Source organism: Arthrobacter sp. 001422645 (assembly GCF_059816125.1).
The window spans coordinates 1-56,115 of record NZ_JCBANT010000019.1; the positions used below are offsets into that span (position 1 = coordinate 1).

53 protein-coding genes and 1 pseudogene (1 of these 54 only partly in view) are annotated in these 56,115 nt (G+C 66.6%); 22 read left to right on the forward strand and 32 right to left on the reverse strand.

What is annotated here, in order from left to right; all coding sequences use genetic code 11:
- Window positions 1–621, reverse strand: a 621-nt coding sequence (locus AC6EUH_RS16415; protein WP_499739312.1) for a GNAT family N-acetyltransferase, cg3035/Rv0428c family, incomplete at its 3' end; no start/stop codon positions are given.
- A 96-nt stretch (window positions 622–717) separates the two neighbouring features.
- Window positions 718–2,514 carry an aspartate--tRNA ligase gene (aspS, locus tag AC6EUH_RS16420; RefSeq protein ID WP_499739313.1) on the reverse strand — a complete coding sequence of 599 codons (1,797 nt, stop codon included), beginning with the start codon at window positions 2,512–2,514 and terminating at the stop codon, window positions 718–720.
- Between the two features lie 107 nt (window positions 2,515–2,621).
- Here aspS and AC6EUH_RS16425 point away from each other — a divergent pair, with 107 nt between their 5' ends.
- On the forward strand, window positions 2,622–3,935 hold the full coding sequence (locus tag AC6EUH_RS16425) for an APC family permease (protein ID WP_499739314.1): 1,314 nt from the start codon (window positions 2,622–2,624) through the stop codon (window positions 3,933–3,935).
- Between the two features lie 15 nt (window positions 3,936–3,950).
- On the opposite strand, the gene hisS is transcribed toward AC6EUH_RS16425, so the two are convergent.
- The gene (hisS, locus tag AC6EUH_RS16430; RefSeq protein ID WP_499739351.1) at window positions 3,951–5,321 is read right to left on the reverse strand and encodes a histidine--tRNA ligase; all 1,371 of its coding nucleotides are present in this window, start codon (window positions 5,319–5,321) and stop codon (window positions 3,951–3,953) included.
- Window positions 5,322–5,578: 257 nt separating this feature from the next.
- On the opposite strand from hisS, the gene AC6EUH_RS16435 reads away from it, so the two are divergent.
- The 3 genes from AC6EUH_RS16435 (at window position 5,579) to AC6EUH_RS16445 (ending at window position 9,006) form a co-directional block, all read left to right on the forward strand.
- The gene (locus AC6EUH_RS16435; RefSeq protein WP_499739315.1) at window positions 5,579–6,382 is read left to right on the forward strand and encodes a peptidylprolyl isomerase; all 804 of its coding nucleotides are present in this window, start codon (window positions 5,579–5,581) and stop codon (window positions 6,380–6,382) included.
- A 334-nt stretch (window positions 6,383–6,716) separates the two neighbouring features.
- Window positions 6,717–8,210 (forward strand): DUF349 domain-containing protein, encoded by a 1,494-nt coding sequence (locus AC6EUH_RS16440; protein WP_499739352.1) that lies wholly within the window; start codon window positions 6,717–6,719, stop codon window positions 8,208–8,210.
- Between the two features lie 283 nt (window positions 8,211–8,493).
- Window positions 8,494–9,006: a hypothetical protein gene (locus AC6EUH_RS16445; RefSeq protein ID WP_499739316.1), complete on the forward strand. Its 513-nt coding sequence runs from the start codon at window positions 8,494–8,496 to the stop codon at window positions 9,004–9,006.
- A gap of 30 nt (window positions 9,007–9,036) precedes the next feature.
- Here AC6EUH_RS16445 and AC6EUH_RS16450 read toward each other — a convergent pair whose 3' ends face one another.
- The 9 genes from AC6EUH_RS16450 to pdxT form a co-directional block, all read right to left on the reverse strand.
- Window positions 9,037–11,430: a RelA/SpoT family protein gene (locus AC6EUH_RS16450; RefSeq protein ID WP_056429644.1), complete on the reverse strand. Its 2,394-nt coding sequence runs from the start codon at window positions 11,428–11,430 to the stop codon at window positions 9,037–9,039.
- 171 nt (window positions 11,431–11,601) lie between these two features.
- Window positions 11,602–12,624, reverse strand: coding sequence for a protein translocase subunit SecF (gene secF / locus AC6EUH_RS16455; RefSeq protein ID WP_056429646.1), 1,023 nt, complete (start codon window positions 12,622–12,624; stop codon window positions 11,602–11,604).
- Window positions 12,625–14,391: a protein translocase subunit SecD gene (gene secD, locus AC6EUH_RS16460; protein ID WP_056429648.1), complete on the reverse strand. Its 1,767-nt coding sequence runs from the start codon at window positions 14,389–14,391 to the stop codon at window positions 12,625–12,627.
- Between the two features lie 108 nt (window positions 14,392–14,499).
- Window positions 14,500–14,916, reverse strand: a complete 417-nt coding sequence (yajC, locus tag AC6EUH_RS16465; protein WP_056430020.1) for a preprotein translocase subunit YajC — start codon at window positions 14,914–14,916, stop codon at window positions 14,500–14,502.
- 234 nt (window positions 14,917–15,150) lie between these two features.
- Window positions 15,151–16,263 (reverse strand): Holliday junction branch migration DNA helicase RuvB, encoded by a 1,113-nt coding sequence (gene ruvB, locus AC6EUH_RS16470; RefSeq protein WP_056429650.1) that lies wholly within the window; start codon window positions 16,261–16,263, stop codon window positions 15,151–15,153.
- Entirely contained in the window at window positions 16,256–16,903 is a 648-nt protein-coding gene (gene ruvA / locus AC6EUH_RS16475) for a Holliday junction branch migration protein RuvA (protein ID WP_056429653.1), read from the reverse strand. The genes ruvB and ruvA overlap by 8 nt, the downstream gene beginning before the upstream one ends.
- A gap of 103 nt (window positions 16,904–17,006) precedes the next feature.
- Entirely contained in the window at window positions 17,007–17,594 is a 588-nt protein-coding gene (gene ruvC, locus AC6EUH_RS16480; RefSeq protein ID WP_056429655.1) for a crossover junction endodeoxyribonuclease RuvC, read from the reverse strand.
- Window positions 17,591–18,346, reverse strand: a complete 756-nt coding sequence (locus AC6EUH_RS16485) for a YebC/PmpR family DNA-binding transcriptional regulator (RefSeq protein ID WP_056429657.1) — start codon at window positions 18,344–18,346, stop codon at window positions 17,591–17,593. Before AC6EUH_RS16485 ends, ruvC begins: the two co-directional genes overlap by 4 nt.
- A 3-nt stretch (window positions 18,347–18,349) precedes the next feature.
- Complete coding sequence (gene pdxT, locus AC6EUH_RS16490) at window positions 18,350–19,051, reverse strand: pyridoxal 5'-phosphate synthase glutaminase subunit PdxT (RefSeq protein WP_056429658.1); 702 nt, start codon at window positions 19,049–19,051, stop codon at window positions 18,350–18,352.
- 92 nt (window positions 19,052–19,143) lie between these two features.
- Between pdxT and AC6EUH_RS16495 the strand changes: the two genes are divergently transcribed.
- A complete protein-coding gene (locus tag AC6EUH_RS16495; protein WP_056429660.1) occupies window positions 19,144–20,448 on the forward strand; it encodes a Mur ligase family protein in 1,305 nt (434 codons plus the stop codon).
- Window positions 20,445–21,233 (forward strand): type 1 glutamine amidotransferase, encoded by a 789-nt coding sequence (locus tag AC6EUH_RS16500; protein WP_499739317.1) that lies wholly within the window; start codon window positions 20,445–20,447, stop codon window positions 21,231–21,233. The genes AC6EUH_RS16495 and AC6EUH_RS16500 overlap by 4 nt, the downstream gene beginning before the upstream one ends.
- On the opposite strand, the gene AC6EUH_RS16505 is transcribed toward AC6EUH_RS16500, so the two are convergent.
- Window positions 21,188–21,922 (reverse strand): hypothetical protein, encoded by a 735-nt coding sequence (locus AC6EUH_RS16505; RefSeq protein ID WP_499739318.1) that lies wholly within the window; start codon window positions 21,920–21,922, stop codon window positions 21,188–21,190. The two genes, AC6EUH_RS16500 and AC6EUH_RS16505, sit on opposite strands and share 46 nt — an antisense overlap.
- Window positions 21,923–22,210: 288 nt before the next feature.
- Between AC6EUH_RS16505 and AC6EUH_RS16510 the strand changes: the two genes are divergently transcribed.
- Window positions 22,211–22,684: a GNAT family N-acetyltransferase gene (locus AC6EUH_RS16510; protein WP_499739319.1), complete on the forward strand. Its 474-nt coding sequence runs from the start codon at window positions 22,211–22,213 to the stop codon at window positions 22,682–22,684.
- A 46-nt stretch (window positions 22,685–22,730) separates the two neighbouring features.
- Here AC6EUH_RS16510 and AC6EUH_RS16515 read toward each other — a convergent pair whose 3' ends face one another.
- From AC6EUH_RS16515 to AC6EUH_RS16525, 3 genes are all read right to left on the reverse strand, one after another.
- The gene (locus AC6EUH_RS16515; RefSeq protein ID WP_499739320.1) at window positions 22,731–23,567 is read right to left on the reverse strand and encodes an alpha/beta fold hydrolase; all 837 of its coding nucleotides are present in this window, start codon (window positions 23,565–23,567) and stop codon (window positions 22,731–22,733) included.
- A 78-nt stretch (window positions 23,568–23,645) separates the two neighbouring features.
- Complete coding sequence (locus AC6EUH_RS16520; protein ID WP_499739321.1) at window positions 23,646–24,149, reverse strand: P-loop nucleotide/nucleoside kinase family protein; 504 nt, start codon at window positions 24,147–24,149, stop codon at window positions 23,646–23,648.
- Window positions 24,150–24,152: 3 nt separating this feature from the next.
- Entirely contained in the window at window positions 24,153–25,457 is a 1,305-nt protein-coding gene (locus AC6EUH_RS16525; protein ID WP_499739322.1) for a CapA family protein, read from the reverse strand.
- Between the two features lie 83 nt (window positions 25,458–25,540).
- On the opposite strand from AC6EUH_RS16525, the gene AC6EUH_RS16530 reads away from it, so the two are divergent.
- Window positions 25,541–27,553: a M3 family metallopeptidase gene (locus AC6EUH_RS16530; RefSeq protein ID WP_499739323.1), complete on the forward strand. Its 2,013-nt coding sequence runs from the start codon at window positions 25,541–25,543 to the stop codon at window positions 27,551–27,553.
- A gap of 77 nt (window positions 27,554–27,630) precedes the next feature.
- On the opposite strand, the gene pdxS is transcribed toward AC6EUH_RS16530, so the two are convergent.
- The 4 genes from pdxS to thrS all read right to left on the reverse strand — a co-directional run bounded on the left by pdxS (window position 27,631) and on the right by thrS (window position 32,028).
- On the reverse strand, window positions 27,631–28,557 hold the full coding sequence (pdxS, locus tag AC6EUH_RS16535; RefSeq protein WP_144670571.1) for a pyridoxal 5'-phosphate synthase lyase subunit PdxS: 927 nt from the start codon (window positions 28,555–28,557) through the stop codon (window positions 27,631–27,633).
- A gap of 171 nt (window positions 28,558–28,728) precedes the next feature.
- Window positions 28,729–29,367, reverse strand: a complete 639-nt coding sequence (pgsA, locus tag AC6EUH_RS16540; protein WP_056429678.1) for a phosphatidylinositol phosphate synthase — start codon at window positions 29,365–29,367, stop codon at window positions 28,729–28,731.
- A complete protein-coding gene (locus tag AC6EUH_RS16545) occupies window positions 29,357–29,998 on the reverse strand; it encodes an HIT family protein (protein ID WP_499739324.1) in 642 nt (213 codons plus the stop codon). The genes pgsA and AC6EUH_RS16545 overlap by 11 nt, the downstream gene beginning before the upstream one ends.
- A 20-nt stretch (window positions 29,999–30,018) precedes the next feature.
- On the reverse strand, window positions 30,019–32,028 hold the full coding sequence (gene thrS, locus AC6EUH_RS16550; RefSeq protein WP_499739325.1) for a threonine--tRNA ligase: 2,010 nt from the start codon (window positions 32,026–32,028) through the stop codon (window positions 30,019–30,021).
- A 408-nt stretch (window positions 32,029–32,436) separates the two neighbouring features.
- Here thrS and AC6EUH_RS16555 point away from each other — a divergent pair, with 408 nt between their 5' ends.
- On the forward strand, window positions 32,437–34,287 hold the full coding sequence (locus AC6EUH_RS16555) for an ATP-binding protein (RefSeq protein WP_499739326.1): 1,851 nt from the start codon (window positions 32,437–32,439) through the stop codon (window positions 34,285–34,287).
- A gap of 67 nt (window positions 34,288–34,354) precedes the next feature.
- Here AC6EUH_RS16555 and AC6EUH_RS16560 read toward each other — a convergent pair whose 3' ends face one another.
- A complete protein-coding gene (locus tag AC6EUH_RS16560; protein WP_499739327.1) occupies window positions 34,355–37,855 on the reverse strand; it encodes a DNA polymerase III subunit alpha in 3,501 nt (1,166 codons plus the stop codon).
- Complete coding sequence (locus AC6EUH_RS16565; protein ID WP_499739328.1) at window positions 37,852–38,184, reverse strand: DUF6504 family protein; 333 nt, start codon at window positions 38,182–38,184, stop codon at window positions 37,852–37,854. Before AC6EUH_RS16565 ends, AC6EUH_RS16560 begins: the two co-directional genes overlap by 4 nt.
- A gap of 182 nt (window positions 38,185–38,366) precedes the next feature.
- Between AC6EUH_RS16565 and AC6EUH_RS16570 the strand changes: the two genes are divergently transcribed.
- Window positions 38,367–38,753, forward strand: coding sequence for a hypothetical protein (locus AC6EUH_RS16570; protein WP_499739329.1), 387 nt, complete (start codon window positions 38,367–38,369; stop codon window positions 38,751–38,753).
- 11 nt (window positions 38,754–38,764) lie between these two features.
- Here the strand turns inward: AC6EUH_RS16570 and AC6EUH_RS16575 are convergent, their stop codons facing one another.
- Window positions 38,765–39,091, reverse strand: a complete 327-nt coding sequence (locus AC6EUH_RS16575; RefSeq protein ID WP_144671834.1) for a chorismate mutase — start codon at window positions 39,089–39,091, stop codon at window positions 38,765–38,767.
- 14 nt (window positions 39,092–39,105) lie between these two features.
- Between AC6EUH_RS16575 and AC6EUH_RS16580 the strand changes: the two genes are divergently transcribed.
- Window positions 39,106–39,528, forward strand: a complete 423-nt coding sequence (locus AC6EUH_RS16580) for a VOC family protein (protein WP_499739353.1) — start codon at window positions 39,106–39,108, stop codon at window positions 39,526–39,528.
- 5 nt (window positions 39,529–39,533) lie between these two features.
- Here AC6EUH_RS16580 and AC6EUH_RS16585 read toward each other — a convergent pair.
- Both AC6EUH_RS16585 and AC6EUH_RS16590 read right to left on the reverse strand, forming a co-directional pair.
- Window positions 39,534–39,776, reverse strand: a pseudogene (locus AC6EUH_RS16585) (GNAT family N-acetyltransferase); the annotation flags it as partial.
- Between the two features lie 319 nt (window positions 39,777–40,095).
- Window positions 40,096–40,842: an SOS response-associated peptidase gene (locus tag AC6EUH_RS16590; RefSeq protein ID WP_499739330.1), complete on the reverse strand. Its 747-nt coding sequence runs from the start codon at window positions 40,840–40,842 to the stop codon at window positions 40,096–40,098.
- A gap of 99 nt (window positions 40,843–40,941) precedes the next feature.
- Here AC6EUH_RS16590 and AC6EUH_RS16595 point away from each other — a divergent pair, with 99 nt between their 5' ends.
- The 3 genes from AC6EUH_RS16595 to AC6EUH_RS16605 all read left to right on the forward strand — a co-directional run bounded on the left by AC6EUH_RS16595 (window position 40,942) and on the right by AC6EUH_RS16605 (window position 43,230).
- Window positions 40,942–41,274, forward strand: a complete 333-nt coding sequence (locus AC6EUH_RS16595; protein ID WP_499739354.1) for a mycoredoxin — start codon at window positions 40,942–40,944, stop codon at window positions 41,272–41,274.
- Window positions 41,275–41,503: 229 nt separating this feature from the next.
- Entirely contained in the window at window positions 41,504–42,589 is a 1,086-nt protein-coding gene (locus AC6EUH_RS16600) for an S-(hydroxymethyl)mycothiol dehydrogenase (RefSeq protein WP_499739331.1), read from the forward strand.
- Window positions 42,586–43,230 carry an MBL fold metallo-hydrolase gene (locus AC6EUH_RS16605; protein WP_499739332.1) on the forward strand — a complete coding sequence of 215 codons (645 nt, stop codon included), beginning with the start codon at window positions 42,586–42,588 and terminating at the stop codon, window positions 43,228–43,230. Before AC6EUH_RS16600 ends, AC6EUH_RS16605 begins: the two co-directional genes overlap by 4 nt.
- A 74-nt stretch (window positions 43,231–43,304) precedes the next feature.
- Here the strand turns inward: AC6EUH_RS16605 and AC6EUH_RS16610 are convergent, their stop codons facing one another.
- The gene (locus tag AC6EUH_RS16610; RefSeq protein WP_499739333.1) at window positions 43,305–44,078 is read right to left on the reverse strand and encodes a lipoate--protein ligase family protein; all 774 of its coding nucleotides are present in this window, start codon (window positions 44,076–44,078) and stop codon (window positions 43,305–43,307) included.
- Here AC6EUH_RS16610 and AC6EUH_RS16615 point away from each other — a divergent pair.
- The 4 genes from AC6EUH_RS16615 to AC6EUH_RS16630 all read left to right on the forward strand — a co-directional run bounded on the left by AC6EUH_RS16615 (window position 44,071) and on the right by AC6EUH_RS16630 (window position 45,734).
- Window positions 44,071–44,454 carry a DUF2177 family protein gene (locus tag AC6EUH_RS16615; RefSeq protein WP_056429701.1) on the forward strand — a complete coding sequence of 128 codons (384 nt, stop codon included), beginning with the start codon at window positions 44,071–44,073 and terminating at the stop codon, window positions 44,452–44,454. The genes AC6EUH_RS16610 and AC6EUH_RS16615 overlap by 8 nt on opposite strands.
- Before the next feature lie 59 nt (window positions 44,455–44,513).
- The gene (locus AC6EUH_RS16620) at window positions 44,514–44,936 is read left to right on the forward strand and encodes a hypothetical protein (protein ID WP_499739334.1); all 423 of its coding nucleotides are present in this window, start codon (window positions 44,514–44,516) and stop codon (window positions 44,934–44,936) included.
- A 170-nt stretch (window positions 44,937–45,106) separates the two neighbouring features.
- A complete protein-coding gene (locus tag AC6EUH_RS16625; RefSeq protein ID WP_499739335.1) occupies window positions 45,107–45,577 on the forward strand; it encodes a DUF6325 family protein in 471 nt (156 codons plus the stop codon).
- A 1-nt stretch (window position 45,578) separates the two neighbouring features.
- Window positions 45,579–45,734 (forward strand): hypothetical protein, encoded by a 156-nt coding sequence (locus tag AC6EUH_RS16630; RefSeq protein WP_156367563.1) that lies wholly within the window; start codon window positions 45,579–45,581, stop codon window positions 45,732–45,734.
- 105 nt (window positions 45,735–45,839) lie between these two features.
- On the opposite strand, the gene AC6EUH_RS16635 is transcribed toward AC6EUH_RS16630, so the two are convergent.
- The gene (locus tag AC6EUH_RS16635) at window positions 45,840–46,646 is read right to left on the reverse strand and encodes a thioesterase family protein (protein ID WP_499739336.1); all 807 of its coding nucleotides are present in this window, start codon (window positions 46,644–46,646) and stop codon (window positions 45,840–45,842) included.
- A gap of 379 nt (window positions 46,647–47,025) precedes the next feature.
- Here AC6EUH_RS16635 and AC6EUH_RS16640 point away from each other — a divergent pair, with 379 nt between their 5' ends.
- Complete coding sequence (locus AC6EUH_RS16640; protein WP_056430025.1) at window positions 47,026–47,736, forward strand: endonuclease/exonuclease/phosphatase family protein; 711 nt, start codon at window positions 47,026–47,028, stop codon at window positions 47,734–47,736.
- A gap of 54 nt (window positions 47,737–47,790) precedes the next feature.
- A complete protein-coding gene (locus tag AC6EUH_RS16645) occupies window positions 47,791–49,443 on the forward strand; it encodes a SulP family inorganic anion transporter (RefSeq protein ID WP_499739337.1) in 1,653 nt (550 codons plus the stop codon).
- A gap of 18 nt (window positions 49,444–49,461) precedes the next feature.
- Here the strand turns inward: AC6EUH_RS16645 and AC6EUH_RS16650 are convergent, their stop codons facing one another.
- Together AC6EUH_RS16650 and AC6EUH_RS16655 are read right to left on the reverse strand one after the other, a co-directional pair.
- Complete coding sequence (locus AC6EUH_RS16650) at window positions 49,462–51,138, reverse strand: DUF5671 domain-containing protein (RefSeq protein ID WP_499739338.1); 1,677 nt, start codon at window positions 51,136–51,138, stop codon at window positions 49,462–49,464.
- A complete protein-coding gene (locus tag AC6EUH_RS16655) occupies window positions 51,135–51,698 on the reverse strand; it encodes an LpqB family beta-propeller domain-containing protein (protein WP_499739339.1) in 564 nt (187 codons plus the stop codon). The genes AC6EUH_RS16650 and AC6EUH_RS16655 overlap by 4 nt, the downstream gene beginning before the upstream one ends.
- A gap of 206 nt (window positions 51,699–51,904) precedes the next feature.
- On the opposite strand from AC6EUH_RS16655, the gene AC6EUH_RS16660 reads away from it, so the two are divergent.
- Window positions 51,905–53,362: a DUF5129 domain-containing protein gene (locus AC6EUH_RS16660; RefSeq protein WP_499739340.1), complete on the forward strand. Its 1,458-nt coding sequence runs from the start codon at window positions 51,905–51,907 to the stop codon at window positions 53,360–53,362.
- A 5-nt stretch (window positions 53,363–53,367) separates the two neighbouring features.
- On the opposite strand, the gene AC6EUH_RS16665 is transcribed toward AC6EUH_RS16660, so the two are convergent.
- Window positions 53,368–53,559 carry a DUF1918 domain-containing protein gene (locus AC6EUH_RS16665; RefSeq protein ID WP_056430034.1) on the reverse strand — a complete coding sequence of 64 codons (192 nt, stop codon included), beginning with the start codon at window positions 53,557–53,559 and terminating at the stop codon, window positions 53,368–53,370.
- A 72-nt stretch (window positions 53,560–53,631) separates the two neighbouring features.
- Window positions 53,632–54,654, reverse strand: coding sequence for a serine hydrolase (locus tag AC6EUH_RS16670; RefSeq protein ID WP_499739341.1), 1,023 nt, complete (start codon window positions 54,652–54,654; stop codon window positions 53,632–53,634).
- A gap of 276 nt (window positions 54,655–54,930) precedes the next feature.
- Here AC6EUH_RS16670 and AC6EUH_RS16675 point away from each other — a divergent pair, with 276 nt between their 5' ends.
- Window positions 54,931–55,518 (forward strand): dihydrofolate reductase family protein, encoded by a 588-nt coding sequence (locus AC6EUH_RS16675; protein ID WP_499739342.1) that lies wholly within the window; start codon window positions 54,931–54,933, stop codon window positions 55,516–55,518.
- Window positions 55,519–55,581: 63 nt separating this feature from the next.
- Here the strand turns inward: AC6EUH_RS16675 and AC6EUH_RS16680 are convergent, their stop codons facing one another.
- Window positions 55,582–56,115: the 3' portion of an NlpC/P60 family protein gene (locus AC6EUH_RS16680; RefSeq protein WP_156367564.1), read on the reverse strand. 204 nt of this gene lie beyond the right edge of the window; 534 of the gene's 738 nt are visible here — the last part of the coding sequence; the start codon falls outside the window, past its right edge; the stop codon is at window positions 55,582–55,584.

Here is a 56,115-nt window from a genome sequence, read left to right on the forward strand (position 1 = left end):
ACGCGTCCCGCGGCGGGGGGGGGGGGCGGGGGGGGGGGGCGCGCCCCGCGCCCCCCCCCCCCCCCCCCCCCCCCCCCCCCCCCCCCCCCCCCCGGCAAGGCGTCCGACGGCGGCCGGCCGGCCGTCCTCGTCGCGCACGAGGGCGTACAGGGCCGGGCAGCGTTCCAGGATGCCGCGGGCGACGGCAAGGGCGGTATCGTCGCCGCGGCCGTCCACGCTCCACCACAGCCGCAGCCACTCTTCGGAGGGGTCGGCCGAAATCTCGACGTCGGGGTCAGCCGCCGGCGCATCCGTGCCGCCGTCGAGGGCCAGCACCAGGGTTTCGGACTGCCGCGTGAAGCCTTCCGCGTCCAGTACGGCGTTGAGCGCCGCGTGGCGCGGGTCCTCGAACACCTGGAAGATCAACGGCAGCCGGCGGTTCCGGTACCAGAGGCGCGCCTCCCTGAGCCTCGCGAGCAGCCCGTGGGGATCGAGGCCAGGTTCACGCGGCCACACGGAGTTGGCCCGCTGGGTCACCCCTGAGGCGGCGCGGAGCACCCAGCCGCCGGACTCTTCCGCCTCGGCGGCGGGCCACGCGGCATCCATCAGCGCTTCAAGCCCGGTGATCGGTTCCGGTTCCATAAGCCCCCCTCGCTCCCGTGCTTCCGGGACAGCAATTGCTCCGACAGCAGAGGCTCCCCGGTGTCCCGGAGAGCCTCTGCTAATCAACACGTCAGGTTACTTGGCGTCGTCAGCCTTCGGCGGCGCGGCCTTCTTGGCCTCGGGCTTGAAATCAACCCCGGCTTCCTTGCGCTGCTGCGCCGTGATCGGCGCGGGCGCCTGGGTCAGGGGGTCGAAGCCGCCGCCGGACTTGGGGAACGCGATGACGTCGCGGATGGACTCAACGCCGGCCAGCAGCGCCACCACACGGTCCCAGCCGAAGGCGATGCCGCCGTGCGGAGGGGCGCCGAACTTGAAGCCCTCCAGCAGGAAACCGAACTTGGTCTGGGCGTCTTCCTTGTCCAGGCCCATGAGCTCGAAGACCCGTTCCTGCACGTCGCGCTCGTGGATGCGGATGGAGCCGCCGCCGATTTCGTTGCCGTTGCAGACGATGTCGTAGGCGTAGGACAGGGCCGACTCGGGGTCCTGGTCGAAGCTGTCCATGAACTCGGGCTTGGGTGAGGTGAACGCGTGGTGCACGGCGGTCCACTTGCCGGCGCCGACGGCCACGTCACCGGACGCCACCGCAGCTGCGGCGGGTTCGAACATGGGTGCGTCCACGACCCAGCAGAAGGCCCAGTCAGCGGGGTTGATCAGGCCGGTGCGGTGGCCGATCTCCACGCGGGCTGCGCCGAGGAGGGCGCGGGACGGCGTCTTCTCGCCGGCGGCGAAGAAGATGCAGTCGCCGGGCTTGGCGCCGACAGCGTCGGCTAGACCCGCACGCTCGGTGTCGGTCAGGTTCTTGGCGACGGGACCGGCAAGTTCGCCGTCTTCCTTGTACAGGACGTACGCCAGGCCCTTGGCGCCGCGCTGCTTGGCCCATTCCTGCCAGGCGTCGAGGGCGCGGCGGGCCTGGGAGGCGCCGCCGGGCATAACAACGGCACCGACGTAGGGGGCCTTGAAGACGCCGAAGTTCGTGTCCTTGAAGAATTCGGTCAGCTCGGTGAGCTCCTGGCCGAAGCGCAGGTCCGGCTTGTCCGAGCCGTAACGGGCCATGGCGTCGTGGTACGTGATGCGCTGGATCGGCGTCGGGATTTCGACGTCGATCAGCTTCCAGAGTGCCTTGACGATGTTCTCGCCGAGACGGATGATGTCGTCCTGCTCGACGAAGCTGGCTTCGATGTCGAGCTGGGTGAATTCCGGCTGGCGGTCCGCGCGGAAGTCCTCGTCGCGGTAGCAGCGGGCGATCTGGTAGTACTTCTCGAAGCCGCCCACCTGCAGAAGCTGCTTGAACAGCTGCGGGGACTGCGGCAGCGCGTACCAGGAACCCGGCGCCAGGCGTGCGGGGACCACAAAGTCGCGGGCGCCTTCCGGCGTCGAACGGGTCAGCGTGGGGGTTTCGATCTCCACGTAGCCGTCCTGGTGCAACAGCTCGCGGGCCACCCGGTTGGCCTCGGAGCGCAAGCGCAGGTTGCGGGCGGGGCCGGGGCGGCGCAGGTCCAGGTAACGGTGCTTCAGGCGGGCTTCCTCGCCCACCTCAACGTGCTCGTCGATCTGGAACGGCAGCGGATCCGAGGTGTTGAGGATGGTGACCTTCTCGGCCATGACCTCGATCTCGCCACTGGGCAGCGCCGGGTTCTCGTTGCCTTCCGGGCGCCGGGAGACGGTGCCGACGATCTGCAGCACGTACTCGTTGCGCAGGCCGTGGAAGACTTCCTCTTCACGGACGACCACCTGGGACACGCCCGACGCGTCGCGCAGGTCAACGAAGGCGACACCACCGTGGTCACGACGCCGGCCGACCCAGCCGGCGAGGGTTACGGTTTGTCCAATGTGCTCGGAGCGAAGGGATCCGAGGTCATGTGTGCGCAGCACAGCACGCCTTTCTGAAGAAGACAGAGGGAAATCAGAACTCATGTTCAATAGGATCGCTACAGGAACGATCCCGTACGAGTTTACCCGTTCGAAAGGCACCTCCCGCCATGGCAAGCCGCCGTCCTAGCCGGCCGTCCCCGGACCAGCACCACCATCAGCAGTTGCAGCGCCGGCTGGGCGTCCTGGATTCGACCGCGATCGGGCTGGGCTCGATGCTGGGCGCCGGTGTATTTGTGGTCTTCGCACCGGCTGCGGCCCTGGCCGGGCCCCTGCTGGCCGTGGCGGTGGCCGTGGCCGGCCTGATCGCGTACTGCAACGCCGTGGCCTCCGCCCAGCTGGCCGCCAAATATCCGTCCAGCGGCGGCACCTACGTCTACGGGCGGAACCGGCTGGGCGAATGGCCCGGGTTCATTGCCGGCTGGGGTTTCGTGACAGGCAAGACGGCGTCGTGCGCGGCGATGGCGCTCACGTTCGGGCACTACGTTGCACCGGCCTACGCCACGCCGCTGGCGGTGGCCGCCGTTGTGGTCCTCACCGGGGTCAACCTGCTCGGCATTACCCGGACGGCGCTGCTGACCCGGATCCTGCTGGCCGCGGTACTCGCCACGATCGTGTTCGTCGCCGTGGCGTCACTGCTGGGACCGCACCCGGACGGCGCACCCGCCGCGGCGGGGGCATCAGCGGCACAGGCGGTGTCCGGCGGCGGCTGGGGCGTCCTTCCGGCGGCCGGGCTGATGTTTTTCGCCTTCGCCGGCTATGCCCGGATCGCCACCCTGGGCGAAGAGGTCAAGGACCCCACCCGCACCATCCCGCGCGCCATCCTCGCAGCGCTGGCCGGGGCCTTCGTGATCTACCTAGGGCTGGCCCTGCTGCTGCAGTGGCACCTGCCGCCGCAGCAGCTGGCCACCTCGACGGCGCCGCTGCTGGACGCGGTGGCCGTCTCGCAGCTCAGCGCCGGAGTTCCCTTTGTCCAGGCCGGGGCGGCGGCCGCGTGCCTCGGCGCGCTCCTGGCCCTCATTACGGGTGTGGGCCGGACCTCCCTTGCGATGGCGCGGGAACGTGACCTGCCGTCCCCGCTGGCCCGGGTGGGCGGCGCCCACACCGTCCCCTTCCTCGCGGAACTGGCCGTCGCCGCCGTCGTTATTCTCCTGCTGCTGAGCACGAATGTGATGACGGTCGTGGGCTTCTCCAGCTTCGGGGTGCTGATTTACTACTCGGTGACGAATGCCGCCGCCTTCACGTTGACCGCGCGGCCCTGGCATGCGCCGCGCTGGCTCAATGTGCTGGGTTTCCTCGGCTGCCTGGTCCTGGCCGTGACCCTGCCGCCCGCCTCAGCCCTGGTGATGGCGGCGGTGCTGGCGGTCGGGGTGGCCGGTCGCTTCCTCGTGCTGCGGCTGCGGCTCCGGAAAGCTGCCGCTTAGCCGGCGCCGCGCCGCCTAGGCCTGGAGGACCCGGACGTGCAGGTCCTCCGCGGCCGGAGCCCAGGTGGCGGGATCGGCGTCGACCTGTTCGCCGGAGCGGATGTCCTTGACCTGGTGCTTGCCGTCGTCGTCGGTGAACCAGACAAAGGGGATGCCGCGGCGGTCCGCGAACTTGATCTGCTTGCCGAACTTCTCGGCCTTTGCCGCCACCTCGGTGGCGATCCCGCGGCTGCGCAGCGCCGCGGCGACGTCCTGCGCGGCGCCCCAGCTGTCATCGTTGGTGAGCGCGACCAGCACGGCGGTGGGCACGGAGCGTGTTGCCTTGGCGAGGTCCTGGCTGAGGATTCGGGAGACCAGCCGGGTCACGCCAATGGAGAGCCCGACGCCGGGGAACTTGCGGTTGCCCTTGCTGGCGAGGGCGTCGTAGCGTCCGCCGGAGCAGATGGAGCCAAGCTGCTCGTGGCCCACCAGGACGGTTTCCACCACGGTGCCGGTGTAGTAGTCCAGGCCGCGGGCAATGCTGAGGTCCGCAACCACCTTGCCGGGCGCCCGCTGGACGGCCGCTGCGATGACCTGCTCCAGCTCGGTCAGCCCCTCCTCAAGCAGTTCGTTGCTGACTCCGAGTGCGCGGACCTGCTCCACGAACGAGGTGTCCTCGGTGCGGATCGAGGCCAGGTTGAGGGCGGACCGGGCCTGTTCATCCGTGGCGCCGAGCTCGGACTTGAGCAGTTCGGCCACCTTGGCCGGGCCGATCTTTTCAAGCTTGTCGATGCTGCGCAGCACCCCGGCGGTGTCGGTGAGGCCGATGCCGTTGTAGAAGCCCTCGGCCAGCTTCCGGTTGTTGATCCGGAGCAGGAACGCGGGGATCGGCAGGGCACTCAGGGCCTCGGCGATGACCAGCGCAATCTCGACGTCGTACCGGAACGGCAGGTCGCCGTCGCCCACAATGTCGATGTCGGCCTGGGTGAACTCGCGGGCACGGCCCTCCTGGGGGCGCTCACCGCGCCAGACTTTCTGGATCTGGTAGCGGCGGAACGGGAACGCCAGGTAACCGGCGTTCTCGACGACGTACCGGGCGAACGGCACGGTGAGGTCGAAGTGCAGGGCGAGGGCGTGCGGATCGCCCTTGGATGTTGTCGATGCGGAGCTGGCAGTGTCCGCCGCGGCGTTGCCGTCCTCTTCCTGCAGCCGGCTGAGCCCGTACACCTCTTTGTCGATCTCGCCCTTGCGGAGCAGCTGCCCGACCGTTTCCACGGCGCGGGTCTCAATGGAGGAGAAGCCATGGAGTTCGAAGACCCGGCGCAGCGTATCCAGCACATGCAGCTCCACCAGCCGCTCCTCGGGAAGCCACTCGGGGAATCCGGACAGGGAGGCGGTGCGTGCCATGGTGGATTTTCTCCTCAGGTAAAGCCGGCCGGAGGCTTCTGCCCCGCGCTGCGGCCGAAACGGGCTGTCCGAAACGGCGATCAGATGGGCGGCAGACAGGCCGGTCATGCATAAACTGTGTGCGGCAGTCAGTTTATGCTTTCCGCGCCCGCAACTTCTAATGCGGCCGGTATGGCCGGACTGCCGGCAGCTTTACCGCTGAACCCTCGACGGCGCCTTGGCGCCGCCGCGGTTTCAGCCCGACACCAGGAGGACTTTTGGCGGCCAGTTCACGGAGCGCCCGCGAAGCCAAGCGGCGCGTCCAGCAGATGGAGGCGAAGCGTGAGCTGCGCAAGGAACAGGACAAGCGCCGCAAGCGCGACAACGTCCTCGCCGTCGGCGCGGGTACGGCCGCGGTTGTCGTGGCGCTGGTGCTGCAGCTGACGGTTTTCTCGTCCAATCCGACCGAGGACGAATATGCCGCCGCACAGGCCGGGCTGACCACACCCTCCGCTACGCCGTCGGCCACACCCACGAGCAATGCCGAGAACATCCCGAAGCCTGAGACGGCGGCCGGCAAGACCTTCACCGGCGAGCTCAAGCTCAACAGCGGCACCCTCGGCGTCGAGCTCGACGGCACCGCGGCACCGCAGGCTGCGGCGGTCTTCAAGTCCCTCGCGGACCAGAAATTCTACGCCGGGCTCAGCTGCCACCGACTCACCACGGGCGAGACGTTCGGCGTGCTGCAGTGCGGCTCCAAGGCCGGCGACGGCAGCAGCGACCCGAGCTTCACCTGGGGCCCGCTGGAAAACACGCCGCAGGACAACAACTACCCCGCCGGAACCATCGCCGTGGCCAGGAGCGGCGGCAACGCCTACGGCAACGGCACACAATTCTTCATCGTCTACAAGGACACCGTCATTCCGGCCGACGCCGCCGGCGGCTACACCGTGGTGGGCAAGGTGACCTCCGGCCTGGACGTGGTGACCAAGATTGCGGCCGCCGGACTAAAACCGGGTGATAACCCCGCAGACGGCGCACCGGCGGAACCAGTCACGATAGACTCGTTCTCTCTGAAGTAACCAGCCGGTGCCCTTGTGGCCACGGCCCCGGTATTTCCCTCCAAGCGAAAGACTTCTAGCGGTGACAGACAGTCAGAAATCCGACGAAACAGTGTCAGCAGCAGCTGCCAACGAGACCGAAGCCGGGGCCGAGTTCGCAGAACAGAGCACAGCACAGAGCACAGAACAGGGCTCGGCTCAGGCGACCGACACTCCCACAAGCACGGTGCCGGAATCGGTAACCGGGCCGGCCACGGAGGCCCCTGCGGCCGACGCCGAGACCACGCCCGAGGCTCCCGAGGCGACTGAAGCTCCCGAGGCTCCCGCCGAGGCGACCGAGGCTCCCGCCGAGGAAGTGGCTTCCGAGGCGGACGCCGCACCGGAGGCTGCCGCCGAGGACGCTGCTCCTGCGGCTCCGGCCGCCGCTGAGGCCGCCGCCCCGGCCGAGGAAGCGACCCCCGCAAAGGACCCTGCTCCGGCGGCCCCCGCCGCATCCCGGCCCGCGCCGTCACCGGCAGCGTTCGCGGCCCGGCCGAAGGCCAAGCCGTCGCCGGCGGCCCCCGCCGCCGCACCGGCTGCGGTGTCCTCCGCGGCGTCGCTGGCCGAAGCCGCACGCTGGGGCCGCGTTGAAGGCGACGGCCACGTGTTCCTGACCGTGGACGGCGAGGAGCACCCCGTCGGGCAGTACCCGGGAGTCAGCGACGATGAAGCCCTGGGCTACTTCGCCCGGAAGTACGACGACGTCGTCGCGCAGATTGTCCTGCTGGAACAGCGTGTGAGCTCCAAGGCGCCCACCACGGACATGCAGAAGACGGTCACCCACCTGCGCGAGCAGCTGGCGGAGCGCAACATGGTGGGCGATCTCCGCTCCGCCGAAGCACGCCTGGACACCCTCTCCCAGCAGATCACGGCGCTCGAAAAGGCCGAGAAAGCCGAACACGACGCCGTCCGGGCAGCCGAACTGGCCGCCCGCGAAGCGATCGTCTCCGAGGCTGAAGAGATCGCGGGCCACGACCCCGCCCAGATCCAGTGGAAGACCTCCAGTGCCCGGATGAACGAACTGTTCGAGAGCTGGAAGACCGCACAGAAGAGCGGCGTCCGGCTGGGCCGCAGCAACGAGGACGCCCTCTGGAAGCGCTTCCGTGCCGCCCGTACGGTCTTTGACCGGCACCGCCGCGCGTACTTCTCCCAGCTGGACAGCAACAACTCGGCAGCCAAGGCTGCCAAGGAAAAGCTGATCGCCGAGGCGGAAGCACTCTCGACGTCGACCGACTGGGGCTTTGCCGCGGGCGAATACCGCCGCCTGATGGACCAGTGGAAGGCATCACCGCGTGCCAGCCGCAAGGACGACGATGCCCTGTGGGCCCGCTTCCGCGCGGCACAGGACGTCTTCTTCACCCACCGCCAGGCCGCCAACGACGAGATCGACCAGGAATACGGCGCAAACCTGGTGGTCAAGGAGGCCCTTCTGGCAGAAGCCAACGAACTGCTTCCCATCAAGGACCTCGCGGCCGCCAAGAAGGCGCTCCAGTCCATCCGCGACCGCTGGGAAGAAGCCGGCAAGGTTCCCCGCGCCGACATGGGGCGCGTCGAAGCCGGGCTGCGGAAGGTCGAAGACGCCGTACGCCATGCCGAGGACGAGAACTGGAAGCGGTCCAACCCGGAGACGAAGGCACGCACCAACAGCGCGCTGACGCAGCTGGAATCGGCCATCGCCGGACTCCGCGATGACCTGGCCAAGGCCGAGAAGGCGGGCGACGAGCGTAAGATCAAGGCCGCCAAGGAAGCCCTCGAGGCCCGTGAGGCCTGGCTGGAACAGCTCGAGAAGTCAGCGAGCGAGCTCTCCTAGCCACCACGCACCAAGCTGCCTTTCGCAGGCCCCGCACCGGTTATCCACATGATCGGGACGGGGCCTGTTTGCTGTCTTCTGATCGGGACAGGATGGCTGGATGGTCATAGTTCACGGCCCGCCCCCGCCCGCCCCGCACGTGCCTGCTTTGCCGCATCCTGGTTCGCCGCTGCCTGGCCCGCCGCCGTCCGGTGTGCCGCTCTCAGGCCCGCGCCAGTCCGGGGCGGCCCCGGGTGAGCTGTACTCCCCCGGGATGCTGTTCACTTGGCCTGAGCTTCAGGCCATGGCGTCCGACGGTGTGCTGGTCCAGCTGTACCAGCGCGGCTACCTCCCGCCGGGCACCAGGGCCACCCCTCAGCTCCGGGCCCGCGCCGCCGCCGTCCTCATTCGTCCGGCCATCCGGCAACGGGTCGTCGCAGGAAGGATGACGGCGGCCTGGATCTTCGGCTGCGCCGCCGAACCTGACCGCCTGGCCCTGCTGGTGGACGCCAACCGGCGGATTTCCAGCCTCAGGTCCACCCGGGGCTGCACGTTCCATGAGGTGCGGCTGGGCCCGTTTGACGTCGTGAGCCTGGGCGGGCTGATGGTCTCCAGTCCGCTGCGGACCGCCGTGGACATCGCCGTGCACGTGGAGGCGGAACGGGCCGTACCCGCCCTGCGGGCGCTCCTGGGCAAGCCCGAGCTGGGCCTGCAGTTGCGGCTGCTCCGGATCGCCGTTGAGGCAACCCCCAGGATGCCGCACAAGAGAGCGGCAGTGGCGAAACTGGACCGCCTCCAGGCAGGCCCGGGCCCCTAGGCGCGGGCGGACCCGGGGCCGAGGAAATGCTCAGCTGCGCCGTCGGTTGCCGGTAGTGCGGTACACGTCGAAGACGCCGTCGATGCGGCGGACGGCGCTGAGCACGTGGCTCAAGTACTTGGGGTCGCCCATCTCGAAGGCGAACTTGGAGATCGCCACGCGGTCCGTGGACGTGTGCACGCTGGCCGCCAGGATGTTGACGTGGTTCTCGGAAAGGATCCGTGTCACATCGGAGAGCAGGGATTTACGGTCGAGCGCTTCGACCTGGATTTCGACCAGGAAGACGCTCGACTGTGTGGGTGCCCACTCGACCTCGACGATCCGGTCCGGCTGCTCCAGCAGTCCGCTGACGTTCGTGCAGTCCGTCCGGTGCACGGAGACGCCGGAGCCGCGGGTGACAAACCCCAGGATAGGGTCCGGCGGCACCGGGGTGCAGCAGCGGGCGAGTTTCACCCAGACGTCATCCACGCCGCGGACCACGACGCCGGAATCGGAATACCGGGCCTTGGTGACCTGGGTCGGAATGGACACCTCGGTGAGGTCGTCCTCGGGCGTGTCATTGCCGCCGAGGCTCTCCACAAGCCGTTCCATCACGGACTGGGCGGAGGTGTGCCCGTCGCCCACGCCGGCATAGAGACCGGAAATGTCGACGTATTTGAAGTCCTCGGCGATCGCGGCGAGGGCGTCATGCGTCATCAGCCGCTGCAGCGGCAGATTCTGCTTACGCATGGCCTTGGTCAGCAGATCCTTGCCGCGGTCGATCGACTCTTCGCGGCGTTCCTTGCTGAACCACTGCCGGATCTTGTTGCGGGCCCGCGCGCTCTTGACGAAATGCTGCCAGTCCTGGCTGGGCCCGGCACCCTCGGCCTTGGAGGTGAAGATCTCCACCCAGTCGCCGTGGTTGAGCTCGCTGTTGAGGGGAACCAGCTTGCCGTTGACGCGGGCACCGATGGTCCGGTGGCCCACTTCGGTGTGGACCGCATAGGCGAAGTCCACGGGCGTGGACCCGGCCGGCAGAGCCATGACCTCGCCCTTGGGCGTGAAGACGAACACTTCCCGGGCGTTGATTTCAAAGCGCAGGGAGTCCAGGAACTCGCCGGGGTCGGAGGTTTCCTGTTGCCAGTCCACGAGGGAGCGGAGCCAGCCCATGTCGCCGTCGCGCGGGCTTCCCGGTCCGGCGGCCGTGCGGTTCGGCTGGTCCTTGTACTTCCAGTGCGCGGCGACGCCGTATTCGGCGCGGCGGTGCATCTCATGGGTGCGGATCTGGATCTCCACGGGCTTGCCGCCCGGGCCGATCACCGTGGTGTGCAGCGACTGGTACATATTGAACTTGGGCATCGCGATGTAGTCCTTGAACCGCCCCGGGAGGGGGTTCCAGCGCGAATGCATGGCGCCCAGGGCCGCGTAGCAGTCCCGGACGGAATCGACCAGGACCCGGACGCCCATCAGGTCGTTGATGTCGTCAAAATCTTTATCGCGGACGATCATCTTCTGGTAGATGGAATAATAGTGCTTCGGCCGGCCCGTGATGGTGGCCTTGATCTTGGCGTCCCGAAGGTCCTCGGTGATCTGGTTGCGGATCACCGCGAGGCTCTTCTCGCGCTCGGGGGTCCGGTCCCCCACCATCCGCACGATTTCCTCGTACACCTTCGGGTACAGCGCCGCGAAGGAAAGGTCTTCCAGTTCCCATTTGATCGTGTTCATGCCGAGCCGGTGCGCCAGCGGGGCGAAGATTTCCAGGGTCTCCCGGGCCTTGCGCGCCGACGACTCGGCCGAGACAAAGCGCCAGGTCCTGGCGTTGTGCAGCCGGTCGGCAAGCTTGATCATCAGGACGCGGATGTCCTTGGCCATGGCCACGACCATCTTGCGGACGGTCTCAGACTGTGCGGCCTCGCCGAAACTGACCTTGTCGAGCTTGGTGACACCGTCCACCAGCATGGCGACCTCCGGCCCGAACTCGGCCTTCAGGTCATCGAGGGTGTAGGAGGTGTCCTCGACGGTATCGTGCAGGAGCGCCGCTGCCAGGGTGGTGCCACTGAGTCCCAGTTCGGCCAGGATGGTGGCGACCGCCACCGGGTGGGTGATGTACGGATCCCCGCTCTTGCGCTTCTGGCCACGGTGGCAGCGCTCCGCCACAACGAAGGCACGCTGGATGAGGTCGAAGTCCTCTTTCGGGTTGTTGGCCCGGACCGTGCGCAGCAGCGGTTCGAGGATGGGGGAATACGCGGGGGCACCACGGCCGGTCAGTCGGGCAAGCCGTGAACGGGTGCGTTCACGCCGGCCGGGGAACGTGGCGCGTGCGCCAGAACTGTCCACGGGAACCGGCGGATCGGCGCGTCCGGGAGCCACCACACCAGTCTGCGTACCCTGGCCTGGAGCCTTATCCACCGGTGCTGATGGCACCGGCGTCGAACGTTCTTCCAATGGAGCACCTCTCCGAACCCGTTAATTCTTCCAGTGTATTCCCGCAGCAGGATACTTCGATAACCGGCGGCGGTACGGCGACGGGCCGGAGAGCGTCATCATGACGTTCTCCGGCCCGTTCAAACAGCCGGCTAGGACTCCGGCGGCCGCTGGTCCGGCGGAACCCTGAAGCTAGGCCGTGGCCGGCTCCGCCGGGGAGTCGGTCTTGGCCGCGGCCTGGGCACGGCGCTGGTGCACGCGTTCGGCCTGCTTGACCAGTTCCGGTTCGCCCTGGCGCAGCCAGGCGTAAAGCGGAGCAGCGATGAAGATCGTTGCCGCCGTGCCGATCAGGATGCCGACGAACAACGCCAGCGATAGGTCACGCAGCGTTCCCGCTCCCAGCAGGCCGGCACCGATGAACAGAATGGCACCGACCGGGAGGATGGCGACCATCATGGTGTTGATGGACCGGACCAGGGTCTGGTTGACAGCCAGGTTGACTTCCTCACCGAAGGTCCTGCGCGTGGAGGCCTGCAGGTCCGCTGTGTTCTCTCGGATTTTGTCGAAAACCACCACGGTGTCATACAGCGAGTAGCTCAACACGGTCAGGAAACCGATGATCGCCGACGGCGTGACTTCAAAATCGCTGAGGGCGTAGACACCGGCGGTGATGAACATCGTCACCAGCATGCCGACGATGGCCGAGAGCGACATCTTCCAGGTCCGGAAGTACAGGGCCATCATCACGGCGGCGAGTCCGACGAAGATCGCCAGGCCCAGGAGGGCCTGCTTCGTGACGTCGGCACCCCAGGTGGGGCCGATGAAGGTGGACGTCACCTCGTTGTCCGTCACGCCGTAGGCCTTGGTGAGGCCCTCCTTGATCTGGAGCGTCTCGTCTTCGGTGAGCTTGTCCGTCTGGATCCGCATCGTGTTGCCGGCGACGTTGGCCACCCGCGGCACGCTGCCGGCGACAACGTCCTCGACGGCCTTCTCACCGAGCGCGGCGTCCGTGGACTTCACGTTGGAGACGGTGAATTCCGAACCGCCACGGAATTCGATGCCAAGGTTGAAGCCGCCCTTGGCGACCGGCAGCAGGATCGAGAGCGCAACCAGGACGGCCGCGATCAGGAACCAGATTTTCTTGGAGCCGACGAAGTCGTACGAGCGCTTGCCCGTGTAGAGCTCGTTGCCGAAATTGGCGAAGCTGGTGGCCATTTAGTTGCCCTCCTTGGACGCGCTCTTGGAGGAACCGGCAAGTTGTTCCTGCCGTTCCGCGAGCCGCCGTTCTGCAATGGTCATCCGGCGTTCGGCCTCAGCCGTGGCGCCGGTGTTCTTGGCGCGGAGCGCGGCCACCTGGGCCGGCTTGTCCGCAGGAGTGCGGAACCGGCCCGCGCCCCGGTACAGGGGGACGGCGCCGAGACTCTTCGGGTCCAGCCCGGAGAGCCGGTGGCCTTCACCGAAGAACTTGGTGCGGGCCAGCAGCTGCAGGGTCGGATGCGTGAACATGAAGACCACAAGCAGGTCGGCGAGGGCTGTCAGGCCGAGGGTGAACGCGAAGCCGCGGACGTTGCCCACCGCCACGAAGTACAGCACGACGGCGGCCAGCAGGTTGACCGCCTTGGAGGCGAGGACCGTGCGCTTTGCGCGCTTCCAGCCGTTCTCGACTGCCGAGACAAGGCCGCGGCCTTCACGGAGCTCATCGCGGATACGTTCGAAGTAGACGATGAACGAGTCCGCGGTCTGGCCGATGGCCACGATGATGCCCGCGACGCCGGCGAGGGAGAGCCGGTAGTTCTCGGTCCAGCCCAGGATGTCGATGGCCAGGAACGTCAGCGCACCGGCCACGACGAGGGAAGCGACGGTGACCAGGCCAAGTGCCCGGTACTGGAACAGGGAGTACACCACCACCAGCAGCAGGCCGATCAGGCCGGCGAGCAGGCCCATGCGGAGCTGCTCGCCACCGAGGGTGGCGGAAATCTGCTGTTCGCTCTGGATCTCGAAGCTGATCGGCAGGGCACCGAAGCGGAGCTGGTCGGACAGGGCCTTCGCCGACTGCTCCGTGAATCCGCCGGTAATCTGCGGCCGGCCATCGGTAATGACAGCCTGGGACCTCGGGGCCGAAATGACCTGGTCGTCCAGGACAATGGCGAACTGCGATTTCGGATCCGAACCGGTTTCGCCCCCGGCCTCGACATAGAACTTGTTCAGCCGCTCGGTGACGGTCTTGAACTTGGTGGTGCCTTCGTCGTCGAACTGGATGTCGACGGCCCACTCATTGGTGACGGCCCCCTGGGCGCCGCGCTGCAGCTGGAAAGAGGAGGTCTTGATGTTCGAGCCCTTGACCTCCACCGGGCCGAGGATGTATTTGATCGCCGGCCGGCCCTCTGAAGCAGGCTCGCAGGTCACCAGCGGCTTCGCCGGGTCGGAGCGTTCCTGCTTATCCTGGGACGGATTATCACAGTCGAGCGTCTCGAACTTCTTGTAGACCTCCGGGGTGATCCAGTTGACGTCGCTGCCGTTGGTGGGCTCGGCGGTGGGCTTGGGGAGCTGGTCTGCGGGGGTCAGGGACTCCTTCGGGACCGCTGCGCCCGGACCGGCCTGCAGCACAGGCCGGAAGTTCATGTCCGCGGACGCCTGGATCAGCGCGCGGGTTTCCTTGGACGGGGTGCCAGGCAGGCTGACCACGACGTTGCGTCCGGACTGCGTGCTGATCTCAGCTTCCGCGACGCCGGAGCCGTCCACGCGCTGGCGGATGATCGCCACGGCCTGGTTGAGCTGTTCTTCGTTGATGTCCGAACCGCCCTCAACCTTGGGCGCCAGGATCATCTGGGTGCCGCCTTCAAGGTCCAGGGCAAGCTTGGGAGCCCAGCTCGCCTGGCCGGCCATCGTGCCGCCTGCCAGGACAGCGGTCATGACGGCGAGGATAACGCCGAGCCAGACCAGCACCCTGAGGGCTGAGTTTTTGGGGCCAGTTCGTGCCATTGTCGATCTTTCTATTATTTACGGAGGAACCGCCGGTGGGGCCCAGAGAGGGGCCGCTCCGGCGGTTGCCCGCAACCATTACTTCGCGGGATAGCTCAAACAGGCAGACTAGCTGTCTTTCTTGCCTTCGTCGTTGAGGCGGCGCAGGGTTTCTTCCGGCGTCTCGTCGCGCGGCGCATCGTTGACGGTGACAGCGTTTTCGGCGGTGCCGGACTTGTCGGCGGTCAGCGAGGATGCGTCGTTGGGGACCACCGTGGGCTCGTCAGCGGCGACGACCGGCTCGACGATCTTGGTGACGGCCTGGCGGTGCACCGTGGCGGTGTTGCCCGGGGACAGCTCAAGGAGGACCTTGTTCTCGTCGTCGTTAATCTCGACAATCCGGCCGAACAGGCCAAAACTCGTCATGACCTCGACACCCGGAGCAAACTTCGACTGGAGCTGTACCTGCTGCTGCTGGGTCTTCTTGTTGCGGCGGAACATCATGAAGACGAAGACGCCGAGCATGGCGAACAGCAGGATGGTCATGATGTCGATGCCGCCGCCGGCCTGCGGCTGGGTCTGGGCAGAAATAAGTCCGAACACAGGAATAGTTCCGTTCTGTACTTGCGTAGCTGGTTATACAGCAACGTCCGCTTCGCTTCGGGCTGGCAGGCACTCAGGCCGCGCCGACGGCGGCCGGATGCCGGCCGCGCACAGAAACAAAGACCCGAACGTGCCGAGCGTCATACCAGTCTAAAGGGAAAACGTCACGGAGCGGTGCTATTGACCATTACGGATCCATTCCGGATCCGACTCCCGGCCCAGCACGCCGTCCGCATCCAGGCCGTCTTCCCCGGGCTGGAAGAGCTCCAGCGGGTCCTGCGCGAACACTCCGGGCGGCACCGCGAAGCCGAGGTGCGTCCAGGCCGGGGCGAGTGCGATCCGGCCACGCGGCGTGCGTCCCAGCAGTCCCTCCCTGACGAGGTACGGCTCGGCGACGGTTTCCACGGTTTCGGTCTCTTCGCCGACGGCGATTGCCAAGGTGGACAGCCCAACGGGTCCGCCGCCGAATTTGGTGATGAGGGCCTCGAGGACGGCACGGTCCAGCCGGTCGAGGCCGCGCTTGTCCACCTCATACATGTCCAGCGCAGCGGAGGCTGCCCGGGCATCGATCTGCTCGATCCCGTGCACCAGTGCCCAGTCGCGGACGCGGCGCAAAAGGCGGTTGGCGATGCGGGGTGTGCCCCGGGACCGCCCCGCGATTTCGCTGAACCCGGCGGAGTTGACCTTGAGGTCCAGGAGGCCCGCGGAGCGCCGCAATACGAGTTCCAGTTCGGCGACCGAATAGAACTCCAGGTGTCCGGTGAAGCCGAACCGGTCCCGCAGCGGACCGGGCAGCAGGCCGGCACGGGTCGTGGCGCCGACCAGCGTGAACGGCGGGAGTTCCAGGGGGATGGCGGTCGCACCGGCGCCCTTCCCGACCACGATATCGACCCGGAAGTCCTCCATCGCCATGTAGAGCATTTCCTCGGCCGGCCGGGACATCCGGTGGATCTCGTCGAGGAAGAGGACCTCACCCTCGGAGAGCGAGGACAGGATGGCTGCCAGATCCCCCGCGTGCTGGATGGCGGGTCCACTGCTGATCCGCAGCGGGGCGTTCATCTCTGCGGCAATGATCATGGACAGCGTCGTTTTGCCCAGCCCGGGCGGCCCGGAGAGCAGGACGTGGTCGGCGCTCCGGCCGCGCATGCGGGAGGCCTCCAGGACGAGGGAAAGCTGCTTGCGGACCCGGTGCTGGCCCACAAAATCGTGCAGGTTTTTGGGCCGGAGCGCGGCTTCAATAACCCGTTCCTCCGGCTCCTCTCCCCCGCCGACCAGGGACGGCTCAGCCACGGGCGCCTATCCTGTTCCCGGCGCGGGCACCGTCCTGCCCCAGCCAGCGGAGGGTGGCGCGCAGGATCTCAGCCACGTTGCCCTTCTCGGCCAGCTCGGGCGAGTCCGACAGGGACTTGTCAATGCTGGACGTGGCATCTTTTTCGGACCAGCCCAGGCTGGTCATGGCCGCAACGACCTGCGGTTTCCAGACCGCTTCAGCGGATGCGGCGGGAGCAGCTGTTCCGGCAGCCGTGCCGTGCGGCACCAGCTTGCCGGCCAGTTCCAGCACAATCCGGCCGGCGACCTTGGGCCCGATGCCGGGGACCTTGGTGAAAGCCTTGCCGTCGCCCGAGTGCGCGGCGACGCGGATCGCTTCGGGCTCGTGCACGGCCAGGACCGCCAGCGCGAGGCGGGGGCCAACACCGCTGACGCTCAGCAGGACGTCGAAGACTTCGCGTTCGTCGTCGCTGCCGAACCCGAACAAGGTAAGGGAGTCCTCCCGCACGATCAGGGAGGTGAAGAGCTTCCCCTCCTCCCCGACGCGGAGGCTGCTGAGGGTCTGCGGCGTGGCGTTCACGCTCATGCCGGCGCCGTTGAGGTCGATCACGGCGCTGGACAGGCCGACGTGCGCTACGGTTCCGCGAAGAAAACTGATCAAAGCCGGGCTCCTGGGGTTACAGCTCATTTCAGCCGGGAAGACCCGGCTATCCGAACATATCTACGAATACCCTACCAAGCCGCGCGGCCGCACAGCCGGATATTCAGCGTGTGCGGCGCGCTTTGGCCTCCGCGTCGGCCCACGCCCGCTGGGCCGGAGTCAGTGAGTGGCTGCCGGGGCCGGTGGTGACTGCAGCCTTGTTGGAGGTGCCGCTGCCCGCCCGCCAGGCGTGGGTGATGGCAAGCGCCAGGGCGTCGGCGGCGTCTGCCGGCCTCGGCGGGGCATCGAGCCGGAGGATCTTGGTGACCAGTTTGGTGACGGCGTCCTTGTTGGATGTTCCGCTGCCGGTAACGGCAGCCTTGACCTCGGAAGGGGTGTGCAGCGCCACGGGGATGCCGCGACGCGCGGCGGCGGCGATCACTACGCCGGACGCCTGGGCAACGCCCATCACGGTGCTGACGTTGAGCTGCGAGAAGACGCGTTCGACGGCGAGGACGTGGGGTTCGTACCGGTCCAGCCAGTCGTCGATGGAGGTGGCGATGACCAGCAGGCGCTGGTCCAGGCTTTCCTCCGGGGACGTCCCGACGACGCCGAAGGCCACCATGGTGGCGCGGCGGTTCTTCTCAACGTCCACGACGCCGATCCCGCAGCGGGTGAGGCCCGGATCGACGCCGAGGACGCGAAGTGTCACTCCGCTTCCAGTGCGGCCTGCACTTCGTCGCTGAGGTCGGCGTTGCTGTAGACGTTCTGCACGTCGTCGAGTTCCTCGAGGGCGTCAACAAGCTTCATGAACTTCTTGGCGGCGTCGAGATCCAGCGGCACTTCCATGGACGGGACAAACTCGGCCTCGTCGGTGTCGTAGTCGATACCGGCTTCCTTGAGCGCATCGCGGATGGCCTGCAGGTCGGTCGGTTCAGAGTGGATCTCGAAGGTTTCGCCGTTGTCTTTGACTTCCTCGGCCCCGGCGTCCAGGACGGCCATCAGGACGTCGTCTTCGCTCAGGCCGTTCTTCGGCAGCGAGACAACGCCCTTGCGGGAGAAGAGGTAGCTGACCGAACCAGGATCGGCGATGGTTCCGCCGTTGCGTGAGATGGCGAGACGCACTTCGGAGGCTGCCCGGTTCTTGTTGTCCGTAAGGCATTCGATGAGCAGTGCCGAGCCCTGCGGTCCGCGGCATTCGTACATGATCTCGGTGTAGTCCACCACTTCGCCGGTGAGGCCGGCGCCGCGCTTGATGGCGCGGTCGATGTTGTCAGCGGGGACCGAGGTCTTCTTGGCCTTGGTGACGGCGAGTTCCAGGCTCGGGTTGCCGGCGAGGTCCGGTCCGCCCATGCGTGCGGCGACTTCGATGTTCTTGATCAGCTTGGCGAACGACTTGGCCCGGCGGCTATCGAGGATGGCCTTTTTATGCTTGGTCGTCGCCCATTTGGAGTGGCCTGACATGCTTTACGCTTCTCCTCTGATCATTCGAATAAACAATTCGTGCACGCGCTTCTCCCCCGTCACTTCCGGGTGGAAGGAGGTGGCCAGCAGCTTGCCGGAACGCACAGCAACAATTCTAGCCGTCCCCGCCAGCGCCTCGGGGTGGGACGCCCTGGAGGGTTCCACGACGGCGAGAACCTCCACGGCGTCGCCGACGCGTTCCACCCATGGTCCGCGGATGAAGACCGCGTGGACAGGAGCCACGCCGTTTTCGGTGGCGCTGAAGTCAAGGCCCTTGAAATCGAGGTCCGTCTCGAAGGATTCCCGCTGCCGGCCGAAGGCGTTCCGGCGCACCGTGATGTCCAGCCCGCCGAACGTCTGCTGCGGGTTGCCGGCCAGGTCCTTCGCGGGGTCGGTGATGTTCTCCGCAAGGAGGATCATCCCGGCGCAGGAGCCATAGACCGGCAGTCCCTCGTGGATGCGCCGGCGCAACGGATCGCGGAGCCCGAACGCCCGCGACAGTTTGTCGATGGTGGTCGATTCGCCGCCGGGAATGATGAGGCCGTCGAGTCCGTCGAGTTCGGCCGGGCGGCGGACGCCGATGCCCGTGGCACCGGCGTCTTCCACCGCGTGCAGGTGTTCGCGGAAGTCGCCCTGGAGAGCCAGGACGCCGATCCGCAGCCCTGTTCCCACGCGGGAAGGAGGCACGGAAGTGGGGTTGGTCATCCGAACAGCATAGTGCCCGCCGCACCTCCCCCGGGCATGCCGTGCCGCTCTCCGGCGGGCTTCCATACCGCTACTGGGATATATTACAAAGCATGTTTTACTTCAGCATTCCGCTCGGCAAGTTCGTTCGCCGGGTCTCCCGGCTCAGGGGCGGAGGCTCTGCCCTTCCCGGGCTTGTGGTCGAAAAAATCGATCCCGGCTTCATGCGCAGGACGCTGTCGACGCTGCCGCACGGCGTCGCCGTCGTCAGCGGCACGAACGGCAAGACGACCACCACGAAGATGGTGGTGGAACTGCTCGAGAGCCAGGGCCTGAAGGTCTTTACCAACCGCACCGGCAGCAACTTCACCCGCGGCGTTGCCGCGGCGCTGCTTGGCGAGGTGGACTGGCGCGGACGCCTGGACGCCGACGTCGCCGTGCTGGAGCTCGACGAGGCTCACGCGGTGCACTTCGTCAACCAGGTGCCGCCGCGCTACAGCCTCCTGCTCAACGTCCTGCGGGACCAGCTGGACCGTTTCGGCGAAATCGACAAGACCGCGCAGTTGCTGCAGCACATCGCGTCGAAGACCACGGGAACGGTGGTGCTGAACCGGGAGGACCCGCGCGTCGCCCGGATCGCGGAATCGCTCACCGGTCCCGACGTCCTGTACTTCGGCCTGGATGACTCCCTGCTGAGCACCTTCCCGAACGACGACGAGCTGCGGGCCGCCCCCGGCAGCCCTGTGCCGCCGGCACCGCCCAAGCCGCACGCCGACGTCGTCCTTCGCCGGGTCGGTGCGGCGGACGCAGACTTTGAGTACGACGGCGTTACGGCCACCACCGAGATGAAGCTCCGCGGCGTCTACAACATCTTCAATGCGGCGGCCGCGCTGACCCTGGCCCGGGCCATCGCCGTCCGGGACTCTGTCCCTGGAAAAACGGTCCTCGCGGACAACGACGGGCTGATGAAGGCCCTGTCCCAGGTGGCGCCGGCATTCGGCCGCGGCGAGAGCCTCGTCGTCGACGGCCTGCCGCTGGATCTGGTCCTGGTGAAAAACCCCAGCGGCTTCCGCCTGGGGCTGAAGTCGTTCCCGGCCGCCGGTTACGCCACGATGATCGCCATCAACGACAACTACGCCGACGGGCGGGACATGTCCTGGCTCTGGGACGTCGAATTCGACACCCTCCGGACGGAAGGCGTGGACCAGTTGAGCGGCTCCCGCGCCTACGACATGGCGCTCCGCCTGCAGTACGACGACGTTGCGATCGGGGCCGTGGACACCGAGATTGCCCCCGCGCTGGCGGCTTTCATCAGAGGCGCCAGGGACAAACCGAAGCGGATCTTCTGCACCTACACAGCGATGCTGGCCATCCGCCGCGAGCTGTCCAAAATCACCACAGTAGAGGTGGTCTCATGACCCCGCAGCCCGACTCCAGCCTCTCCTTCGGGCACGAGCTTCCGCCGGAAGAGTCCACGGCGCCCGGCAAGGGAACCATCCGGGTCCTGCAGCTGTACCCGCGGGACATGAACATCTACGGCGACTGGGGCAACGCCCTGGTGCTGGCCCAGCGGCTGCGCTGGCACGGCTACACCCCTGAACTGCTTGAGTACAACGTCGGCGACGAGTTCCCGGCGGACGTCGACCTGATCGTGGGCGGCGGCGGGCAGGACAGCGGCCAGCTCGTCATCCAGGATGACCTGTTGTCCCGGGAGTCAGTGCTGAAGGGCCTGGCCGAGGACGGCACCCCCATGCTGGTGATCTGCGGCCTGTACCAGCTGTTCGGGAAGTTTTTCAAGACCCGGACGGGTTCCGTCATCCCGGGAATCGGCGTCCTGGACGTGGAAACGCATGGCACCGACCAGCGGTTGATCGGTAACGTGTCGGTGTCCTCCCCCGAGTTCGGCACCGTCCTGGGGTACGAGAACCACAGCGGCCAGACCACCCTCGGTCCGGGCGTCTCACCGCTGGGGACCACGGCCAAGGGCACCGGCAACAACAGCGACGACGGCCAGGAAGGCGCCCGCTACCGGAACATCGTGGCGAGCTACCTGCACGGATCCCTGCTGCCCAAGAACCCGGCACTGGCAGACTTCCTCATCCGGACCGCCGTCGAACGCAAGTACGGCAGCTTCTCCCCCGGAACGCCGGACGACTCCTACGCCGTCCTCGCCCGCGAACACGCCGCCCGCCGCCCCCGCTGAGGCTGCTTAGCCAGGCGCCGGGTTAGCCACGCGCCGGGCCAGCCAACCGCCGTCAGGATCGCCCAGGCGGCGGCGAGGACGCCCGCGATGATCGCTGGCCTGTTCCAGGTCGAGCTGACAGCGCCCGCCGGGGAAGTCCGCCCCGCCCTGCGGGCGTCCTGCCACGCCGCAACGATGGCATCCCGGCCGGTCTTCGTCTCGGTTTGGCTGATGCGTTCGTTGCCCGGAAGGATGCTGTGGGGCCGGCTCTTAAGGTCACTGACGTGGTTGAATCCTGCCCCGAAGGCACCGGGCGGCGTCGGGGCTCCCCAACTGACGTAACGCCGTCCCCCGGCCCTGACCACCACGGTGTGGCGGATCTCGATGTCGTCGACGGCATCGAACGGTATCCGGTGGTCGCGCAGCCCGTTGACAATCTCGAACCCGTGCCTGTCCGTCCGGAGGAACGGCCGCCACTGCATCACGTAGACGAACCAGGCCGCGAGGACCAGCCACGGTGCCGCCGCCATGACAGCGTCCGTCCGGCCGGTCAGCAGCAGCCATGCCAGTACGACGGCGGCACCCAGCCAGAACATGACGGCAACCGGCCGCGCTGATCCCGCCCGGTGGGTTGTGCCTGTGGTCCGGACGCCTGAGCGCCCCGGCGTGTTCTTCCGGCTGTTGGTGCCGCTGTCGTCAATTGTTCGCAATGGATCCCCCGCCATCGGCTACCGGCCGCCAAGGCTGCCGCGTTTGGCCCAGCATAGCGTCGTCAGCGAGGGCCACGGTGCTGGCGACACGTGTCAGCCGGGTTGGTTCCGATATAGAGCAGCGGCCAACCGTCGTCGGACGCGAGATCGCGGGAAGGCGTCGGAGTCGCCGGAAAGTTGCGGCGACCCCGCGCGGTTCCGGCGACCTCGGCGAAAAGGGCATCGGAGTGTGGCGCAAACCGGTAGATTGGACTGCCGATAACAGATTTTGTGGAGGAGCCGTTCACGATGATCCGGATTGACCGTGACAACCCGGGCCGGGGCGACGTTCAGGAGCTCCTGAGCGAGCACCTCGCGGACATGTTCGCCACGTCGCCCGCGGAAAGCGTGCACGCGCTTGATTCCGCCGCCCTCTCGGTCCCGGGCATCACCTTCTGGACCGCGCGCGAGGAGTCCGAGGTACTCGGCTGCGGGGCGCTGAAGCTGCTCGAGCCTGGCCGGGGCGAGATCAAGTCGATGCGCACCGCTGCCCACGCCCGCGGCCGCGGCATCGCCACCCTCCTACTGAGCCACATCGTGGACGAGGCCCGGCGTAGCGGTTACGCCCGCCTCCACCTTGAGACCGGAAGCCAGGAATTCTTCGTTCCGGCACGGCGGCTGTACCAGCGGCACGGGTTCAGCACCTGCCCGCCCTTTGGCGACTACGCGGAGGACCCAAACAGCATCTACATGACACTGGCCCTGGACCCGATCCGCCCGTAGGGACCGGCCCCTGCGGCCGCAAGTCTGCCGCCGGGTCGTCCGCGGCTCAGCTGCGGCTGGTGTACTCCAGCACGTCGCGGGCGATGCGTCCGCTGGAGGCTGCCCGGAGATGGCCCTTCCCCTCGTACCAGATGAGGGTGCAGTCCGGGATCAGTCCGGCCGTTTCCTGCGCGACCTCGCGGGGGAAGAACTGGTCGGCGCCGCCGCAGATCATCAGCACAGGCTTCCGGATGAGCGGCAGCACGGCCCGGGAATTGAAGGACATTTCGCCCTGCACCTCGGTGAGGACGTCCTGGGCGGGGAAATCGGTTCCGCTCAGCAGCCGGTTGCTGATGAGGGGTCCGATCAGCTGCCGCAGCCATTTCACCCGCCGGCCCGGCAGCAGATACTCGGCGAAGACCGTCCCTGCGCCGTTTGTGTCCCCGCCGGCAAGGGCCTTGGCCATCCGGGAATCGACGTCCTTGCCCCAGTCGCTCAGCTCCGCCGCGGTGACCACCATGGCGATGTGGCCGAAGGATTCAGGATGCCGGGCGGCCAGATACTGGGCGACCATCCCGCCGAACGACTCCGCCACGACGACGTCGACCCGCCCGCCAAATTCCCTGGCGATCAGCCGCGCGTAGTCGTCCGCCATGTCGGCGATGGTGTGGTCCGGCGGCATTCCCCGGCGCCGGGTGACAATCCAAACGGCATATCCGGCGTGGAGAAACGGATCAAACTGCCGCCGGAACATCCTGCGCAACACCCCCTTGGGAACAGTGCTCCCGGGCCCGCCTTGGATGAAGAGGAGTGTCTTTGGGCCGTTGCCCCAGCTCAGATACTCCATGCCGTTGGCGAAGGCCCCGTTCCGGGGTTGCCGGGCCGCCGTCGATATTTTGCCCACAAGGCCTCCTGTCCAGGCGCGACAAGAGCTGACCGTTGAAGTCCCCCGCGTCACCACCACCGTATTAGCCGCCCGGTATCACGACAAGATCCGCAGACCCTCCGACGGTTCCGGTTCCTGGAAAATCCCGGCCATGTGCCGGACGTCTGCCTCCTCAAGCCGGTGCGAGCCCGCCTCGCGCCGTCCGGCGCGGGCGGCCACCCGTTCGATCGACGTCTGCAGTGGCGTCCGGACATAGTGAACGACGACGGCGGCACCGGCGGCCTCTGCCCTGCCCGCCCAAACAGCACGCCGCTCGCGGCTCCACTGGTTCCAGTCCAGCACCACGTCGGTGCCAGCGGGCAGGATCTGCAGTGCGGTGTCCCACATCAGCGACTTGCAGGCTTCAGCGAGCTCCGCGTAGTTCCCGGAAGCAAAGTGGAGGTCCGGGTACAGGCGCAGCATCCACTCGTCCAGGCTGAACCGCACGGCAGGCAGCCCGGCTTCCAGTTGCCTCGCCACGGTGGTCTTCCCGGCGCCGGGAAGACCGCACAGCAAGTGGACGGTCGGCTGCCCGGACGCCGGCCGCCGTCGTTCCTCCAAGCCCTACCGTTCCTTGGTGATGAGCAGTTCGTGGGCGCCCGCAGCCGCAGCGCCCATGGACTCGACCACGGTCTTGGTGCGCTGGCGGCTGGCTGCGTCGGCCGCGGCACCGGCACAGAGGCCCTGCGGGGCGTCGGAGGCGACGGAGCACCAGCGGTAGGGCCCGCGGACCATCACCGACGGCGCCCAGGCAAGGTCGGAGGCGGTCCACTTGCCGTTCGTGCCCTGGCTGAACTGGGCGCGGACCAGCAGGCCCTCGTTGTTCACCACATAGTTCGGCGAGAGTTCGGTGATCGCGTTGCCCAGGCTGTAAACAATCCAGGTGCCCTTGTACTTCTCGATCGGCTGCACCGAGTGCGTGTGGTGGCCGTAGATCATGGTGAACTGGCCGCTGTCCGCAAGGGCATGGGCGAGGCTCTTCTGCTCGGCGTTGGGCACGCTCGAGTACTCATCGCCGGCATGCATAGCGCCGAGCACGATGTCGGCGCCCAGCTCCCGGGCCTTCTTCGCCTTCGCGATCATGACGTCGGCGTCTAGCATGTCCACCTGCCAGGCCGCCTCCGGGGCCAGACCGTTCAGCCCGTACGTCGCATCGATCACGGCGATCTTCGCCGCGGCGGTCTGCACGATCATGACGTCCCGGGAGTCGGCCTCGGTCCGGTAGGAGCCGGTGTGCTGCAGCCCGGCGGCATCCAGGGCATCCAAGGTGCGGACCAGCCCTGCGGTGCCGCGGTCAACCGTGTGGTTGCTCGCGGTGGTGCAGGCCTGGTAGCCCACCTGCTGGACGGCCGTGATGATCTGCGGCGGAACGTTGAACGAGGGGTACGAGGAGAACGGCCCGGCGGGTCCGGCCACGGGGGTTTCCAGGTGGCAGATCGCGAGGTCGCTCTGCTCGGTGTATTTGCGCTGACCCTCGACCATCGGTCCGAAGTCCAGCCCCTTGGTGCCCTTGGCCAGGGCGTCAGCGCGGCCCTGTTCCCACAGTTGGTCGTGGACCAGCATGTCCCCGGAAACCAGCACCGAAGTGCAGCGGTCGGCCTCGCAGGCCGGACCCTTCCCCGGCGTCAGGGTCGGCGTCGGCGTCGGGGTGCTCGACGGCGACGACGTCGCCGCCGTCGGGTCCGCCGTCGTCGATTCCGTCGTCTGTGGTGCTGCCTGTCCGGCGGTGTTGCGGGCGGCAGCCGAGGAGTCCGACGCATTGTTTTCCGGGCCGGCGCCGGTGCCGCAGGAGGCCACGGAGGCGGCCAGGGAAAGCGCTGCCGCGGCGGCGAGGAGACGTCCGCGCCGCCGGGGGGTGTAGGTACTCATGGCGCCAATCCTACGGTGGCATCTGTCACAACACGCTCAGCAGAGCATTGAGAACCACCCCCGTTACATGAAAGAGTTATTTCATGACCAATCCCCTGTTGAGCCCCAGCCCCCTGCCGTTCGGCCTCCCGCCGTTCGCGGACATCACCGCCGAGCACTACGCCGAAGCCGTGGAGGCCGGCCTCGCCGAACACCTCGCTGAAATCCAGGCCATCGTGGACACACCGGAGCCTGCGTCCTTTGAAAACACCGCGCTGGCCATGGAGCGGTCCGGACAGCTCCTGCAGCGTGCGGCGGCGTCGTTCTTCACGCTCGTCTCCGCCGACGCCTCGGACGCCATCCGCGAACTCGAAACCACGCTGTCCCCGCAGTTCTCGGCCCACCAGGACGCCGTCTACCTCAACCGGCGGCTGTTCGAGCGGTTCGCCGCCGTCAACACGGACCAGCTCGACGCAGAGTCCTCCCGCCTGGTGGACGAGTACCTCAAGGAGTTCCGCCAGTCCGGCATCCAGCTCGACGATGCCGGCCAGGAGCGGCTCAAGGCCATCAATTCTGAACTTTCCCGGCTCGGCACGGAGTTCGGCCAGCGGGTCAAGGAAGCGATGAAGTCCGCCGCCCTGCTGCTCGACGACGCCGCCGACCTCGCCGGGCTTCCGGCCGACGATGTCGCCAGCGCCGCGGAGGCCGCCCGCACCGCCGGGCACGAGGGCAAGTTCTTGCTCACCCTCATCCAGCCCAGCAACCAGCCCGCCCTCTCCGCCCTGGAGAACCGTGATGTCCGCCGCCGCCTGTACGAGGCCTCCATCGGCCGCGGCAGCGACGGCAGCGCCCTCGATGTCCTGGACCTGGTCAAGGACACAGTCCGGCTCCGTGCCGAGAAGGCGGCGCTGCTGGGCTTCGCCAACTACGCCGAGCTCGTTGTGGACCAGCAGACCGCCCCGGACTTCGCTGCCGTGCAGACCATGATGAACCGGCTGGCACCGGCCGCCGTCCGGAACGCCGATGCCGAGGCCGACGCGCTGGCTGAAATCGCCGGCCAGCCCCTCGAAGCCTGGGACTGGGCGTACTACTCCGCCAAGGTCAAGCGCGAACGGTACGCCGTGGACGAGCAGGCCCTGCGCCCCTACTTCGAGCTGGACCGCGTCCTCAACGACGGGGTGTTCTTCGCTGCCAACGCGCTCTACGGCATCACGTTCCACGAGCGCGGCGACCTCGCCGGCTATCACCCGGACGTCCGCGTCTGGGAGGTCCGCAACCCGGGCGGCACCGAGCTGGGCCTGTTCCTGGGCGACTATTACACCCGCGAATCCAAGCGGGGCGGCGCCTGGATGAACTCCCTGGTGGAACAGTCCGGGCTGCTCAACACCCGGCCCGTGGTGATCAACAACCTCAATATCTCCAAGCCGCCGGCCGGCGAACCCACGCTCCTGACCCTCGACGAGCTCCGCACCACGTTCCACGAGTTCGGCCACGCCCTGCACGGCCTGTTCTCCGCCGTGACGTACCCGCGGTTCTCCGGCACCGCAGTGCCTCGGGACTTCGTGGAGTACCCCTCGCAGGTGAATGAAATGTGGATCATGTGGCCGGAAGTCCTCGCCAACTACGCACGCCACCACGCCACCGGCGAGGCGCTGCCGCAGGAGGTTGTGGACAAGCTCGACGCCGCGCAGCTGTGGGGCGAGGGGTTTGGCACCACCGAATACCTGGGCGCGGCGCTGCTGGACCTCGCCTGGCATGTGCTGGACGGCACCGAAGTACCCGATGATGCCCTCGAATTCGAGGCGAAGGCACTCGCTGCGGCCGGTGTGGCGCACCACCTGATCCCGCCGCGCTACCGCACGGGATATTTCCAGCACATCTTTGCCGGCGCCGGTTACGCCGCGGGCTATTACTCCTACATCTGGAGCGAGGTGCTGGACGCTGAAACGGTCGAGTGGTTCAAGGACAACGGCGGCCTCACCCGGGCCAACGGCGACTTCTTCCGCGCCGAACTCCTCTCCCGGGGGAACAGCCGCGATCCACTGGACTCCTTCCGCGCCTTCCGCGGGCGCGACGCCGAACTCGAACCGCTGCTCAAGCGCCGCGGCCTCGACTGACCCCTCAAACCGGAACGACGCCGGCCGGCCACCCAAGAAGGTGACCGGCCGGCGTCGTCGTTAGTGTTCTGGTTTTGCTACCAGCCGCGCTCGGCGAGGCGGTGCGGCTGCGGGATCTCGTCCACGTTGATGCCGACCATGGCCTCGCCCAGGCCGCGGGAGGCCTTGGCGATCTCTTCCGGGTCGTCGAAGAAGGTGGTGGCCTTCACGACGGCTGCGGCGCGCTGGGCCGGGTTGCCGGACTTGAAGATGCCGGAGCCGACGAAGACGCCGTCGGCGCCAAGCTGCATCATCATGGCGGCGTCGGCCGGGGTGGCGATGCCGCCGGCGGTGAAGAGCACCACCGGGAGCTTGCCGGTGGTGGCAACTTCCTTGACCAGTTCGTACGGCGCCTGCAGTTCCTTGGCGGCGACGTAGAGCTCGTCCTCGGGCAGGGCGGCGAGCTTCTTGATCTCGGCGCGGATCTGGCGCATGTGGGTGGTGGCGTTGGAGACGTCGCCGGTGCCGGCCTCGCCCTTGGAGCGGATCATGGCAGCGCCTTCGTTGATCCGGCGCAGGGCCTCACCGAGGTTGGTGGCGCCGCAGACGAAGGGAACCGTGAAGTTCCACTTGTCGATGTGGTTGGCGTAGTCGGCCGGGGTCAGGACCTCGGACTCGTCGATGTAGTCGACGCCGAGGGTCTGGATGACCTGGGCTTCGACGAAGTGGCCGATCCGGACCTTTGCCATGACCGGGATGGACACTGCGCCGATGATCGCTTCGATCATGTCCGGATCGGACATGCGGGACACGCCGCCCTGGGCGCGGATATCGGCGGGAACGCGTTCCAGCGCCATGACTGCGACGGCTCCGGCATCCTCAGCGATGCGGGCCTGCTCGACGTTGACGACGTCCATGATGACGCCGCCCTTGAGCATCTCCGCCATGCCGCGCTTGACGCGGTTGCTGCCCGTAACGCTCTTCGCGGACGCGCCGGCTTCGCTGCTTACATCAGGTGTAGACACAAAAACCCCTATGGGTAGATAGATGACCTCGCCGGAGCGCGGACGGCACACAAATGCCGCTTCGCACACACCGGATTACCGGATCCATTGGCCGGTAATGCTAATACTAGTCCCCTGCGCGACCGGGTTGAATTCCGGTTACACCCCGCGGGACGGGCCGGACGCGGGTGCTCAGGCGGCCTGTCCGGTCTCCGTGCCTTCGGTCTCCTCGAGTGACTGCCGGCGCACCGTGATAATCCGCTGAATGACAGTCACCAGGCTCGCCGCGGCCAGGAGGCAAAGCGTCACGAACAGGACAACGGTGGGCAGCCCCAGTCCGGTCAAGCCGGTGACCACCAGGACGGACACCAGCCGCTCGGCGCGTTCGGCGATGCCCACGTTGGCCTGGAAGCCCAGCGCCTCGGCCTTGGCGCGGGCGTAGGACACCACCATGCCCAGGACCAGGCAGACGACGGCGGCAATCGCGATCGCGGCGTCGTCGCCCCCGGTGAAGAACCAGACCGCGACGCCGGCGAACAGCGCCCCGTCGGCCACCCGGTCCAGGGTGGAATCCAGGAAGTTGCCCCAGCGTCCGCCGCTCTTTTGCATCCGGGCCATGATCCCGTCGATGACGTCGGAAAAGATGAACGCGGTAATGAAGATGGTGCCCCACCAGAGCTGGCCGAGAGGATAGAACACCAGTGCACCCACCACCACGCCGAGAGTTCCGACGATGGTTACCGCGTCCGGGGACACACCGATCCGCAGCAGCCAGCGGGCAAGCGGGGAGAACAGCGCGGTGAAGAAACCGCGCGCATGCCTATTGAGCATCCGTCGCCCCGCCGCTCGCCGGACCCGCGCCGTTCGCCGGACCCGCGCCGTTCGCCTGCGGCCAGGCTTCCGCGACCTGCTGGCGGACCTCGCCCAGGGTCTGCGTGATGGCCTTGGTCTGGGCGATGATCGGGAAGAAGTTCCCGTCCCCGCCCCAGCGCGGCACCACATGTTGGTGCAGGTGCCCTGCTATCCCCGCGCCGCCGGTGACGCCCTGGTTCATGCCCAGGTTGAAACCGGTGGGGTTGGCGACCTTGCGCAGAACGCGCATGGCCGTCTGGGTCAGCTCGGCGAATTCAGCCGTTTCCTCCACGGTCAGGTCCGTGTAGTCGGGAATGTGCCGGTAAGGGCACACCAGCAGGTGGCCCGGGTTGTACGGGAAGAGGTTGAGCACGACGTAGCTGGTCCGTCCGCGGTAGACGATCAGTGAATCGTCATCCTCGCGTTCCGGCGCCACGCAGAAGGGGCAGTCGTCCACGTTCTTGAACTGGTGCTGCCCGCCCTTGATGTACGCCATCCGGTGCGGAGTCCACAGGCGCTGGAACGCGTCCGGCACTCCGGCCAGGCCAAAGTCGTCGGTCACGCCGTCGTCCCCCGGATACTCCGGAGCGGCCCCTGTGGTGTCCTGCATACCTGGCTCTTCCCTGTCCGCTAGCTGGTCCGGTTGCGGACGGCGTCGACGATCCGCTGCACGGCCTCGGCCACCGGCACGCCGTTGTCCTGGCTGCCGTCACGGAAGCGGAAGGACACCGCGCCGGCGTCGGCGTCGTCTCCACCGGCGATCAGCACGAACGGGATCTTGTCTTTGCTGGCCGTGCGGATCTTCTTCGGGAAACGGTCCGAGGAAATGTCCACCTCGGCCCGGATGCCCGCGGCCTTGAGCTGGCCGACGACGTCGAACATGTAGTCGTTGAACGCCTCGGCCACGGGGATGCCGACCACCTGCACGGGAGCCAGCCACGCCGGGAAGGCACCGGCGTAGTGCTCCGTGAGCACGCCCATGAACCGTTCCACGGAACCGAAGAGGGCGCGGTGGATCATAACCGGGCGCTGGCGGGTGCCGTCCGCGGCCTGGAACTCGAGTTCGAAGCGCTCGGGCAGGTTGAAGTCCAGCTGGATGGTGGACATCTGCCAGGTGCGGCCGAGGGCGTCCTTTGCCTGGACGGAGATCTTGGGGCCGTAGAACGCGGCTCCGCCCGGATCCGGGATGAGCTCCAGGCCGGAGGCCTCGGCCACTTCGGCGAGGGTGCGGGTGGCCTCGTCCCAAGCGGCGTCGTCGCCGACAAACTTGTCTGGGTTCTTGGTGGAGAGTTCCAGGTAGAAGTCGTCCAGGCCGTAGTCCTTGAGCAGGCCCAGCACGAAGTTCAGCGTGCCGGTGAGCTCGTCCTTCATCTGCTCGCGGGTGCAGTAGATGTGGGCGTCGTCCTGGGTCATGCCGCGCACCCGGGTGAGGCCGTGCACCACGCCGGACTTCTCGTAGCGGTAGACGGAGCCGAATTCGAACAATCGCAGCGGCAGTTCGCGGTAGGACCGGCCGCGGGAGCGGAAGATGAGGTTGTGCATGGGGCAGTTCATCGGCTTCAGGTAGTAATCCTGGCCGGGCTTGCGGACGGTGCCGTCGTCGTTGAGTTCCGCGTCGATGTGCATCGCCGGGAACATGCCCTCCTTGTACCAGTCCAGGTGGCCTGAGACCTCGTAGAGGTGGCCCTTGGTGATGTGCGGCGTGTAGACGAACTCGTAGCCGGCATCCACGTGGCGCTGGCGGGAGTAGTCCTCCATGGCCTTGCGGATGATGCCGCCCTTGGGGTGGAACACCGGCAGGCCGGAGCCGAGTTCATCCGGGAAGGAGAACAGGTCCAGTTCCGCGCCGAGTTTGCGGTGGTCGCGGCGTTCGGCCTCGGCGATGCGCTCCTGGTAGGCCTTGAGGGCCTCCTTGGTGGGCCAGGCGGTGCCGTAGATGCGCTGCAGCTGCTGGTTGTTCTGGTTGCCCAGCCAGTAGGCGGCCGAGGACCGGGTCAGGGCGAAGGCGTTGGAGATCAGCTTGGTGTTGGGCAGGTGCGGGCCACGGCAGAGGTCGCACCAGATGCTGTCCCCGCTCTTGCGGTCAACGTTGTCGTAGATGGTGATGTCCCCGGCGCCGACCTCGACATTGACGCCTTCGCCGGCGTCGGCCGCCTCGTTCTTTTTGCCGAGGAGCTCGAGCTTGTAGGGCTCGTTCTTCATCGCCTCGCGGGCCTCGTCCTCGGTGACCACGCGACGGACGAACTTCTGGTTCTGGTTGATGATCTTCTGCATCATCTTTTCCAGGGCCTTCAGGTCTTCCGGGGTGAACGGCTCCGCGACGTCGAAGTCGAAGTAGAAGCCGTCGGTGATGTACGGGCCGATGCCCAGCTTGGCGTCCGGACGCAGCTGCTGCACGGCCTGGGCCATCACGTGGGCCGTGGAGTGGCGCAGGACGTTGAGGCCGTCCGGGGAATCGATGGTGACGGCCTCGACCGTGGAGTCCTCCGGCAGCGGCTGGTCCAGGTCCTTCAGCTCGCCGTTGATGCGGGCCACAACGACGTCGCGGCGCTCAAAAAAGAGTTCCGCGCCGGTGGTCCCGGTAGTCACCTTGGTCTCTTCGCCATCGACGAGAAGGGTGATCTGCTGGGCATCTGACACGGGTGTCTCCTATTCAAAGTTAAGGCTTCGTAGCTTGTGGCGTACGGGGACCACAGCCAGCCTCGTCCATGCTATCTGTTTCTGAAGAGGCCAACCAACGCCCCGCTCAGTCAAATTGGCTACACGGAGTGGGCACGGATAGCCGTTCACCTGGCACTGTCAGACGCCGAGTCCAGTAGTGATGAGGCTTTGGGACTCTCCCCTTCAGCAGGCTCCTCTGCTGGGTCTAGATAAGCTGCGACGGCGAGTGGTTGCTCTAGGGGGGACACCCCACGTTTCCCCATCGAATTTAGCGCCGGTTTGGTGATGTCGACAGCAGTGCTCTATATGTTGAGGATCGCTCTTCTGTTTGGCCTTTCCATTCAGTAGATTGCGCATGCCAACTGAGTAGAAATATTGGGGAACTGGATGCTAATCCACGAGATTGTGATTGAAAACTTTAGAGGCTACGAAGGCCGCCACCGCATCGGTGCTGAACAACTCACGGCGCTTGTGGGAAGGAACGACTCAGGCAAGTCCACCATCCTTGACTCTCTCGGAGTCTTTTTTGAGCATCCCTTGTGCAAAGTTGATTTCGAAGACGTAAACAAGGCGGTCCTCCCTAAAGGCGAAATGAGGATCGGCCTTGTCTTTCGTGACTTTCCAAGGGAGCTTATTCTCGACAGCACCAACAAGACGAGCCTCCATGATGAACATCTCTTGAACGCTGATGGATTCCTGGAGATTCATAAAGTTTGGTCATTCACGGACAGCAAGCTGACAGCGAAGCCTTCGATCAGGATCTGCGCCGTTCACCCTCGCGCAGAGAACGTTAGAGATCTCCTTCAATTGAAGATTACGGATCTTAGGAAGCGTCTTCCTGCCGACGCCGTGGCCAACAAGGCGTCCTGCGCTTCGCTACGATCAGCGATCTGGTCAGCTGTCGACGACCTCGACCTTGGAGAAGTTGAAGTACCCGTCGACAAGGAGGATGCGAAGGAAATCTGGTCCAAGATCTCTGACGTTCTTCCTCATTTTGCTCTATTCCGTGCTGATCGAGCTTCCACCGACGAAGATGCCGAAGTCCAAGACCCGCTGAAGATTGCTGTATCAAATGCCATTGCATCCGTTCAGCAAGAACTGGATGTGATTATCAAGAAGGTGAGCGAGGAAGCCCTCGAAGTGGCTACACGTACCTTGGGGAAGCTATCGGCATTTGACCCAGAACTCGCTTCCGAGCTGACACCGAAACTCAAGGCGCTGCCTAAGTGGGAGAGCATTTTCAAGCTTTCCTTGACTGGTGATTCCGAGATTTCAATAAATCGCCGCGGATCCGGAGTGAGGCGGCTGGTCCTATTCAGCTTCTTCCAAGCTGAAGTTGAGCGACTTCTCCAGAGCAGCAGCAAGACAAATGTCATATATGCAGTTGAGGAACCCGAGACCGCTCAGCATCCGGACAACCAAGTAAAAGTGATGCAGGCTTTTGTCCAGTTGACCGAAGCCAGCGACTGCCAAGTCTTTATCACAACCCACACTCCTGCGATTGCGCGACTGTTGCCCGAGAAGAGCATCCGATTTATAACCAAAGATGATTCCGGCAAACGTGTGGTGATTGCCGACGAAGAGAGTGTCCTCAGCAGGGTCGCTGCCTCACTTGGAGTACTGCCTAACGTGGCCGCACGCGACTCGCTCCGGACCTTGGTTTGCGTAGAAGGGCCTCATGATATTGAATTCTTGACCGGTATCGAACGCATGCTTGAGAAGCACGGCCTCGTTAAGGGTCATTTGAATGCCGCCAAGGAAGTCGTGTGCCTCCCTCTTGGTGGTAGCACGTTACAGGATCACGTAAATAAGAGATATTTACGCCTCTTGGGTGTGCCAGAAATCCACATATATGATCGAGACCAATTGCCGCCAGCTAGGGCAAAATACCAAGATGCCGCGGATCAGGTTAATGGCAGGGGCGACAATTCTATTGCATTCATAACCTCAAAGCGGGAAATGGAAAACTACCTTGATCGTGAGTCGATTGTGGCAGCGGTGCCGTCAGCGGCTTCTCTTGCTGAGATTTCAGACTGGGTGGATGTTGAAAACGAAATTTTTTCGGTCTCGGGACAGAGAAAATTCGAACGGCGCTCCATTAAGAGCTGGCTGAATGCTGAAGCCGTCTCTGAGATGACTCTTGATCGCTTAGCTGCCCGCCAAGGCTTGGAAGAAATCCTGTCGTGGTTTGAAGCCGTAGAAAAGCGTGTCAGTAATGGTGACCCAAATTTGAACTAGAAGGCCAATCCGCACTCACTTGCGCCCTTGCGAGAATGTAGATTTCGGAGGCCAACCAACGCGCCGCTCAGCCTCCCAGCCCGGTGATGGCGAGGTTGCGGCTGATGCCGTCAAGAGGTCCCGGCGGCTGGAGTTCCGGGTAATCCGGGATGCCGGAGGCCGGGGCCGGGAACGGCAGGGTCTCGGTGCGGCTCAGGTCCCAGGCCATGCTGGCGCTGATGCTGATCCCCCGCGGCCCGGTCCGCCGGGTGGTCCCCCGGATCAGCAGCAGCCGGGTGCCGAACAGCAGCGGCCCGGCCAGCTCCTGCGCTTCATGGAAGAAGACGGAGTCCACGCAGCCCGTGCCGTCGTCGATGCTGATGAACACCACGCGGCGGCCTCCCCGCATGGGCGGGGTCTGGGTGGCGACGCGGACCCCGGCCACCAGCACCTCAGTGCCGTTGCGCAACGCCAGCAGCTTGTCCGCGGTGGTGACGCCAAGACGGTCCAGCAGCGGCCGGTGGCTGGCCATCAGGTGGTCGCTGACGTCCACGGCCATGAGGTCCAGCTCGGCCCGGACGGTATCCACCAGAGTGGGTGCGGGCAGCAAAGCCTTGAGATTCTTCAGTTCGACGTCGCCCAGCGGCAGCGACAGCTGCCCGTCGATCACGTCGATACCTTTCCGGTGCGGCCGGCTCTGCAGGGTCTGCAGGTGATGGACCAGGTCCGCGCGGTTGGCGGCCCCGCCGGAGGCCCGGTGCAGGGAGTCAAATGCCCCCAGCTGGGCCAGCCGCTGGATGCTGGGTTTGCTCAGCCGGGACCTGGCCCGCAGGTCCGCGAGCGAGTCGTAGGGCTGTCCTGCCACGATCCTTTTCAGCTCGGTTCCCGAGAGCCCGTAGATGCCGTTCAGGCTCAGCCGGATGCCCAGCTTGCCACGGTCCGGGCCGGCGGCCACGCGTTCCACCCGGTACTCGGCCTGGCTCCGGTTGATGTCCAGGGGCAGGATGGGGATTCCCAGCCGCCGCGCCTCGGCGACGAGGAGCCGCTTGGGATACATGCCCGGATCGTGTTCCCACAGCCCGGCGAGGAAGGCCTCCGGGTGGTGGGTCTTGAGCCAGGCCGACTGGTAGGTGGGCACGGCAAAGGCGGCGCCGTGGGCTTTGCAGAACCCGAAGCTGCCGAAGGCCTTGAGTGTCCCCCAGACCTTGTCCACCACTTCGGGGCTGTACCCCCGGGCACGTGCCTCCTTCCGGAAAAACTCCTCCACCCGGCCTTCCAGCACGTCGTTGCCGAGAGCGCGGCGGAATTCGTCCGCCCGCGCCAGCCCGCAGCCGGTCATGACGTCGAAGGTCTTCAGGATCTGTTCATGGAACACAGTAACGCCGTGCGTCTCCTTGAGGACGGGTTTGAGGTCTGGGTGCGGATAGACCTCGGGGGCGAAGCCGTGGCGGTGCTCCAGGAAGGGCCGGACCATGTCCGATTTCATCGGGCCCGGGCGGAACAGGGAGATGTCAATGATGAGGTCGTTGAATTCCCGGGGCGCGAGTTTGCCGATGAGCTCCCGCTGCCCGGGGGATTCGATCTGGAAGCAGCCCAGGGTGTGGGTGCTGCGGATCAGCTCATAGGTGGGTTCGTCGTCGAGCGGGACGGCGTTGAGGTCGATGCTGCCGTCCTCGGCGATGTAGTCCGGGCCTGTCCCGTCCGGCCCTGCCGGGTGGGCGCCTGCGGCCACCACCTCGGCTTTGGAAGGATGCAGGCGGATGACCTCCCGGACGGCGAAGGCCATGGCGCTTTGCATCCGGACGCCCAGGACATCGAGTTTCAGCATGCCCATGGGGTCCATGTCGTGTTTGTCGAACTGGCTCATGGGCAGGCCCAGTCCGCTGGGCTGCACGGGCGTACGGTCCAGAAGGGTGGCGTCCCCCAGGATGACCCCGCAGGGGTGCATGGAGATATGGCGCGGCAGCCGGTCCAGCCGTTCGGTGAGGTCCACCAACAGGTCCAGCTGCTGGTTCCCGCTGAAGTCGCGCTGCCCCACCCGGCCGGCGAATTCCTTCAGCTCGGGTTTCTCCTCGAGGGCTTCGCGGAAGTTCCGGGCCGAGAACCGCCACAGCTGTTTGGCGATGTCACCGATCTCCCCTTCCTCCATGCCCAGGGCGAGGCCGGCGTCGCGCACGGCACCGCGAGCGCGGTAGCCGTTCTGCATGCTCATCAGCGTGACGCGCTCGGAGCCGAAGCGCTCAAAAATCTTCCGGTACACGTTGTGCCGTTCGGCGCTTTCGACGTCGATGTCGATGTCCGGCAGGGTGGCGCGGTCCCGGGAGAGGAAGCGCTCGAAGATGAGGTCGTGCTGCAGCGGGTTCACCTGGCTGACGTCGATCAGGTAGTTGACCAGGCTGGATGCTCCCGAACCGCGGGCCGCCGCCCGGACTCCCATGGCCTGAATCATCCGGGAAACCTCGGCCACGGTCAGGAAGTACGCGGCGAAGCCCAGGCTGTCGATAATCCTCAGTTCGTGTTCCAGCCGCGAGCGCAGTTCCTGGGCGGGTTTGCCCGTGATCCCCGGGAACCGCCTGCCGATGCCGGCCTCGCAGCGCTGGGTGAGCTCCACCAGGGCGTCCCCGGCGATGCCGATCACCGAGGCTTCCGGCACCACGGGCTGCTTCCATCCCATGTCCGTCACCGGGTCCATCCGGCAGCGGTCCGCGAGCGCCTCGGTCTGTGCCATCAGGTTTTTCAGGTCAGCGGCGCCGTACCCCGCGGCGTGCATGATCTCCTTTCCGAGCTGGAGCATCTGCGCCGCGGATTTGAGCCAGGCCTGCCCGTTGGGCTGCAGCAGCGGGGCGGCGGAGAGTTCGGGCAGCGATTTCAGGGTGCGGGCGGAATCCAGCACATCCGCGGTGGCCGCTCCGTCCTCAGCCACGTACCGTACGGCGTTGCTCAGCACGGCGGGAACCCCGTGCTCGGCGGCAAGCTTGAGCATCCGCACCGCATGGGCGGTGCTGAGCGGCTCCCCGGGCGGGCTGAGCTGGCTGACCACCTCGGCGGCGACGGTTCCTTGCGGCATGGCGTCGAGCCAGCGTTTAAACAGGGTGCGGGGGCGCAGGTAGCGGCGCCCTCCCATGGCACGTCCGACGTCGGAGTCGGGTCCGATCAGCACGGTCAACACCGGCTTGAGGGTTTCAGGGTGCAGGGTGCGGGAGGCCAGCTCGGCCCGGGTGACGGCGACGGGCACCGCTCCCCCGGCCTTGCCCGTGGTGCGGGCATGCGCATCGGAGATCAGCCGGCACAGCGCACGGTAGCCGGCGCCGTTGTTGTGCCCGTGGGCAAGCACGACGACTCGTCCCCCCACCTGGGTGCGGAGGTCGCCGTCGTCGTCAAAGACCGCCAGGTCCACTCCGACGACCGGGTCCAGCCCGGCCGCCATACAGGCCTTCAGGTGCTTGACCGTCCCGTAGAGGCCGTCGCGGTCCGTGCAGGCGAGCGCCGTCGCCCCGTCCGCGGCCGCAGCGGCGGCCAGTTCCTCCGGCCAGGAGACCCCGTAGTGGGCGCTGAAGGCCGTGGAGACATGGAGATGGGTGAAGCTCATGCCGATTCGGGCTTCCGGGACGGCAGCAGGGCGTCATGGATCCGCAGCAGGCGCCAGCGTCCGCTGCCCACGTGCCGGGTCAGGTCAAGGGTGAGGCTTTCCTGGTCGGGGGAATCTGCCCGGCGCACCTGGACCCGCCAGATTTCGTGGTCCACGAGGCCGGGGCCGCTCCCCAGCGGCGCCCGCCGCTCTTCCGCCCACCATTGGCGCCGCTCATACCAGCGGACCGGTTCGGCGCAGACCGTGTAGTGGCGGCCTGCCCAGTCGAGCTCCAGGGGCTGGCCGGAGGGTGCGCAGGCGACGTCCACAGACTCGCTGAACATGCCCATCGCGCCTCCCGGACCACACCATGTGTAAGAACCATCTGTCAGAACAATCTGGCAGAACAATCTGGCAATAGCAGCCAGCATCCATTCGAACATGTATTCGAATAGTTCCAGTCTACGACGGTGCCGGGGCAAAACCTAGATCAGGGGTGGACGGACGCAGGCACAGGTAGCAGGATTGATCCATGAGCTCCCATAACGCACTTCTGAAGAACGTAAGCATCGCCGCTGAGGACACATCCTTGGTGGCGAAGTTCGATATAGACGGAAACATCCCCGGCCAGGGCGCCTACGTGGTGGGACTCGTTGCAGCAACCCCGGATCATTCCCACCAACGACGAATGGGAATCGAGTTCATGAACGGGGAGGCCGTGTCCTTCTACTGCTTCAGCCATGACGGCACGGAGGAGAACTTCGACCTCAAAGGTGTGGAGCACTCCGGCAGCACCATTACCGGTCACTTTCCCATCAGCACCATCATGGGCCTGACCAAAGGGCACCTCATGACGGCCTTCAGCGACTGTGACGGCCGCGAGTACCAGGCGAACGTCCCGGTGGAGGAAGCCCTCTAAGCCGCCGCGCCCTAGGAGCTGGCTTTGTAGACTTCCAGCTCAAGCGTGATGAAAGCGTCGATCATGGCCCGGTAGGTCTTCTCAATGAGTTCGACGTCGATGTCTTTCTGTTCCGCTGTGGCGCGAACGTGTTCGATGACCCGCTCCACACGCCCGGGGGCTCTCACCTCGGCGCTATCGGCCTTGAGGGTTCCGGCGATCCGGATCAGGCGCTCGCGGCGGCCGATCAGCGACACGATCTGCTCATCCACCTCGTCCACGGCCACCCGCACAGCGGCGAGCTGCTCCCGGTCGGCCTTGGCAGCTTTTTCATCTTGGTGATTTGTGGACATGTGCATGACAGTATCGAATGATGCAGCCACGAGTCGATTTAATTTCACTGGGTGTCCGCAGTGTTGACGCCTCCCGCAGCTTCTATGTAGATGGCCTGGGCTGGCCCGTCCACCGGGAAGTCCGGGGCGAGGTCCTGTTCATCCAGGCCAATCACGGCCTGCTCCTCTCGCTCTGGGACGCCGGGCAGATGCAGGCCGAAGCCGCCACCGATCCCCCGGCCGGCATTCCCACCATCACACTGAGCCACAACCTAGGCAGCACGGCGGAGGTCGACTGGGTGATGGCTGAGGCCGAAGCGGCCGGCGCTGCCATCATCGCCGAACCGAAGACCCAGCCCTGGGGCGGCTACACCGGCTATTTTGCCGACCCCGACGGCTACCGCTGGGAGGTTGCCTTCAACCCCAGCTGGACGGTCGACGGCGGCGGGAAAGTGACGCTCTGACGTTCCTAACCAAGGGACACAGACAACCTGCGCTCCAACAACGGCGGGTCAAAGCGAGCATCCTCTTTGGTCGTGCCGTCCTGGCACCAGCCATGCCTTTCGTAGAAGCGGATGGCGCGGCTGTTGCCGTCCGCGACCCAGAGATACGCGCGGCGGTACCCCATGGAGCGAAGCCCCTCCACGGACGCCAGGAACAGAACAGACCCCAAGCCCCGGGACCAATAGTCCGGATGCAGATTCAATGCGTGAAGTTCCCCGGCGCGGCAAAGTCCGGGGCGTCACTAGGGACGGCTTCACGGATCGAAAAATCGCTAGTCCTCAAGTCCAGATCCCCCTTCCTGGTTGCTTCCGGTCGGATCCATCACCGCAACTATGCGGACTGCACCGCTTGGCCAAGGGCATAAAGGCCCTGTCGAGGTGTTCGTCGGCGACACTAACGTGACTTGGAGTACACGGCGGCACGCTATTCGAGCCGGTGTGCGGAGAGCTGCAAAGCACGGATGTGCTCTGCAGCTCTCCACAGTGTTGCCCGTAGCACCAGCCCCCAGCTACCGCCATACCGGCCGGCTAGAACAAGCTCCCCACAGGCTCGATCAGTTCCGGGGAGTCGTTCTTGACGTTCCCGACGGCGGTGCCGACGGCGTCGATCGTCCAGCCCTCCGCGACGTCGTGCGCGCCGGCCCGGACCAGGTCCACCAGTCCGGCGGCATCGTCGGCCTGCGGATCCAGCCACGCCTGCATCGTCTCCCGGTCCATCGGCAGCGGCACCCGGTCGTGCAGGGCCGTGAGTTCGGCCAGCATTCCGCCGGCGTAGCCCTCCGGCGGCGAGTCGGTGGTCATGATCGACGTCGACAGCAGCCAGCGCCCCGGGTCATCCTCCGCCCGGGACGGGTCCTTCCACCATTCGTAGAGCCCCGCGAACACAATCGGGTGCCCGTCGCGCGGGTGCACGTAATAGGGCTGTTTGCCGCGCCCCTCACCCTTCCATTCGTAGTAGCCGTCGGCGGGGACGGCGCAGCGGCGGGCGCGGGTGGCCTTCCGGAAGGCCGGCTTTTCCAGCACACTCTCACTGCGGGCGTTGATCATCTTCGAGCCGATCCCCGGGTCCTTGGCCCAGGACGGCACCAGTCCCCAACGGGCAATGTGCAGTTGCCGGACCGGCTCCCCCTCCACCAGCCGTTCCAGCAGGATCGGCACGTCCGCCGTCGGGGCCACATTCCACGACGGCGGGATCGCGATCTCCTCCTCAAGCCCGGCGTCGAACTCGGCCAGCAGGTCTCCGACGGCCCGGGCCATCACGTAGCGTCCACACATGGCACCAGCATGCCACCGCGCCCAAGCCCTGTCATCCGCAGCGGCTAGCGCATTCTGCGGGAATACCGGTCCCCGCGTTACGGTTATTGGGAGTGACGTATTAATTGTGCCGGCGGCGTTTGTCGGCAACGGCGCTGCCACCGCACGCCGTCAACCAGCTTTGAGGAGAACTTCGTGGACTTCACCCCCGAATCCGGCACCATCACCATGTTTTCGACCACCTGGTGCGGCTACTGCAACCGCCTGAAGAAGCAGCTGGACGCCCAGGGCATCGGGTACACCGAGATCAACATCGAAGAAGTTGACGGCACCGCAGATCTCGTGGAGAAGCTCAACGGCGGCAACCGCACCGTCCCCACCGTGCTGTTCCCGGACGGCACGGCGGCCACCAACCCCTCTGCGGCAGAGGTCAAGAGCCGCCTCGCGGCCTAAGGCCGTTTTGTGAACCGATAACGACGACGGCGCGGCCTCCCAAGGGGGCCGCGCCGCTTCCAGTTGTGCAGCAGAAACTGACTGTGCACCAGAAATTGATTTGTGCACCGGACAGTGACTGTCCACCAGACGTTGCGCGACAAAGTTTGCGACACAAGTCTCACGACGAAAGTCTCGCGGCATAGAGTCTTGCGGTGAGAACCGCGACAAGAGCAGAGGAGCTATTTCCATGGTCCATAAAGTCAAAGGCGCAGTAGTCCGTTCCAAGAACGCACCCGTCACACTGGAGACCATCCTGGTCCCGGATCCCGGACCCGGCGAGGCCCTCGTGGACATCCTCACCTGCGGCGTCTGCCACACCGACCTGCACTACAAGCAGGGCGCCATCAACGACGACTTCCCGTTCCTGCTCGGCCACGAGGCCACCGGCGTCGTCAGCGCCGTTGGCCCGGACGTCACCGAAGTGGCCCCCGGCGACCGCGTCGTGCTGAACTGGCGCGCCGTCTGCGGCGAGTGCCGTGCCTGTGCCAAGGGCCAGCCGCAGTACTGCTTCAACACCCACAACGCCACCCAGAAGATGACGCTCGAGGACGGCACCGAACTCAGCGCGGCGCTCGGCATCGGCGCCTTCGCCGAGAAGACCCTCGTCGCCGCAGGTCAGTGCACCAAGGTCGACGCCGAGGCTGACCCGGCCGCCGTCGGGCTGCTCGGCTGCGGCGTTATGGCAGGCATCGGCGCCGCCATCAACACCGGAAACGTCAAACGCGGCGATTCGGTCGCGGTCATCGGCTGCGGCGGTGTGGGCGTGGCAGCCGTCGCCGGCGCAGCGCTCGCCGGCGCCACCACCGTGATCGCCGTCGACATCGACTCGAAGAAGCTCGACCGCGCCAAGGACCTCGGCGCCACCCACACCGTGGACTCCTCCGCCGTCGACCCCGTGGAGGCGATCCGCGAACTGACCGGCGGCTTCGGCGCCGACGTGGTGATCGACGCCGTCGGCCGTCCCGAGACGTACAAACAGGCGTTCTACGCCCGCGACCTCGCTGGCACGGTGGTTCTGGTCGGTGTCCCCAGCCCCGAGATGACCCTGGACCTGCCGCTGCTGGACGTCTTCGGCCGCGGCGGTTCGCTCAAGTCCTCCTGGTACGGCGACTGCCTCCCCTCGCGCGACTTCCCCATGCTGATCGACCTCTACCGGCAGGGCAAGCTGGACCTGGACGCGTTCGTCACGGAGCGCATCACGATCGACCAGATCGAGGAAGCCTTCGACAAAATGCACTCCGGCTCGGTGCTCCGCTCGGTGGTGGAACTGTGAGCGGCCGCGCAGACGGGCTCCGGATCGACCGGCTGGTCACCTCGGGCACGTTCTCGCTCGACGGCGGCACTTGGGACGTCGACAACAACGTCTGGATCGTGGGCAATGACGCGGAATGCCTCGTGATCGACCCTGCCCACGACGCCGGCGCCATCGAGGCAGCCGTTGCCGGACGGACCGTCACCGCCATCCTGCTGACCCACGGCCACGATGACCACATCGCCGCCGTCGGCGAATTCCGGAAGCGCGTCGACGCTCCGGTGTACCTCAACCGCGAGGACTGGATGCTGTGGGAGCGCGTGTTCCCGGGAACCGAACCGGACCACGCGATCGAGGACGGCGACACGTTCGACGTCGCCGGCGCCCGGCTCCAGGCGCTGCACACACCGGGGCATTCCCCCGGCTCCATGTGCTTCTCGCTGCCCAGCGAGGGCACCGTCTTCAGCGGCGACACCCTGTTCCAGGGCGGCCCCGGCGCCACGGGCCGGTCCTACAGCGACTTCCCCACCATCATCGAGTCCATCAGGAGCCGTCTGCTGACGCTCCCGGGGGACACCGTAGTGCGGACCGGTCACGGCGATCCGACGACGGTCGGCGCCGAGGCGCCGCACCTGGAGGAATGGATCGCCCGGGGCCACTAGGCTGCAACGGTCACAACCGAGCCAGTGAGCAAGGCCGGGCACCTCGGGGTGCCCGGCCTTGCTCGTTGCCGGTCTTAGCCGAGCAGGCTGCCGAAGTCGCCGTACTCCAGGGCGGCGTAGCGGGCGTAGGTGGCGGTCACGGCGGCCTCGATGGCGTCCACGTCCAGGTGCGGGACGAGATCGTTGACGGCGCCCGCCGTGGCCGGATCCCAGTCCAGGCCCAGGGCGGCGTAGCTGGCCTCGAGCACCGCGCGGATCGGGGCCGAGTTCTCCACCACGATGACCGAGCTGAACAGCCAGCCGCCGGCCACCACCCGCTGCGCCGTCCCGATGAGCTTGAGCTGGTGCTGCGGAACCGCCGGGTCCTGGCCATGGACGCTGAATTCGCCGGGGCAGTACTCGCCGGGGATCTCCCCCACCGCGGCGTCCACTCCGGCGCTCCGGAGGGCGTGGGCCAGCAGCTCGCCGAAGAAGGAAAAGCGCCCCTTGGCCCCGGCGATCGCGTCCCGGTCCGGCTCCAGATGATCGATTACCAGGGTCCCCTCGTGGTACGCGGCAGCGCGGCCGCCGGCCTTGCGGACCAGCGGTTCGAAGCCCAGTTCGCGGCAGGCCTGCGCCGCGGCGTCGAAGCCCGGCAGGTGCGTGTCCCGCTGGCCGAACGCCACGGTGGGTGCCGGCCGGTAGAACCGGAGCATCGGGCCCACTTCGCCGGTCTTGACTTTCCGCAGGAGTTCCAGCGCGAGGTCCAGGTCCCCGGCGGCGCCCAGGGAGGCCTCCTGCCGGAAAATCGTCAGCGTCCGTGGTGCCACCGCGGCCTCCGGCATGTTGTTATGCTCCCTTATGGTCATCTTGCAATTCCTCGTCGTAGCCGCCGCGTTCGCCGTCATCGATTCTGTCTGGCTCAAGTCGATGAGCAAGTTCTACCGGAACCATCTGGGGCACCTCATGGCGGACAAGCCCAATCTAGGGTACGCCGTCGCCTTCTACGTCCTGTACATCGCAGGAATCGTCTTCTTCGCCCTCCAGCCCGCGCTCGACGGCGGCAGCTGGCTCACGGCGCTCGGTTACGGTGCTGCACTGGGCACCTTCGCCTACGCCACCTATGACCTCACCAACGCGGCGACCCTGAAGAACTGGCCGCTCATCATTGTGGTCGCGGACATCGCCTGGGGCGCCGTGCTGACGGGCCTGGCCACAGTGGTCGGCTGGCTGGTCTTCCACTAGGGACCGCGCCACAAGGGATCCCGCCCCCAGACGGCTCATGTCTGAGGGGCGCTTCTTATATGGAAAAGCTTTCTGATGGGGGACCAGATATGAACTACCGATTTACTGGCGGCGCTGCCGTGGCCATCATCGCTCTCGGCCTGGGGTCATGTTCTTCTGCCGATGTCACGCCGCCGGCGGATGGTGGAACATACGACACGATTGACGACCTGAAGAAAGCTGTTGAATCCGCTGGCCTGCTGTGCCCGGAGCTGGTCTTGGACAGGCCCCCTTCCAAATTCTCCGCCTCCTCGGGAAGCTGCAGCGAGGACCTGTCCCTGGCTGTCTACTCCACCGATGTGTCTCTGGAGTCGCAGCTGGAGTTCTGGAGGCCGGTTGGGCAACGTTCGATCAACGTCGGCAAGAACTGGACCGTCGTAACCGCCGACCCGAAACGCCTTGAGAAGAAACTGGGCGGCACCGTCCTTCACACAGGGCCGTAGCCCGCAAGTCAGGAACCACTTCCCTGTTCCGGCCCCTGTTGTCCTCAATACCGAAACGGGAGGTGAGGTCACCCGGCGCGGATGAGGCGCCGCACCTCACCGGGGGCACAGACTGGAGCTGCCGCGGTCCATCGGATCGCCTTGTACCCAACAAGAACGGAGGCTTCAGCATGGCTGAGACATTGGATGAACTAGGGCCCGTGGACTGGATCGTCGTGGAGTTCCCGGGGCCGAACTTCGGCAACGGTCAGATCGCCCCTTTCCTGGATGACCTGGTCAAGCGTGAGCTCGTCAGGGTGCTCGACATGGTGTTCCTGAGGAAGACCGATGACGGCACGCTCGAGACGGCAGAGATCTCCGACCTCGAAGAGGGCCAGCTCGGCGAGGTGCGCATGGCCGAGGCGGAACTGGCCATGGTGCTCTCGGAGCAGGACGTCATGGACCTGGCCGCCACTATTGAGCCCGGCCACTCCGCCGCGGTGCTCGTCTGGGAGAACCTGTGGGCGGCCCCCTTCGGCTCGGCCATCCGCAAGGCCGGGGGCCAGCTCGTGGCCAGCGGCCGGATCCCGACCCAGGCCGTCATCGCCGCTTTCGAAGCGGACGCCCAAGCCGAGCCCGAAGCACTTAAGGAAGGAAGCTGACATGCCACTCGCAGCACGACGCAGGCGCCGGACCGCCGCCGCCGTTGGCGGAGCAATTGTCGTCGCCCACGGGATTAACCGTCGTGGCGACCGCCGGGAGGACCGTCGGGACGACCGCGGCGACCGGCGGGACGACCGTCGCGACCGTCGCGACTGACCAACGCGGCTGACCGCCGCGACGGACATACGGAGCCGGATCCCGGCTCCCCCTAGTGCGCATGACCCTCCAAGGGTCATGCGCACTTCACTTAGCAGTCATGACCTAAGACTTCCGAAGCGTCAGGATCTGCTCGGCGCGGCCGAAAGGGCCCTGGAGGTCATGCAGCACAGTCGAGGTCAGGCCGATTCCGTCCGTGCCGAAAGAGACCTCGTTGTCCAGCCCCAGCCATTCCCCTTCGGGGCGGCGGTACATGTGCACTTGAAGGTCCAGATTGGGGAACGCGTAGCTGCCCTTGCCCGGCGGAACCCGGGCGGCGATCCCGTTGGCGGTGTCCACCAGTCCGATCAGACGGGACAGGTCGCTGCTGTCCTTCCGGTCCGTCAGCGGGTGTTCCGTGTGCAGCCAGACCGTCCCTGAACCCGCGCGGTGCCCGTCGGCAATCCGCATTTCCAGCGAAGCGATGTAGCCGCCCGGCCAGATGCTCGCGGCGTCATACGGTTCGCAGTCCTGCGGCGCGTGAATCCGCGGGTCCTCGAACGCCGCGATCGCGCCCGTGTCGGACATGATCATCCGCCAGGCCGTAGCGCGGATGGCGACGCGCCCCTCCGCGACCAATTCGGCCTGCACCAGCTCGATGGTCCGGCCCGGGCGGAGCGTAGTGGTGATGACCTCGAACTCGCCGCCGGGGATCAGCCCGAGGATCTCATAGCTCAGGCGTGCCATCCGCATGTCGTCCCGCGGTTCGTGCCGCTCCAGGCAGTCCGCCATGATGCCGGAGGCAGGTGCCATGTGCTGTTCGTGCTCGTTCCAGGCCCCCTGGGCGTGGATCGTGGAGCGGAAACGCCCTCCGCCCAGCACCTCGTAGTAGAAATCGCCGTCGGCAAGCACCGGTAGTTCCGCAGTCGTCACTGTCTGCCCTTTCGCGTGGCTGGTAATCCCAGAACACACTATCGCCTGCGCGCCCGCGACGGGCCCGGGTTTGCGATAGCCGCGACTCATATTCCCGCCATGGTCCCGCTGCGCTACGCGAACCGCCACGCGACACGCAGGAACCCTGTCGTTACCGGAATTCGGGTAGCGGCAGGGCCGCTCCGCAGCGCCAGGCGCAATCCGCGTCGCCAGACACAATCCGCAGCGCCAAGCGCAATCCGCGTCGCCAGACACAATCCGCAGCGTCAAACGCGTGGCGCCGCCCGGACCAGGGGCCGCTGTTCCCTCGCGTCCGGCCGGACTGGGTAGACTCGGAATCAGACTGTCCGCGACTATCCACCGAAGAGGTGTTCCCCTGATTCGAGTCATCAGCTACAACCTGCGTAAGCACCATGCCAGCGGTGAGCTGGTTGATCTGGCCCGCGATTTTGAGATTGATGCCTTGTGTCTGCAGGAGTGCGACACCAACGACCTGCCGGACACTATTGGTGATCTGCACCTTGCAGACGCCACCAAGGGCAACCGGCTGGGCCTGGCGATCTACTACCGGATGGACCGTTTCAGGGCGTTCGAAACAAAGACCTTCGCCTTGAAGAAGTCGCTGCATGACCGCGTCCTCTCCCCCGCGCACGAGCGGCTCATCGGCACCCGGGTGATCGATAACGAGACGGACCACGACCTCGTCATCGCGTCGTTCCACGCGGCCCCGCTGACGGCCTCCAACTCGCTCCGGCGGAACCAGATCCACGCCGCGCACGCGGAGCTGATGAGCATGGGCGGCGGCCTGATGTCGCTGATGGTGGGCGACTTCAACTACCCGTTCTTCACCAAGAACCTGACGGCCCAGATGAAGGACGCGGGCTACGACCTGACGCTCAGCGACCGCCGGACCTACACGCGGTACAAGGTGTTCAAGGGCCACTTTGACTTCGCCACCTCGCAGGGCCTCAACATCGAGAGTGTTGAGACCCTGCCACGTGGGGCCTCGGACCACCTTCCCATCCTCATTTCAGCGGAGTACGGCCAGGACGCTCCCGCGGCCGACGACGCCGAGTCCCCAGCCGCGTAGCCACGGGCCACCATGCGCCGAGCCTGGACACCACCCCTCCCGCCGGGCCTAAGGATGGTGCGGGACTATGAGCGTCCCTGGCTGAAATCCGATCTTGCCTCGGGGGCGGCCCTGAGCGCTTTCCTCATTCCGGCGGGTATGGCGTATGCCGAGGCCGCGGGGCTTCCGGCGGTCACGGGACTTTACGCCTCCGTCATCCCCCTGCTCGCCTACGCCGTGTTCGGCCCCTCCCGTGTCCTGATTATCGGCCCGGACTCCAGCCTGGCGCCCATGATCGCTGCCGCCATCCTGCCTCTTGCCGGCACGGATCCGGACCGCGCTGTGGCCCTCGCCGGCGTGCTGGCGCTGGTGATCGGCGGCCTTCTCCTGGCCGGCAGGGTCTTCAGACTGGGCTTCGTCACCGGGCTGCTGTCCAAGCCCATCCGGGTGGGCTACCTCAACGGAATCGCCCTGGTCATCATGCTGAGCCAACTGCCCAAGCTGCTCGGCATTCCAACCCCCGCCGGCTCACTGGTCAACAGCGCCGCCGGCACCGCGCAGGCTGTCGCCCAGGGTGCCATCAATCCCCTCGCTTTGCTGTTTGGTGCCGGAACCATCGCCGTCATCGTTGGGTGCCGCTTCTTGCCGTGGAGGCTCCCCGGCGTGCTGATCGCCGTCGTGGCGGCCTCGGCGCTGACGGCCGTCCTGGACCTGACGGGGGCGCTCCCCACCGTCGGAGCCCTGCCCCCCGGCCTGCCCGCGCCCGCCCTCGGCGGAATCAGCGTGGACGACGTCATCTCACTGCTGGGTCCGGCGGCCGGCATCGCCCTGATTGCCTTTGCCGACACGTCGGTCCTCTCCAAGAGCTTCGCTGCCCGGAGCGGTGTCCAGGTGGACGGGAACCAGGAGATGGGTGCGCTCGGCGCGGCGAACGTGGCCAGCGGCTTCTTTGGCGGCTTTCCGATTTCCGGCAGCACCTCGCGGACCCCGATCGCCCTCGAGGCGGGCGCCAAGAGCCCGCTGAGCGGAGCTATTGCCGCCGCCCTGGTGGTGCTGTTTATGGTCGCGGCGCCCGGCGTCACCACCTTCCTGCCCTCCAGTGTCCTGGCCGGCGTCGTGATGGTTGCCGCGGCGTCGATCCTCGATGTGACGACGCTCCGCCGGCTCCTCAAGATGAGCCGGACCGAGGCCGCCCTGCTGGTGGCCACCTTCCTGGGCGTCGCGTTTGTGGGTGTGCTCGAAGGCATCGTGGTTGCTATCGGCCTGTCGCTGATCGCGTTTGTGCTCCGCGCAGTGGACCCCTACCGCACCGAACTGGGCAGCGTGGGCGACATCCCCGGCTACCACGACCTTGGCCGGCACCCCGAAGGGCAGCGCGTCCCCGGACTTGTGATCGCACGCTTCGACGCCCCGCTCTTCTTCGCCAACGGGGCAGTCTTCACCGAACACATCCGGTCGCTCGTGGCCGACGCCCCGCAACCGGTACGGTGGGTGATCGTGGCGTCCGAGGCGATCACCGGCCTGGACACCACTGCACTGGATGACCTTGTGGCCCTCGATGATGAACTGGCGAAACGCGGGATCAGCCTGGTGTTCGCCGAGATGAAAGGACCCATCAAGGACCGCCTGATCCAGTTCGGCGTCAGCAGCAGGTTTGGTCCGGACCACTTCTTCCCCACGGTCACCAACGCCGTGAGGAGCTACAAGAGGACCTTCGACCTGGAGTAGGACAAGGATTCCGTCCGCTCAACCCCGGAACGGAATCACATCGATCCTGCCGTCCGGCCCGACTGTCACCAGCACCTGCCTGGCGGTCACGCCCTGGAGCTTCCCGGCCAGTTCCGCGGCCAGCCTGCCGGCGTCGGGACCGGCATTTGGACCCGGCCCGACGTCGGCCCGCCGCCACACCGTCACCCTGGCTCCGGTGGTGTCCTCGATGGCCCGGTGCAGCGGTGCCGGATCGGTGCCGGTGACCAGGACGACGTGACCGACAGTCTGCTTACGGGCGGGCTGGGCTGCCCCGGTGACGGCACGCTCGCGGCGCCACACCGCGAAGTGATATCCCGCGACGAGGCCGGTGGCGACCAGCAACCCGAGCGGGGCCCGGATCCTGTCCACCACGCTGCCGCCCGAGACGTCGCCCAGGAAGTACTCGAACATCCGGTAGCCGATGACCAGCAGGGTGACGACGGCGACCACGGCGCTCAGACCGAACACCACAATCAGGTAGATCCGGCGCGCGTTCTGCCAGTTCCCGGAACCGCCGGCAGGACCGGACGTCGCCGCGGTGCTCTTCTGCAGGGGCTTCCAGCTGAGCCACCACACCACGCCGCCCACCAGGAGAGAGCTGATGCCGCCGAGCAAGAGGGTGCGTGCGCTGGAGCCCGCAAGCGGGGAGGCCGCCATGGCGAGGGCGGCGTTCACGATCACGCCGATCCCGGAGGCGGCGGCCACCAGGGCGACGCCGGACGTCACCAGCCGGCTCCCCTGCCGGATGGCTTCCGAACTTTCCCGAGCCAGCCCGCGGTGGTACACCCAGACCAGTGACCCGATCGCTGCGGCGGCGATCGCCGGCGCCAGCGGCTCAAGCAGTTGGTCCATCGGTTCAGTGCGGTCGAAGGCGAGCCGCAGCAGGACGAACACGGCGACGCCCGCACCGCCAAGGGTCAGCACGCCGGCGCCGAGGACCCCGACGGCGATGAGGCCGACGCTGGCGAGATCGCCGCGCAACCGCCGGCCGCCGTCGTGCTTCCAGTGCCACCACCAGACCAGCCCGCCGCCCACTGCCCAAACGAGGGACTGCAGCGCCGACACCCACCAGGGCTTACCCACCGTCGCGGCGGCCAGCGCCCCCCGCAGGGCGGCGTCCAGCAGGGTGGACAGGGCGGTGACGGCCCCGCTGACCCCTATCACCAGCCCGATGTAGCTCCCCAGCACGGTGGGAACGTCCAGCAGATCCAGCGGCCGCCTGCGGGGATGCCGCCACATCCACCGGTGCCAGACGCAGACGGCGGCCCACACCAGCCCGGTGGCCAGGGACAGTCGCCATTGCAGCGACTGGCCGCCGATCAGCGTGGTCAGCGTACTCAGCAGGTTGCTCGTCGCCAGCACCAAGGCAAGCACGTACATGCCCGTCACATACAGGCCCCAGCCGATGGACGCCCGTTCTGTTTCGTCGTCCAGGCGCCGCCAGACGGCCCACCAGAGCAGCGCCGCGAGGGGTCCGCCGATCAGGGCGAACGCCAACGAGCGCGCCAGCCCGGCCACATCCCCGGTGGCCAACTCGGTACCCCCAGCCAGGAGCCGGGCCAGCAGCCCGCTGAGTCCGACGGCGGCGATCACCACGAGGGCGAAGAGCAGCAGGTAAGTGATGAGGCGGCGGACGGTCCGCTGGGCCGAGCCCACGACGGATTCAGCGGTCATCGCTTCACCGCCGGATCCGGGCACACCGTCAGTTGCCAGGGGGCGCTGTTGATGAGCCAATTGTCCCCCGTCTTGACGAGGTCAAAGACGTCCTCGATCTGGTACTCGGCGCTCCCGAACGGCCCGCCGGCCTCGGAGACCGTGATCAGCACCTTGACGTCCGCGGATGCGGGGCGTTCAGTGGTTGAGACGAGGGTGACGCGGAGGTTGTCCGCGGGCGCCGATTCCAGGTTGTTGCAGCGGTCCTTGGCGGCGTCGGTGAGGTAGGCGGCCGCGGCCGCTTCGTCCCCGGCGATCACGGCGGCGGAGTACCGCTGGACTACGCCGGCGGGCGTGGACTCGTCCACGGGCGCCGGCTCCCCCCGGGTGAACACGACGATCAGGGCGACGACTACCAGCACGGCGATGGCGGCGACAATCGCGAGCAGGGTCCGGTCCGGCCGGTGACGCGCCGCGGGCGGCTCCGCCGCGGGCGTTGAGTCGTTCGGCGCTGGTTCGTTCGGCGCTGGCCCGTCCTGCGGGGGTTGGTTGGGCTCGGGTTCGTTCGCCACGGGACTCATGCCGTCAGTATGAGGCAGGGAGCGTCGGCCGTCACTGTGCCGTTCGGCCCCATTCCGCCCTGACCTGCTGTTTCGCTGCCGTCGGACACCCGTGAGCGCAGTGAGCCGGCCGCGACGCTGCTGCTGCCCTACGGGCCCGGGCACCGCGCCGGGACCGCAGGGGCAGCAGCGTCGACGCGGCCCGCGGCAGGCACTACGCTCAGGAAATGGGAATCGTGCGGAAAGTCCTCAGTGTCCTCCTGCTGGCAGTGATCGGCTTGTTGGGCACGGGGCCGGCGGCGCTGGCCGTCACTCCCGTCGGCATTGTCGTGGAGGACCGGGCGGGGGTCCTGGACGAAAACACACTCCTGCCGGCCGTACAGGCGATCGAGTTCTACCAGCCCACCAAGGTGGCCGTTTACACCTACAACGGCTCGGCCTCGGCCAACCTCAATGAAGAAGTCCTTCGGTTTGCCCGGGCCGAGCATCCGGAGTGGATCAGCGGGGACGGGCAGAAATGGGCGGACGGACTCTTCATCTTCGCCCTGGACCCGGTGGGCCGGCAGGTGGGGACCTACATGGGTGAGGACCGTAAGGTCTCACTCGAACAGCGCGAGGACATCCAGAACGCTTCCAAGGAACTGCTTCGCGATGCCCAGTGGACGGAGGGCACCATCGCCGGTATCCAGCGGGGCGCCGAACTGATCAACCAGCCGTGGTACCGGTCCACGGCCTTCCTCGTCGCTGCGTGGACCGCCGTGGCAGCCGCCGTCGCGGGCGCCGCCACCTGGCTGATCGTGCGCTGGCGGACCAGGGTCAGCTGCCGCAGGGAACTGGCCCGCGGCGACGCCAGCTACTCCAACGTCAGCATGGATCTCCAGGTCACGGAGCTCAACGCGGGCACCATCCCGGAAGCCTCCCGCTACGGCAGCACCGTGCTGGAGAAGCACCGGACCTTTATGGCGAAGTACAACACCGCCACCGGCCTGGCCAACCAGGTCCATGCCCTCACGCCCAGGGGCCTCAGCAGGCGGCCGAGCCTGAAGCTGGTCCGGAGCTACGCCGACGCCGCTGCCGAGCTGGACGCCCTTGACGACGTCATCGCGGACACCAACGCCCTGCTGAACCGGGCCTCCGCCTGGGCTCCCGCCTGGGACCGGCAACTGGCTCCCTACCGCGCTGACCTGGCTGCGATCGAACAGATGCTGAGCAAGCACCATGCTGAGGGCGACTCCGCCACTGCGGCAGCCCTGCGCTCCTTCCGGGACCAAAGCCACCGGGACATCGAACGGTGGACCGCGGAACTCGCCGACGGCGCGATCACGCCGGAGACCGCACTGGACCGGCTGCGCGACGCGCGCACGCACCTGTCAGAGCTGCTCAAGAACCACGCCGACACCGTCATCGATGGTTTCGCCAGGAACGAGAAGGAAGCCGCCCTGATGCGCAGGGATATGGAGAGCGCGCAGGCCGGGAGGAAAGCGAAGTACGGGCGGGCCTACGAACCCAGCATCCTGGGGACCGTGTATCCCGCGTACTACTTTTTCTCCGTGCCTACCTTCAACTCGGGATTTACCACCGGTGTCCACAGTGTCAGCAGTGCCCGGGGCGGAGGCGGCAGCACCACAGGATACGGCGGCAGCGGCGGCAGCTTCTCCGGCTCCGGCAGCTCATCCGGTTTCTAGTAGCGTCAGTCGGCCTTGCCGTGTTCGACGACGAAGTCGCCGCCGGGGAACAGGATGGTCTCGTGGCCGTCGTCGAACCGGACGTGATACGGCGGGGCTCCGTCAGCCCCCTTGACCTCCAGTATTTCCCCGTGCCGGTCCGATGACTCGACCGTGGTGCCACGGATGATGATGCGGTCTCCCTGTGATGCTTTCATGGCATTCACCTCCCTTTCCAACCTACGATTGTGTGTCCTGTTGCGGAACGGAGCTCAGTTAAACGAGCACAGCTAAAAGAGTCCGGCGGTAACTGTGCCGGTGAGTTGATGGATGACGCGGGTCCGTGCAGCCATGTCCGACATGTCCTGGCCCAGCGTGTAGACCACAAACACGAACGCCCGTTTCCCCTTGACCAGAATGCTGGCGTCGTGGAGATTGCCGAACAGCAGACCGTACTTGTGGAAGACGGCGACCCCGGGCGGCACGGCGGCCGGGATCAGCACTTCGTAGTTGGTGTTCTGCATGTAGGACAGCAACTGAGCCGTGTGTCCGGCATTAAGCAACCGGCCGCTGTACAGCTCTGACAGGGTCCTCGCCATCTCTGCCGGAGTCAGCGCGTTCACGGTCCGGTCATACGGGATTCCCAGTGACGCGGCATAGTCTGTCAGTCCCTGGTGGCCGATGGCAGCGAGAATCAATGCCCAGGAGTCGTTATCGCTTTGCTGGACCATCTGCCGGATCTGTTGGCCCGCGGTGGACGCCCCCATCGGGGCCGCCAGCGACGCCTGGCCGGTTTCCACCATATGGTAGTAGGCCGCTGCGGCGAGGATCTTCCCGGTACTGGCAGCCACAAACTTGTCCGTCGCCCCGTACGTGTGCACCTTTCCATCGGCCATATCGATGAGGGCCACACCGAGCCCGTAGGCGCTGTTGGCCTTGATGACCGCAGTGATTTGCGCGTCCAGAGCAGGTCCGATGCTGGGAGGTACGACGGTGGGCGTCGGGGTGGGCGTCGGGGTGGGCGTCGGAGTCAGCGTCGGAGCGGTGGCTGACGGCGATACTGCCGACGCCGCTCCCGCGGCACGCGCAGAGGCGGAAACGGACGATGCCGGCGGAGCGCCGGCATCGACTGGGGAGCTGGCCTGAATGGTGGCATACACACCCGCGGCCAGGATCAGGCCGAGGACGGTCACCAGCACGATCAGGAACTGCGGGCGGATCCCGCCAAAACGCCGGATCCCGTGGGTCCCCTGGGCCGGCTCCGGTGCATGTCGGCCGCTGCTGGAGTGCCGGCTAGGTTCAGAAGAATCCATCGGACTCAACCCCTGCACGTCGGCGGGAGCGCAACCTCGGCTGACGCCACACGCGGGTTCACAGGCATACTCGTCCTTCTTCGTAACGTACCGCGGCGCGGCTTCAAATTTCCTGCATTGTGCCCCCGCCCCGGCCGGAGCGCAAGAGTCCGGTCCGCAGAAGCGCCGGTCCAGCGGACATGGTGCCTCCCGGCGTCGGGCTTTCCCGGCCCTGTCAGGGCCGCCCGTAGCGGCGTACGCTGGATCGCAGCCCCTCAGCCCAGTATAGGAGCCGCCATGCGCAAGGTCATTTTGATGATGCAGGTATCCCTGGACGGATTCATCGAGGGTCCGGACCGGGATCTGAGCTGGCATCGGGTCGATGACGAACTGCACAGCCACTTCAATGAAGAGCTCCGGAACATGGGGGCCTTCCTGGACGGCCGCGTCACCTATGAGCTAATGGCCGGGTATTGGCCGACGGCGGACCAGGACCCCATGAGCACGGCCCCCGAGATCGAGTTCGCCCGGATCTGGCGGGACATGCCCAAGATCGTCTACTCCAGGACCCTCGCGGAGGCCGGATGGAATACCGAGGTGGTGCGCGACGTCGTCGTCGAGGACGTTGTGAAACTGAAGGGGCAGCACGGCGGTGACCTCGCGCTTGGCGGCGCCAACCTCTCGGCGGCCTTCCGGCGGCTCGGCTTGATCGACGAGTACCGGATCTATGTCCACCCGGTAGTGATCGGACAAGGCAAGCCGCTGTTCCAGACGACAGAAGCCATGACGCCGCTGCGGCTGCTGGGGAGCCGCACCTTCGGCAATGGCGTGGTGCTGCTGCGGTACGCACCGGAGCCGGACAACGGGCGCGCAGAAAGCCGGTGATCCGTTGCCCCCAAGGCAACCGATCGACCGGCTTTCTCCGTGCTGCTCGTTGTGGTGCTGCTGTTAGCCGGCGCGGACGAACGTCACGGGACCGGTGGCGGTCAGCCAGGACAGCGGGTGCGCCATGGTGGCGTTGACGCCGTTCATGCCGCCGCTGATGGCCTGGCCGTTGCCGGCGTAGATGGCAACGTGGCCGGACTGGACGATGATGTCGCCGGGCTGCGGGGTGGAGACAACCTTGCCGTATTTCAGGAAGGCTGTGGGTCCGATGTCTCCCACCGGAATGCCGGCTGCGTTCAGGGCCTTCTCCACCATGGCGGTGCAGTCCTGCGTGATACCGATCTGGCCGTAAGCCATGGACAGCAGGGTGGCGTTGACTCCGCCGGCTGCCGGGGCGGCAGCGGCGGGGGCCGGTGCCGACTGGACCTTGACCGTCGCCTTGGCGGCCGGAGCGGGAGCGGGAGCCGGGGCGGGTGCCACCGGCGCCTTCGGAGCGGCCGCGGGCTTGGGTGCCTCGACCACGGGGGCCGGCGCCGTCTCAACGGCGGGGCGCTCAAAGGTGATCTTGACGGCGGAGTCCGCCATGACCGGTGCTAC

Coding starts and splice junctions, on each gene's coding strand:
- AC6EUH_RS16670 (WP_499739341.1), bottom strand. CDS start 54,654: ATGGATTCTTCTGAACCTAGCCGGCACTCCAGCAGCGGCCGACATGCA.
- AC6EUH_RS16580 (WP_499739353.1), top strand. CDS start 39,106: ATGCAGCCACGAGTCGATTTAATTTCACTGGGTGTCCGCAGTGTTGAC.
- AC6EUH_RS16530 (WP_499739323.1), top strand. CDS start 25,541: ATGACCAATCCCCTGTTGAGCCCCAGCCCCCTGCCGTTCGGCCTCCCG.
- AC6EUH_RS16615 (WP_056429701.1), top strand. CDS start 44,071: ATGGTCATCTTGCAATTCCTCGTCGTAGCCGCCGCGTTCGCCGTCATC.
- AC6EUH_RS16600 (WP_499739331.1), top strand. CDS start 41,504: ATGGTCCATAAAGTCAAAGGCGCAGTAGTCCGTTCCAAGAACGCACCC.
- AC6EUH_RS16625 (WP_499739335.1), top strand. CDS start 45,107: ATGGCTGAGACATTGGATGAACTAGGGCCCGTGGACTGGATCGTCGTG.
- secD (WP_056429648.1), bottom strand. CDS start 14,391: ATGGCACGAACTGGCCCCAAAAACTCAGCCCTCAGGGTGCTGGTCTGG.
- AC6EUH_RS16495 (WP_056429660.1), top strand. CDS start 19,144: ATGTTTTACTTCAGCATTCCGCTCGGCAAGTTCGTTCGCCGGGTCTCC.
- AC6EUH_RS16610 (WP_499739333.1), bottom strand. CDS start 44,078: ATGACCATAAGGGAGCATAACAACATGCCGGAGGCCGCGGTGGCACCA.
- AC6EUH_RS16510 (WP_499739319.1), top strand. CDS start 22,211: ATGATCCGGATTGACCGTGACAACCCGGGCCGGGGCGACGTTCAGGAG.
- AC6EUH_RS16630 (WP_156367563.1), top strand. CDS start 45,579: ATGCCACTCGCAGCACGACGCAGGCGCCGGACCGCCGCCGCCGTTGGC.
- pgsA (WP_056429678.1), bottom strand. CDS start 29,367: ATGCTCAATAGGCATGCGCGCGGTTTCTTCACCGCGCTGTTCTCCCCG.
- secF (WP_056429646.1), bottom strand. CDS start 12,624: ATGGCCACCAGCTTCGCCAATTTCGGCAACGAGCTCTACACGGGCAAG.
- AC6EUH_RS16445 (WP_499739316.1), top strand. CDS start 8,494: ATGGCGTCCGACGGTGTGCTGGTCCAGCTGTACCAGCGCGGCTACCTC.
- AC6EUH_RS16485 (WP_056429657.1), bottom strand. CDS start 18,346: ATGTCAGGCCACTCCAAATGGGCGACGACCAAGCATAAAAAGGCCATC.
- AC6EUH_RS16675 (WP_499739342.1), top strand. CDS start 54,931: ATGCGCAAGGTCATTTTGATGATGCAGGTATCCCTGGACGGATTCATC.
- AC6EUH_RS16660 (WP_499739340.1), top strand. CDS start 51,905: ATGGGAATCGTGCGGAAAGTCCTCAGTGTCCTCCTGCTGGCAGTGATC.
- AC6EUH_RS16665 (WP_056430034.1), bottom strand. CDS start 53,559: ATGAAAGCATCACAGGGAGACCGCATCATCATCCGTGGCACCACGGTC.
- AC6EUH_RS16500 (WP_499739317.1), top strand. CDS start 20,445: ATGACCCCGCAGCCCGACTCCAGCCTCTCCTTCGGGCACGAGCTTCCG.
- AC6EUH_RS16655 (WP_499739339.1), bottom strand. CDS start 51,698: ATGAGTCCCGTGGCGAACGAACCCGAGCCCAACCAACCCCCGCAGGAC.
- AC6EUH_RS16525 (WP_499739322.1), bottom strand. CDS start 25,457: ATGAGTACCTACACCCCCCGGCGGCGCGGACGTCTCCTCGCCGCCGCG.
- yajC (WP_056430020.1), bottom strand. CDS start 14,916: ATGACCATCCTGCTGTTCGCCATGCTCGGCGTCTTCGTCTTCATGATG.
- AC6EUH_RS16555 (WP_499739326.1), top strand. CDS start 32,437: ATGCTAATCCACGAGATTGTGATTGAAAACTTTAGAGGCTACGAAGGC.
- pdxT (WP_056429658.1), bottom strand. CDS start 19,051: ATGACCAACCCCACTTCCGTGCCTCCTTCCCGCGTGGGAACAGGGCTG.
- AC6EUH_RS16620 (WP_499739334.1), top strand. CDS start 44,514: ATGGAAAAGCTTTCTGATGGGGGACCAGATATGAACTACCGATTTACT.
- AC6EUH_RS16570 (WP_499739329.1), top strand. CDS start 38,367: ATGAGCTCCCATAACGCACTTCTGAAGAACGTAAGCATCGCCGCTGAG.
- AC6EUH_RS16645 (WP_499739337.1), top strand. CDS start 47,791: ATGGTGCGGGACTATGAGCGTCCCTGGCTGAAATCCGATCTTGCCTCG.
- AC6EUH_RS16565 (WP_499739328.1), bottom strand. CDS start 38,184: ATGGGCATGTTCAGCGAGTCTGTGGACGTCGCCTGCGCACCCTCCGGC.
- hisS (WP_499739351.1), bottom strand. CDS start 5,321: ATGGCACGCACCGCCTCCCTGTCCGGATTCCCCGAGTGGCTTCCCGAG.
- AC6EUH_RS16560 (WP_499739327.1), bottom strand. CDS start 37,855: ATGAGCTTCACCCATCTCCATGTCTCCACGGCCTTCAGCGCCCACTAC.
- AC6EUH_RS16650 (WP_499739338.1), bottom strand. CDS start 51,138: ATGACCGCTGAATCCGTCGTGGGCTCGGCCCAGCGGACCGTCCGCCGC.
- AC6EUH_RS16425 (WP_499739314.1), top strand. CDS start 2,622: ATGGCAAGCCGCCGTCCTAGCCGGCCGTCCCCGGACCAGCACCACCAT.
- AC6EUH_RS16590 (WP_499739330.1), bottom strand. CDS start 40,842: ATGTGTGGACGCTACGTGATGGCCCGGGCCGTCGGAGACCTGCTGGCC.
- AC6EUH_RS16575 (WP_144671834.1), bottom strand. CDS start 39,091: ATGCACATGTCCACAAATCACCAAGATGAAAAAGCTGCCAAGGCCGAC.
- AC6EUH_RS16545 (WP_499739324.1), bottom strand. CDS start 29,998: ATGCAGGACACCACAGGGGCCGCTCCGGAGTATCCGGGGGACGACGGC.